The 56,688-nt window shown below is 68.9% G+C and carries 52 protein-coding genes and 3 pseudogenes (1 of these 55 only partly in view); 30 read left to right on the forward strand and 25 right to left on the reverse strand.

Annotation, left to right across the window (positions count from 1 at the left end; genetic code table 11):
- Positions 1-962: 962 nt before the first annotated feature.
- Complete coding sequence (locus tag ACF1GV_RS36940) at positions 963-2,405, reverse strand: hypothetical protein (protein WP_391690173.1); 1,443 nt, start codon at positions 2,403-2,405, stop codon at positions 963-965.
- A gap of 742 nt (positions 2,406-3,147) precedes the next feature.
- Here ACF1GV_RS36940 and ACF1GV_RS36945 point away from each other — a divergent pair.
- From ACF1GV_RS36945 to ACF1GV_RS37065, 25 genes are all read left to right on the forward strand, one after another.
- Positions 3,148-4,035 carry a conjugal transfer protein gene (locus ACF1GV_RS36945; protein WP_391690176.1) on the forward strand — a complete coding sequence of 296 codons (888 nt, stop codon included), beginning with the start codon at positions 3,148-3,150 and terminating at the stop codon, positions 4,033-4,035.
- Complete coding sequence (locus ACF1GV_RS36950; RefSeq protein ID WP_391690178.1) at positions 4,032-4,373, forward strand: hypothetical protein; 342 nt, start codon at positions 4,032-4,034, stop codon at positions 4,371-4,373. Before ACF1GV_RS36945 ends, ACF1GV_RS36950 begins: the two co-directional genes overlap by 4 nt.
- Entirely contained in the window at positions 4,370-4,939 is a 570-nt protein-coding gene (locus tag ACF1GV_RS36955; RefSeq protein ID WP_391690181.1) for a hypothetical protein, read from the forward strand. The genes ACF1GV_RS36950 and ACF1GV_RS36955 overlap by 4 nt, the downstream gene beginning before the upstream one ends.
- The gene (locus tag ACF1GV_RS36960) at positions 4,939-7,632 is read left to right on the forward strand and encodes an ATP-binding protein (protein WP_391690184.1); all 2,694 of its coding nucleotides are present in this window, start codon (positions 4,939-4,941) and stop codon (positions 7,630-7,632) included. Before ACF1GV_RS36955 ends, ACF1GV_RS36960 begins: the two co-directional genes overlap by 1 nt.
- Positions 7,629-7,982, forward strand: coding sequence for a hypothetical protein (locus ACF1GV_RS36965; protein WP_391690186.1), 354 nt, complete (start codon positions 7,629-7,631; stop codon positions 7,980-7,982). The genes ACF1GV_RS36960 and ACF1GV_RS36965 overlap by 4 nt, the downstream gene beginning before the upstream one ends.
- Before the next feature lies 1 nt (position 7,983).
- On the forward strand, positions 7,984-10,821 hold the full coding sequence (locus ACF1GV_RS36970; RefSeq protein ID WP_391690189.1) for a hypothetical protein: 2,838 nt from the start codon (positions 7,984-7,986) through the stop codon (positions 10,819-10,821).
- Positions 10,822-10,838: 17 nt separating this feature from the next.
- On the forward strand, positions 10,839-11,969 hold the full coding sequence (locus ACF1GV_RS36975; protein WP_391690192.1) for a C40 family peptidase: 1,131 nt from the start codon (positions 10,839-10,841) through the stop codon (positions 11,967-11,969).
- Positions 11,966-12,622 carry a hypothetical protein gene (locus ACF1GV_RS36980; protein ID WP_391690195.1) on the forward strand — a complete coding sequence of 219 codons (657 nt, stop codon included), beginning with the start codon at positions 11,966-11,968 and terminating at the stop codon, positions 12,620-12,622. The genes ACF1GV_RS36975 and ACF1GV_RS36980 overlap by 4 nt, the downstream gene beginning before the upstream one ends.
- Positions 12,598-15,228: an ATP/GTP-binding protein gene (locus ACF1GV_RS36985; protein ID WP_391690198.1), complete on the forward strand. Its 2,631-nt coding sequence runs from the start codon at positions 12,598-12,600 to the stop codon at positions 15,226-15,228. Before ACF1GV_RS36980 ends, ACF1GV_RS36985 begins: the two co-directional genes overlap by 25 nt.
- 393 nt (positions 15,229-15,621) lie before the next feature.
- Positions 15,622-16,230, forward strand: coding sequence for a hypothetical protein (locus tag ACF1GV_RS36990; protein ID WP_391690201.1), 609 nt, complete (start codon positions 15,622-15,624; stop codon positions 16,228-16,230).
- Between the two features lie 218 nt (positions 16,231-16,448).
- The gene (locus tag ACF1GV_RS36995; RefSeq protein ID WP_391690204.1) at positions 16,449-17,093 is read left to right on the forward strand and encodes an ATP/GTP-binding protein; all 645 of its coding nucleotides are present in this window, start codon (positions 16,449-16,451) and stop codon (positions 17,091-17,093) included.
- A gap of 117 nt (positions 17,094-17,210) precedes the next feature.
- Positions 17,211-17,333, forward strand: coding sequence for a hypothetical protein (locus tag ACF1GV_RS37000; protein ID WP_391690207.1), 123 nt, complete (start codon positions 17,211-17,213; stop codon positions 17,331-17,333).
- 347 nt (positions 17,334-17,680) lie between these two features.
- Positions 17,681-18,229, forward strand: coding sequence for a hypothetical protein (locus ACF1GV_RS37005; protein WP_391690210.1), 549 nt, complete (start codon positions 17,681-17,683; stop codon positions 18,227-18,229).
- A gap of 368 nt (positions 18,230-18,597) precedes the next feature.
- Complete coding sequence (locus tag ACF1GV_RS37010; protein ID WP_391690213.1) at positions 18,598-19,104, forward strand: ATP/GTP-binding protein; 507 nt, start codon at positions 18,598-18,600, stop codon at positions 19,102-19,104.
- Between the two features lie 18 nt (positions 19,105-19,122).
- Positions 19,123-19,839 carry an SAF domain-containing protein gene (locus ACF1GV_RS37015; RefSeq protein ID WP_391690216.1) on the forward strand — a complete coding sequence of 239 codons (717 nt, stop codon included), beginning with the start codon at positions 19,123-19,125 and terminating at the stop codon, positions 19,837-19,839.
- Positions 19,839-20,663 carry a hypothetical protein gene (locus ACF1GV_RS37020; protein WP_391690218.1) on the forward strand — a complete coding sequence of 275 codons (825 nt, stop codon included), beginning with the start codon at positions 19,839-19,841 and terminating at the stop codon, positions 20,661-20,663. The genes ACF1GV_RS37015 and ACF1GV_RS37020 overlap by 1 nt, the downstream gene beginning before the upstream one ends.
- A complete protein-coding gene (locus ACF1GV_RS37025; RefSeq protein ID WP_391690221.1) occupies positions 20,650-22,158 on the forward strand; it encodes a CpaF family protein in 1,509 nt (502 codons plus the stop codon). The genes ACF1GV_RS37020 and ACF1GV_RS37025 overlap by 14 nt, the downstream gene beginning before the upstream one ends.
- A complete protein-coding gene (locus ACF1GV_RS37030) occupies positions 22,155-23,108 on the forward strand; it encodes a type II secretion system F family protein (protein ID WP_391690224.1) in 954 nt (317 codons plus the stop codon). The genes ACF1GV_RS37025 and ACF1GV_RS37030 overlap by 4 nt, the downstream gene beginning before the upstream one ends.
- On the forward strand, positions 23,105-23,989 hold the full coding sequence (locus ACF1GV_RS37035; protein WP_391690227.1) for a type II secretion system F family protein: 885 nt from the start codon (positions 23,105-23,107) through the stop codon (positions 23,987-23,989). Before ACF1GV_RS37030 ends, ACF1GV_RS37035 begins: the two co-directional genes overlap by 4 nt.
- 45 nt (positions 23,990-24,034) lie before the next feature.
- Positions 24,035-24,250 (forward strand): hypothetical protein, encoded by a 216-nt coding sequence (locus ACF1GV_RS37040; protein ID WP_391690230.1) that lies wholly within the window; start codon positions 24,035-24,037, stop codon positions 24,248-24,250.
- Positions 24,250-24,675: a TadE/TadG family type IV pilus assembly protein gene (locus tag ACF1GV_RS37045; protein ID WP_391690233.1), complete on the forward strand. Its 426-nt coding sequence runs from the start codon at positions 24,250-24,252 to the stop codon at positions 24,673-24,675. The genes ACF1GV_RS37040 and ACF1GV_RS37045 overlap by 1 nt, the downstream gene beginning before the upstream one ends.
- The gene (locus tag ACF1GV_RS37050; RefSeq protein WP_391690236.1) at positions 24,672-25,133 is read left to right on the forward strand and encodes a TadE/TadG family type IV pilus assembly protein; all 462 of its coding nucleotides are present in this window, start codon (positions 24,672-24,674) and stop codon (positions 25,131-25,133) included. Before ACF1GV_RS37045 ends, ACF1GV_RS37050 begins: the two co-directional genes overlap by 4 nt.
- Positions 25,133-25,576 (forward strand): pilus assembly protein TadG-related protein, encoded by a 444-nt coding sequence (locus ACF1GV_RS37055; RefSeq protein ID WP_391690239.1) that lies wholly within the window; start codon positions 25,133-25,135, stop codon positions 25,574-25,576. The genes ACF1GV_RS37050 and ACF1GV_RS37055 overlap by 1 nt, the downstream gene beginning before the upstream one ends.
- Before the next feature lie 12 nt (positions 25,577-25,588).
- A complete protein-coding gene (locus ACF1GV_RS37060; protein ID WP_391690242.1) occupies positions 25,589-29,002 on the forward strand; it encodes a hypothetical protein in 3,414 nt (1,137 codons plus the stop codon).
- Positions 28,999-29,688: a hypothetical protein gene (locus tag ACF1GV_RS37065; protein ID WP_391690245.1), complete on the forward strand. Its 690-nt coding sequence runs from the start codon at positions 28,999-29,001 to the stop codon at positions 29,686-29,688. The genes ACF1GV_RS37060 and ACF1GV_RS37065 overlap by 4 nt, the downstream gene beginning before the upstream one ends.
- Positions 29,689-29,945: 257 nt before the next feature.
- Here ACF1GV_RS37065 and ACF1GV_RS37070 read toward each other — a convergent pair whose 3' ends face one another.
- Complete coding sequence (locus tag ACF1GV_RS37070; RefSeq protein ID WP_391690476.1) at positions 29,946-31,799, reverse strand: DUF2637 domain-containing protein; 1,854 nt, start codon at positions 31,797-31,799, stop codon at positions 29,946-29,948.
- A 368-nt stretch (positions 31,800-32,167) separates the two neighbouring features.
- Here ACF1GV_RS37070 and ACF1GV_RS37075 point away from each other — a divergent pair, with 368 nt between their 5' ends.
- On the forward strand, positions 32,168-33,325 hold the full coding sequence (locus ACF1GV_RS37075) for a ParB/RepB/Spo0J family partition protein (RefSeq protein WP_391690248.1): 1,158 nt from the start codon (positions 32,168-32,170) through the stop codon (positions 33,323-33,325).
- Positions 33,326-33,588: 263 nt separating this feature from the next.
- Positions 33,589-34,491, forward strand: coding sequence for a ParA family protein (locus tag ACF1GV_RS37080; protein WP_391690251.1), 903 nt, complete (start codon positions 33,589-33,591; stop codon positions 34,489-34,491).
- A 137-nt stretch (positions 34,492-34,628) separates the two neighbouring features.
- Here the strand turns inward: ACF1GV_RS37080 and ACF1GV_RS37085 are convergent, their stop codons facing one another.
- The gene (locus ACF1GV_RS37085) at positions 34,629-34,853 is read right to left on the reverse strand and encodes a hypothetical protein (RefSeq protein WP_391690254.1); all 225 of its coding nucleotides are present in this window, start codon (positions 34,851-34,853) and stop codon (positions 34,629-34,631) included.
- Positions 34,854-35,726: 873 nt separating this feature from the next.
- On the opposite strand from ACF1GV_RS37085, the pseudogene ACF1GV_RS37090 reads away from it, so the two are divergent.
- Positions 35,727-36,303: pseudogene (locus tag ACF1GV_RS37090) on the forward strand (transposase).
- Between the two features lie 78 nt (positions 36,304-36,381).
- On the opposite strand, the gene ACF1GV_RS37095 reads toward ACF1GV_RS37090, so the two are convergent.
- Complete coding sequence (locus ACF1GV_RS37095) at positions 36,382-38,571, reverse strand: CHAT domain-containing protein (protein ID WP_391690257.1); 2,190 nt, start codon at positions 38,569-38,571, stop codon at positions 36,382-36,384.
- Positions 38,572-38,942: 371 nt separating this feature from the next.
- Here ACF1GV_RS37095 and ACF1GV_RS37100 point away from each other — a divergent pair, with 371 nt between their 5' ends.
- Positions 38,943-39,527 carry a YrhB domain-containing protein gene (locus ACF1GV_RS37100; RefSeq protein ID WP_391690260.1) on the forward strand — a complete coding sequence of 195 codons (585 nt, stop codon included), beginning with the start codon at positions 38,943-38,945 and terminating at the stop codon, positions 39,525-39,527.
- Here the strand turns inward: ACF1GV_RS37100 and ACF1GV_RS37105 are convergent.
- From ACF1GV_RS37105 to ACF1GV_RS37115, 3 genes are all read right to left on the reverse strand, one after another.
- On the reverse strand, positions 39,509-39,688 hold the full coding sequence (locus ACF1GV_RS37105) for a hypothetical protein (RefSeq protein WP_391690263.1): 180 nt from the start codon (positions 39,686-39,688) through the stop codon (positions 39,509-39,511). The genes ACF1GV_RS37100 and ACF1GV_RS37105 overlap by 19 nt on opposite strands.
- A gap of 122 nt (positions 39,689-39,810) precedes the next feature.
- The gene (locus ACF1GV_RS37110; RefSeq protein ID WP_391690265.1) at positions 39,811-40,329 is read right to left on the reverse strand and encodes a hypothetical protein; all 519 of its coding nucleotides are present in this window, start codon (positions 40,327-40,329) and stop codon (positions 39,811-39,813) included.
- A 202-nt stretch (positions 40,330-40,531) separates the two neighbouring features.
- Positions 40,532-41,626, reverse strand: a complete 1,095-nt coding sequence (locus tag ACF1GV_RS37115) for a barstar family protein (RefSeq protein ID WP_391690268.1) — start codon at positions 41,624-41,626, stop codon at positions 40,532-40,534.
- Positions 41,627-41,806: 180 nt separating this feature from the next.
- Between ACF1GV_RS37115 and ACF1GV_RS37120 the strand changes: the two genes are divergently transcribed.
- On the forward strand, positions 41,807-42,079 hold the full coding sequence (locus ACF1GV_RS37120; protein WP_391690271.1) for a hypothetical protein: 273 nt from the start codon (positions 41,807-41,809) through the stop codon (positions 42,077-42,079).
- A 196-nt stretch (positions 42,080-42,275) separates the two neighbouring features.
- Here ACF1GV_RS37120 and ACF1GV_RS37125 read toward each other — a convergent pair whose 3' ends face one another.
- From ACF1GV_RS37125 to ACF1GV_RS37210, 18 genes and pseudogenes are all read right to left on the reverse strand, one after another.
- Positions 42,276-42,758 (reverse strand): hypothetical protein, encoded by a 483-nt coding sequence (locus ACF1GV_RS37125; protein WP_391690274.1) that lies wholly within the window; start codon positions 42,756-42,758, stop codon positions 42,276-42,278.
- The gene (locus ACF1GV_RS37130; RefSeq protein WP_391690277.1) at positions 42,758-42,961 is read right to left on the reverse strand and encodes a hypothetical protein; all 204 of its coding nucleotides are present in this window, start codon (positions 42,959-42,961) and stop codon (positions 42,758-42,760) included. Before ACF1GV_RS37130 ends, ACF1GV_RS37125 begins: the two co-directional genes overlap by 1 nt.
- A gap of 312 nt (positions 42,962-43,273) precedes the next feature.
- Positions 43,274-43,716, reverse strand: a pseudogene (locus ACF1GV_RS37135) (hypothetical protein).
- A complete protein-coding gene (locus tag ACF1GV_RS37140) occupies positions 43,713-44,390 on the reverse strand; it encodes a GGDEF domain-containing protein (protein ID WP_391690280.1) in 678 nt (225 codons plus the stop codon). The pseudogene ACF1GV_RS37135 and the gene ACF1GV_RS37140 overlap by 4 nt, the downstream one beginning before the upstream one ends.
- Before the next feature lie 90 nt (positions 44,391-44,480).
- Positions 44,481-44,783, reverse strand: coding sequence for a hypothetical protein (locus ACF1GV_RS37145; protein ID WP_391690283.1), 303 nt, complete (start codon positions 44,781-44,783; stop codon positions 44,481-44,483).
- 133 nt (positions 44,784-44,916) lie between these two features.
- Positions 44,917-45,306: a hypothetical protein gene (locus tag ACF1GV_RS37150; protein ID WP_391690286.1), complete on the reverse strand. Its 390-nt coding sequence runs from the start codon at positions 45,304-45,306 to the stop codon at positions 44,917-44,919.
- 132 nt (positions 45,307-45,438) lie between these two features.
- Positions 45,439-45,945, reverse strand: a complete 507-nt coding sequence (locus ACF1GV_RS37155; RefSeq protein WP_391690289.1) for a hypothetical protein — start codon at positions 45,943-45,945, stop codon at positions 45,439-45,441.
- Positions 45,946-46,242: 297 nt separating this feature from the next.
- The gene (locus ACF1GV_RS37160; protein WP_391690292.1) at positions 46,243-46,572 is read right to left on the reverse strand and encodes an RRQRL motif-containing zinc-binding protein; all 330 of its coding nucleotides are present in this window, start codon (positions 46,570-46,572) and stop codon (positions 46,243-46,245) included.
- A gap of 254 nt (positions 46,573-46,826) precedes the next feature.
- Positions 46,827-47,366 carry a hypothetical protein gene (locus tag ACF1GV_RS37165; RefSeq protein WP_391690295.1) on the reverse strand — a complete coding sequence of 180 codons (540 nt, stop codon included), beginning with the start codon at positions 47,364-47,366 and terminating at the stop codon, positions 46,827-46,829.
- A 127-nt stretch (positions 47,367-47,493) separates the two neighbouring features.
- Positions 47,494-49,608, reverse strand: a complete 2,115-nt coding sequence (locus ACF1GV_RS37170) for a chromosome segregation protein ParM (RefSeq protein WP_391690297.1) — start codon at positions 49,606-49,608, stop codon at positions 47,494-47,496.
- Between the two features lie 84 nt (positions 49,609-49,692).
- Positions 49,693-50,105 (reverse strand): annotated as a pseudogene (locus tag ACF1GV_RS37175) (conjugal transfer protein TraB).
- 14 nt (positions 50,106-50,119) lie between these two features.
- The gene (locus ACF1GV_RS37180) at positions 50,120-51,910 is read right to left on the reverse strand and encodes an ATP/GTP-binding protein (protein WP_391690300.1); all 1,791 of its coding nucleotides are present in this window, start codon (positions 51,908-51,910) and stop codon (positions 50,120-50,122) included.
- Between the two features lie 583 nt (positions 51,911-52,493).
- Positions 52,494-52,730 carry a hypothetical protein gene (locus tag ACF1GV_RS37185; protein WP_391690303.1) on the reverse strand — a complete coding sequence of 79 codons (237 nt, stop codon included), beginning with the start codon at positions 52,728-52,730 and terminating at the stop codon, positions 52,494-52,496.
- Positions 52,727-53,218 carry a hypothetical protein gene (locus ACF1GV_RS37190; protein WP_391690306.1) on the reverse strand — a complete coding sequence of 164 codons (492 nt, stop codon included), beginning with the start codon at positions 53,216-53,218 and terminating at the stop codon, positions 52,727-52,729. The genes ACF1GV_RS37185 and ACF1GV_RS37190 overlap by 4 nt, the downstream gene beginning before the upstream one ends.
- Positions 53,219-53,434: 216 nt before the next feature.
- Positions 53,435-55,567, reverse strand: coding sequence for a DUF2637 domain-containing protein (locus ACF1GV_RS37195; protein WP_391690309.1), 2,133 nt, complete (start codon positions 55,565-55,567; stop codon positions 53,435-53,437).
- A gap of 110 nt (positions 55,568-55,677) precedes the next feature.
- Positions 55,678-56,046, reverse strand: a complete 369-nt coding sequence (locus tag ACF1GV_RS37200) for a hypothetical protein (RefSeq protein ID WP_391690312.1) — start codon at positions 56,044-56,046, stop codon at positions 55,678-55,680.
- A gap of 121 nt (positions 56,047-56,167) precedes the next feature.
- Positions 56,168-56,356: a DUF5999 family protein gene (locus tag ACF1GV_RS37205; protein ID WP_391690479.1), complete on the reverse strand. Its 189-nt coding sequence runs from the start codon at positions 56,354-56,356 to the stop codon at positions 56,168-56,170.
- Between the two features lie 216 nt (positions 56,357-56,572).
- A protein-coding gene (locus ACF1GV_RS37210; protein ID WP_391690315.1) for a hypothetical protein crosses the window boundary here: on the reverse strand, positions 56,573-56,688 show its 3' portion. Its footprint extends 64 nt past the window's final position; only the last 116 of its 180 coding nucleotides appear in the window; the start codon falls outside the window, past its right edge; the stop codon is at positions 56,573-56,575.

The raw sequence follows: 56,688 nt of genomic DNA on the forward strand, positions 1-56,688 counted from the left end.
CCGCCCGGGGCCCCCCCGGGCGGTGGGGCGCCCGGGGGGGGGGGGCCACCCCCGCCCGGGGCCGTATTTGTCGGGCGCCCCCCCCCCCCCGGGGGGGGGCCCCCCCCCCGGGGGGGGGGGGGGGCGCCCCCCCCCACGTCCTGCATCAGGAGCGTTTGGCGTTACGCACACGCCCTCCATGCGAGGCAGCGGAGCAGACGCCGAATCCGATCAGCACGTGCACCCCGTTCTTCTACGGTCTAGGCACCTTGCAACCTAGGGTTCGACTGGTCAGTCAGGTCGGCCGAGCGGGGCAAGCAGACCGACCCCGGGCCGAAGATCCTGAGCGGTCACGACAATCGAAGTCACCAGCTGTTGCCTCCCAGGCCCGCACGAGGCTGTGCGGCCCGGTGCAGACGAGGGCGCGCGAGATCTCGGACAGGCCGAGGCTGGGGGCGTCGCAGTGTGCGGAGCGCACAAGTTGAAGCAGGTCGCTGGTGACAGCCTCCCAGTGGCCGACGGTCGGCCGGCCGGCGCCGCCGTCCAGTTCGTGGGTGAGGGTGGACAGCGGGATGATCTCGCCCGGCTTGCGTCCTTGCGTAGGAGGTCGTGGCGCCGTCGGGCTGGCGCACCTGGGGTGGAGCAGGGAGTCGGCCGCGACCACGGTGTGGGTGCAGGCATGGGGCTTCCCTTCGAGTGACGTGCTGGGGATGGATTCAGGTGCCGGGTACGGCGTCGTCCTGGCGGTCGGCGGATACGAACGCACCGGCTGCTGGGCGATGCGCGTCGTGTGCGCGCTTGGTGCGGCGTCGTAAGAGGAGGGGAACGCGCGAGGTCTTGTGCGACTTGGTGGGCGAGTGCGTTCGGCAGCCGTTCGCAGGCAACGCGGAGGCGGGTATCCCGCGTCTGGATCGCGTCGACGGCCTCCCGCCAGCGCTCGTGACGAGCGACTGCGGCTGGCAGCGGTGTCCGGGTGGTGCTTCTCACTGGTTACCTCCGTCCGTTTCGTCGGACAGAGCGGAGGCGCACGTAGTACAGCGGCCGTCACCGTCGGGATGAGCACGCCGGGGGGTGGGGCCGGGGCACGTGAGGCAGAGCGGCCAGCCGAGGCAGGCCGGGCAAAGATCTTCACCGGGGGCCGTTACGGGCACGCCGCAGCCGGCGCATTCCATGAGGGCCCGGTAGGTCAGGGCCTCGTTCACCGAGCGCGCGGACGCAGAGCTGCTCGCCGGTTGCGGTTGTGGCGGGGTGTCCCAGACGGGCGTGTCATGGCGGTCGGCCGCGATGGCGGGCGGCGGGTAGACCTGGGCGGCGCGCAGTCGGGCGGCGATGATCGCGCTGACCGTGGTCCGCACCGGGTGGGGCAAGGGCCGGTCCGCGATGATGTGCAGCAGCTGCTCGCGGCTCCAGCCGGCTTCCAGCATCACAGTCACGACGCGCCCTTGATCGGTCAGCGCCTGCCCAGTCAGCAGCAGTTCAGGGCGTTTTGCTCCGAGGTCGAGCAGCAGCCGGATGCCCGGATGCATCTCATCCGCGGCGGGCGGGACCGGCAGAGGCCTCAGCGTTCTCGGCTGGTCCATCCGTCCAGGTACCTGCGCCGCCTCGCTGCGGCCGCACGGACGGAGGGCTCTGGTGTTCTGCTTGTTGGTCTTCTTTCTGTTGGTGTTCTTAGTGCCGGGACCAGCCAACGTAGGCTCATCCAATCCTGGAAAACCCGACTCTTGTTGCGACCTGGGGTTTTGTAGGGCGGGCAGGTCGGTGATGAAGTACTGCACCTGACCGAGCGTGCCGTCGGCGTTCCGCTCGCGGGTGCGGTAGAGGAATCCGTGCCGTTCCAGCTGCTTGAGCCCGGTGGTGACGGCGTCGACTCCTTCACGGCCGCGGCGTACCAGGTCGGCTACGGTGACCTGCCAGCCATCTCGGTGTGTGCTGACGTACCCGAAGAGGCCCTTCGCCTTGAAGGACAGCCGCGTGTCCCGGAACAGGCCGTTGGCGATCTGAGTGAACTGATCGGCCGCCATCACACCGCGCCGGATCCCCGCCCCGGAGCTGGCATCGCTTTCGTCGGCGATCGTGAGGGTGGAGGTGGCTTCCACCCGAGCGACGTCGAGGGTAGTGGGGTGATCGGTGATCGAGTAGACGACCTCGCCGAGTGTTCCGTTGGGACGGCGCAGGCGTTCGCGGATGAGGTAGCCGTACCGTTCCAGTTCCTTCAGGCCGGCGCGGACCGCCTCCCGCCCATCTGGGCCTACGGAGGCCAGGTGGGCGACGGTGGTCTGCCAGCCGTCGCGGTGCGTGCTGACATACCCGAAGATCCCCTTCGCCTTATAGGACAGCCTGGAGTCCCGGAAGAGACCGTTGGCGATCTGAGTGAACTGATCGGCTGCCATCACACCGCGGCGGACCCCTGCCCCGAAGCGGCTCACCGCCGTGCTCCTGAAGCCAAACGCGCAAGGGGGCCAGGGCAGCGCATCGTGGCCACCGGGGTGGGGTGGCCGATGCTCCTGGATTCGCGGGCGTGGGTGTGTTCCATGCCGTCAGCTCACCCGCCGACCCCGACCGGGCTGACGGCCACGAGTCCCGACCACCGGTCACGGTCCGGCAACGGAAGGCGCCTAGCTGCGATGGTCGGTCGCATGGTCGGGCTGACCACGCCACCTTCGCACCAGTGCGCAGCGGTTGCGCAGTCGACTGCGCAACCTCGGGCAGGCGCTGCGCAACCGAGCTGCGCAACCAGTCGAGGATCCTGCGCAGTCGGGTTGCGTGACGCGGATGCGCAGGCGACCCGAGGGTTGGTGACAGGCTCGGGTGACGCACTGCGCAGGCGTCCGGCGGGACATGGTCGGCTTCCCATGTGCGCATGGGCGTTCGGGTTCACTGGCTGGTGGCACGTGACTGCCCCGCGTTGTCCGGCGCCGGCGTTTGCGTGCCGGAGGCCGTGTCCTGCCTGGGCTCACAGTTTTGGCCTGTGGTCGGGCCTGTGGTCGGGCCGACCATGACCCCGACCATGAGGTTCTTGTCCCCATCGTGACCTTGGTCGGGGTCTGGTGGTCGGTGGTCGGGTCGGGGTCGGCGGGTTTTCTCGAGGTCAGCACTATCCGGTTCTGACCTGGGAGTTTGACCATGTCCCCTGGCAAGCAGGCCTCGGTGAGTGAGGCTGCTGCTCCGATGGCGGCGGGCGCCCGACTGGAGTCGATGCGGCGCCGCGTACGTTTCTCACGGGCAGCGGTGTTGACCGCCATCGCGGCTGGCCCCATCGCCCTGTGCGTCGCCGTTGCCTCCACCCCGACCACGGTCCAGGCGGCCATCCCGAACAAGCAGGCCGCCGTGCGCACCGCGGTGGCCGCGGTTGACCCGGGCGGCTATGCGCAGGTGTTTCTCAGCGCCTGGTTGCGCAGCAGCGCTGGCGATGAGACGAGTGCGCAGGCGCGGCTTGCGCAGTCGATGGCGCCGGACGTCGACCTACCCGCTACGGCTTCCGATGCGCATCCGCTGCCGGAGTCGGTGACGGCGGTGCGCACTGCGCAGCGCGGTGGTGGGGCGTGGTCGGTGACGGTGGCTGCGCAGTACGCCGACGGCTCGGTGCGGTACTACGCCGTGCCGGTGGTCGCCGACGGGGCGGGCGCCTCGTTCGCGGTGACTGGTGCGCCCGGGGTGGTGGCCGGTCCGGCCCGCGCCTCAGTGCCGAAGTCGCCGTACGGCGTGCCCGTCCCGCAAGGGGATCTGTCCTCCGCCGTCGGCGAGTTCCTCGCCGCCTATCTGACTGGTACCGGGGAGGTCGACCGCTACCTCGCGCCGAAAGTGGCGTTGGCGCGGGTCTCCCCCGCCCCGTACACGGCGGTCACCCTCCAGCAGGTGTCGGCGGTCGAGGAGGCCGCGGCCGCAAAGACGGTTCCGGCCGACGGCACGAAGGTGCGTGTCCTGGCCTCGGTGGAAGCCCGGGACGTCGCCGGCCGGTGGCCGCTGGCGTACGAGCTCACGCTCAAGGCCCGCTCGGGCCGGTGGGAAGTGGCGGCGCTGGAGTCCGGGGCTGCTGGGGACGGGGGTGTGCGGTGAACACGGTGCACAGCTTGATGCTCGCCGGGCAGTTGGACGACCTCGGTGACTCGTGGATCAACATGTTCAAAGACTGGGCGACCAAGGGTTTGCAGGCTGGTCTGATCTGCCTCGTCGTCGTGATCATGGTCCAGAAGTTCAGCCTCAAGGCCGGGATCGGAGCCTTGCTGCTGATGATCATCGCGCTCGGGCTGTACAACTCCCGCGACAGCCTCGCGAACATGTTCGTGGATGAGGTGAAGAACCCGGCCAAGGGCGCACCCGTCGTTTCCGGCACCGTCGTGTCCGAGCTGCCCGGTTCCCGTGACCACTCGTCGGGTGCGGGAGGCTGGCTGTGAGCGCGGCAGCCGCCGGCCGGGTCGGCCGCTTCTACACTGCCGCCCGCCGCCACCCCTGGGTTCTGGGCAAGGTCGCCGACTGGAAGATCCCCCTCGGCCCCTACACCCCCGCACAGATTGCACTCGCCGTCGGCGGCGGCTTCCTTCTGGTCAAGACCATCCAATGGTGGTCGTGGATGTTCCCGCTGCCCATCGTCGCGTGGGTGCTGGCCATCTGGGCGGTGCGCCGGCCCAAGATCCGTGGCCGTGCGCCGATGCAGGCCGCGTTGGGCTGGGTGCTCCTGGGCTGGCAGCCACGAGGAGGGCGGATCGGCGGGCGGGCCGCCCGCGACCGCGCTCCCCACCCGCTGCTCGGCGGCTTCACCATCGAGGACGCGCCCGCGCCCGGCGGCCCCGCTGCGCAGGCCGCACCTTCCTGTGCGGTTCAGCGGCGTCCAGGCCGGACGCCGTACTCGGACCGCTCGCCCTCACCTCGCCGCACACAGCCGGTTGCTCCCCCGCTGGCAGTGGGTCCGGTGTCGGGTGTGCAGCAGTTGCTCGCGCTCGCCCAGCAAGGGGGTGCGTGATGAGGGTTCCGATCCGTCACATCGCCGGACACCTGGTGTGGTCGGCGCAGGGCAGTGTGTGGGCCGTTTACCGCCTTCACCCCGGCCCTGACGCGCGGGGGCAGCAGGAGGAGACCGTCCAGGGCACGTACGTGCCGGCGGCGGTCCGCGATGAACAGCTCGCCAAGATCACACATCTGGTGCGGTCGCTGTCCGGGGCGCCGCGCTTGTTCGGCCTGTGCGCGCAGGTCGACCCGGGTGAGATCGCCTTGAGGATGATCGAGGGCATCGAGCCGGCCGAGCAGGCATCCGGTTCCGGCCGGCACCCGTGGGTGGAGAACGTCGAGGCCACCCTGGATCTGCTGGACGACCAGGAGATGCACCGCCGCACCCTATGGCTGGCCGTTCCTTTGCAGACCGAGGCAGGCGGCCTGCAGGTGTCGGCCACACTCGGTGCGGCGTGGGCCGAGGTCGCGCCGATGCTGGGCATGCGTCCGGCACCGGTGGCACGGCGTGAGGTGAGCGCCTACCGCGAGCAGGCCTTCCGGGTTGAGGCCGCACTCGCCGGCGGGATCGCCTTCCGCCCAGCCCGCCCGGCGGAGATCGTGTGGATGATCCAGCACGCCCTCCACCGTGGCCTGGCCGAGCCGCTGCTCACCGAGGCCGAGACCAGCGACCTGTATGGCGGGCAGATCCGTGACGGCGTGCTGCGCTCCCCCAGCTACGCCGACCTCGGCCAGGTCCGCCTGCAGGAAGGCGGTATCGACCCCGGCCTCGACGACGTCGACGAGCTCAAGAGCGCGGGCCAGATCACGCGCTCGGGCCGCAAGGCCTGGTGGCGGCTGCACACTGGCTCACCGCTGGGGCGGCGCTGGCTGCAGGTCGAATCCGGCGCAGGGGTGGGCTACCAGGCGCAGCTGGCACTGGCCGAGTGCCCGCCCGCCGTCAGCCAGGACGCCGCCGACCTGTTCGCCCAGTTGGAGACGCTCGACTTCCCCGTCGACTACACCGTCGACCTCACCCTCGTGAGCGCGGAGAGGGCCCGCGATCAGGTGCGCCGCAAGAAGAACGAACTAATCGACCAGGCCGACCAGTACGACGCGCGCCCCACCGGCATGCCCGCCTCCCTCACCGAGGCCGCCCGCGACCTGGGCGAGCTGGATGCCCGCCTGTCGCGCACCAGCGTGGAGGTCGAGGTGCAGTCGGTCACCGTGCTGACGGTGTGGGGACCGACCGCCGCCATCTGCGACGCAAGGGCCCGCGCGCTGACCGCACTCCTCGGCGGCGCCGACTACCGCGCTGTACGCCCGGCCGGCCTGCAGGAGGCCCTGTTCACTCTTGGACTGCCCGGTACCGTGCGCCCTGGTGTGGCGCGGGAGTTCACCCAGCACCAGATCAGCGAGGACTGGGCTCTGTCCGGTGCCTTCACCGCCTGCGAGGTCGGCGACCCGAACGGGATGTTCCTCGGCATCGACCTGGACTGCGGCACCACCCGCCCCGTCATGATCAATGTCGCGGACGCGCCCAAGGTGGATGCCTCCGCCTCGATGGGAATCGTCGGGGACCTGGGCGCGGGTAAGAGCGTGCTGCAGAAGCTGATCGCGGAGGCGGCGTGGGCGCGCGGCGGCTGCGCAATCTGCATCGACCGCACCCCGGTACGCGAATGGGCCACCTTCGCCCGAGCTGCGGCCAAGGGCCGCGTCCAGATCGTCGACGCCGCCCAGGCCGAGGTGTCCATCGACCCGCTGCGGATGTTCTCCGGGCCCGAGGGCCGCCACTACGCCCTGTCCTACCTCACCCTGCAACTGGGCATCGGAGCGATGAGCACCAGCGGCGAGGTCCTCCACCACGCCGTCGAGCAGGCCGCCGCCGGCGATCAGCCGTCCATGCACCGTGTCCTTGAGGTCCTTGAGGCAATGGCCACGAGCGAGGCGGGCAAGCGGCAGGACGCGGCCGCAACGCTGGCCGGCCTCATCCGGGTCGTCGCCACCAACCCGCTGGCGAGGATGGTCTTCGATCCGACGCTGCCGCCGGTCCGCCTGGACGCCTCCAGCGCCTGCGACATGATCGTGATCACCACGACCGGTCTGAAGCTGCCGCCGAAAGCCGCGTTCGACAAACCGGAGGTCCTGCACCAGCAGCCCCTGGAGGCGCTGATCGGCCGCGCGGTGCTCTACCTGATCGCCGCGATCGCCCGGCAGACCGCGTTCGAGGACCCCGACCGGTTCACCGCGGTGGTGCTGGACGAGCTGTACTGGCTCACCAGCTCGGCCGAGGGAACCGCCTTGGTGCACGAGATCCTTCACGACGGGCGCAAGCACGGCGCCGGCCTCATCGCCGGCTCCCACGACGCCGACGAACTCGGCCCGGACCGCGGGCTGATGGCATACCGGGCTCTCGCCCGCACCGCAGACCGCGAACGCGCCCGTCGCGGCCTTGAGTTCGTCGGGCTCGACCCGAATGACAGCGAGCTGTTGCGTCTGGTGACCACCGGCCTGTCCCCGGTCGGCCACAAGGGCCGGGAAGGCGAGTTCCTGCTGACCTGCCCCCGGCAGAACACCGGCCGCGTCAAGGTCTCCATTCCTCGCATCGAGCGCATCACCTCCTCCATCACCACCACACCAGGACGCCGCCCGGGCACCGCCTCGACCTCCGTCCCTGAGCCGCTCGCCGACCAGGCTCTGGAGGCATTCCCGAAGGAGCACGCCTCGTGACCACCTCTTTCTGGGACCGCTCCCGACGCGTCGCCGCAGCTACGAGCGTCCTCACCGTGATCGCCGTTGCTGTCGGCGCGGTCATCCTCGCTCTCGGGGTGGGCGTGCCGCAGACGTGGTGGCCGCACACCGGACAGGCCTTCGCCGCCGACACCCACTCCGCGCACCAGGACCCCTGCGCCCGGATCATCGGCCCGGCCAAGGCGTACTGCAAGCGCGGCACCACGACCACCGCGGCCAACAAGCGGGACGTGGCCGGTGCAGTGTGGAGGCTGGGGACGGCCGGTGCGGGTGTGGCTGCCCTGGTGGTGTGGCGGCGGCGGTCGACTGCTGGGCAAAGGCGGCACTGACGTGTTCCGTCCAGACCGCGCGACCCTGCGTTCCGCCGGCTTCGTCGTGCTGCTCACCGGAGTGTTCCTCCTGGTGAACACCCAGGTCGTGTATGCGGCCGGCAGCAACAGCGAGACCGGAGACCTGCTCGCCCCACTGAACATCACCTCCTCCGAGGGCGTGCCGATCGACGGATACGACCTGAATGCCAAGGGCGGATCCATCGTCGCCTTCAAGACGCAGGCCCTGGCCTTCGCTCTGTCGGGCCTGTTCACCCTGATCCGGCTCCTGGTCGGGCTGGCGGGGTGGGCGATCGAGGTCGCCTTCCGGTTCCCGCTGCTGAAGATCCTCGCCCGGCCCGCGCAGAAGGTCGCCGACACCTACGGCACCGTGGTGGTCGACACCCTGGGGCTGAAAGGTCTGCTGCTGGCCTGGGCGTTCGTCTTCGCTGGGTTCATGATCGTGCGCGGGCGGGTCGGCCGCGGTCTGGGCGAAATCTTCCTCACCCTGCTCATCGGGGCGATCGCCGCCTCGGCTCTCATCCGCCCCGACACTCTGCTCGGCCCTAACGGCCCGTTGGGGCAGTCCCAGCAGGTGGCCGCCGAGGTCGCCCAGCGAAGCGTGAACTCCTACGACTGGGGCGGCAAGCTCGCCAGCAAGGCTCCCTGTGACGGCATGGCCGGCCAGCAGGAAACCAAGTGCATGGAGCTCGATGGGGAAGGCCCTGTCTCTGCTCAGGAGGTGGCCCGCCCCATCCAGGATTCGATCACCAACGCTCTCGTCGTGAAGCCCTACATGCTGCTGCAGTACGGGCGCATCCTCGACCCGGCCAAGGAATCCGACCGCAAAGCGTATGCCGTCCACCTCAAGTGGATCACCGGCGGATTCAAGGCGGGCAACGTCGAGGTCTCAGACCATGGCAAGGACGTCTGCCGCAAGATCCGCGGCCCGGCAAGGAAGTACTGCGAGCGCGGCTTTGAGGAGGGCGTGCCGAGCAAGAAGCAGAGCGAGGAGGACGCGATTCCTCTCTCTCCGGCCGACGAGTTGCTGGCGCCCACGGACGAGGAGCGGGAGTTCAGCTACTTCCTGAAGCAGATGCGGGAGGCTGGCCCGGTCGGCAAGTCGTGCGCGGACTACGCCGAGAAGCCCACCTGGTGGCGGGTCGGAGGAGCCCTGCTGCTATTGATCGCGGCGTTGTTCATCTGCGGGATGCTGCTTTCCAGCGCCATCGTTCTGCTCGGCACCCAGGGTGTCTGCGCGGCCGCGGCGGCCGCCGGCGGCGTCACCTTCGTCGCGGGCATGCTGCCGGGGCCCGCGCGGCAGAGCGTGTGGAAGTGGCTGTCGCTGTGGGGGATCGCGATCCTCACGCTCGTGGGGGTGTGCGCGTTCGTTCCCTTCTTCGGGATCGCCGTGGACGCCACCATCACCAACGGGCCCAACCTGGTGGTGGAGCGGATCCTGCTCATCGACGTCCTCGCCATCGCCGGCGCGGCCGGGCACCGCAGGCTCCTGACCGCCATCACCTCCTTCGGCCGGCGGATGGCCATGCGGATGCGCTACGCCAAGGTCGGCGGCACCCACATGCCGGGCGACACCTCCGAGCTCGGAGCCGCACTCGCCATGAACTCCCCCGCAGGGAGAGGCGGATACAGCGCAGGGCTGCGCGCCTTCACCAGCGGGGGCGGAGGCCGGTTCGGAATGCTCGGCACCCGCCAGCGGCTGATGGGTGCGCTCACCTCCCTGGTCGACGGCACCGGCATGCCGGCGGACACCGGCGGAATCCTCGCCGATGCCACCACCGAAGCCAGGCGCGGTCTGGCCCCGCTCACCGCAGCGGCGGCCGTGGGCACACTGGGTGCACGGCTCGCCGGGAAGGGCGCGCACTGGCTGCTGATCGGCCGCCGACCGGACAAGGAGCAGTTGGGCAAGTGGCGCAAGCCCACCGCCGACGGGGACCCGGGCGCGGGTGGCCCTTCGGACGGCGGGGGCGGCGGTGCCGGCGGCACAGGGCCTCGTCGGCCCTCAGGCCCGCCCGATCGGTATCGCAACGAGCACGGGCAGGTCGTCGACCGCACCACCGGGCAGGTGCTGCACGACCAGGACACCGACCGGACGCTGCTGTCGACCCGGGCCCACAACCGGCTGGTGCGCTTTCGCGGGTACCGGATCGTGCACCGCGGCGGCCGGGCCGCGTACGGGGCGACAATCGGCCTGCCGGCGAACGTCCGCCGCACGCGGTCGGAAGCCTCGCGTTTCTCGAAGGACGCACGCCAGCAGGTGCGGGTTTGGGGCAACACCCTCCGCGAGGACGGCCGAGCCTGGTCGAGCACGGAGCAGCAAGCAGCTCGTGCCCTGAACAGCCACACGAACGCCAACAGCGGACCCGCACCGGCCGCCGGCCGCCGCCTGCCGACCGCAGCCACCGCAGCCCCGGCCCCCCGTCCGGCGGCGCCTGCGCGGCCTGCCCCCACGCAGCCCACTACGGCCGCGGGCGGCCTTGCGGGGCCTTCCTCCCTGCGCCCCGCTCCACAGGCGGGCGGTCCTGCGTCTGCCCCTGCGCGACTCGCCCCGTCGGCGGGCAGCCCCTCGGGATTTACCCCCGTGCCGCCCACACCGCCGGCGGGTGGACCCGCGGCAGCGTCGTCCCCGGCCCCGGTGCCCCGCCGGGTCGGCCCCGTGTCACTGCCTCCGCACGGTGGCGGCGGGCCTGTTCTTCCCGAGAGTGAGAGCGCACGGGACAGGGCGCGCGAGGAAGCGCGAGTCCGGATGCAGGAACTGATGCGGCGGACCGCGCCCGACGCGGAACGACGGCGCCAGGAGCAGGCCCAGCGGCGGAACGAAGATGGTGAGAGCGGGTGAGGCCGCCGGGACGCCGTGTGAGGCGATGGGGATGCCTGGTCGCGCTGATGATGTTCGCAGCCGTGTGCTGTGCCGCACCGGTAGGAAGTGCGATCAGCGCGTATGTCGCGCTGAACACCGGCACACAGGAAGACGGCGGTATCGCCGAGGGCGGCAGCGCCGCGGACATTCCTGCCCGGATGCTGAGTGCCTACAAAAAGGCCGCCCAGCAGGTCCGGAAGTACGTACCGAAGTGCCAGGGCTTGGGCTGGCCGATCCTCGCTGGAATCGCCAAGGTCGAGTCCAACCACGCCGTCGGACGGAACATCGCCGACAACGGCGACATCCGCCCGAGGATCTTGGGGGTGCTTCTCAATGGCTCCGGCGCCGGAGGCAACACCACCGCCTTCCCGGACACCGACGGCGGCAAGTGGGACGGCACCGCGAGCGCAGAGCGCGCCGTCGGCCCCTTCCAGTTCCTGCCGTCCACCTGGGAGTCGATCGGCAAAGACGCAGGCGGCGACAAGATCGCCGACCCGCACAACGCCGACGACGCAGCTCTCGGTGCCGCAATCTACCTCTGCGGCAACGGCCGGGACCTGACGCAACGATCGCAGCTGAAGGCCGCGATCTGGCAGTACAACCACTCCGACGAGTACGTGGCGAACGTGTTGGGGTGGATCGACCAGTACGAAGCGGCCGCCAAGGACCCGGACCTGAAGAGCCTTTCTGGGCAGGTGCGAGCCGTCATCGATGCCGCGCTCTCCCAGCGGGGCGTGCCCTACTCGTGGGGCGGCGGCACCCCGAGCGGCCCGTCGTACGGGATCTGCTGCTCCCCTAGCGGCAAGAGCGGCACGACGATCAAGGGCTTCGACTGCTCAGGGCTGACCACCTACGCGTACGCCCAGGCAGGCGTCAGCCTGCCGCGCACAGCGGCCGCACAAGCAGGTCGTGGCCAGCGGATCCCCGCGAGCCTCGGCACAGGCGCCCTCAAGCCGGGCGACCTCGTCTTCTACGCCTACGCCCCCGGACGTGATTCCACGATCTACCACGTCGGCATTTACACCGGCGGCGGTCAAATGATCAACGCCGCCCGTCCAGGCACCGTCATCCGGCTGGACTCGGTCAACGCCATGTCCGGCTACGCGGGGGGAGCGCGGCTGCTGTGACTACGACCCCGCGCTCACCACATCTGCTGGTGCTGAGCACCGTCATACTCGCCGTTGTCGGTGGCGTCGCCCTGCTGGGCGTGCCGCACCGTCATAAGCAGCGGGCCCCGGCGACGGCGACGGCCGCACACGCGGCAACGGATCCGTCACCGGCTGCTGCGCCTCCCGCCGGCCGGCCGACCGTCTCCAGGCCGCCGTATCCGGCATCCGCAGCCTCCGGCGCATCGACGCCGTCGGCCCTCGAGTCCCCTCTTCCTCCGCACGGCGACGGCGTGGCCGGCGACCGGGCCATTCAGCACTTGCTGGAGATGGCCTGGCCCGCCGACCTTCCTGCCGACGACGAGCGGGAGTTGCTCATCGCCGGCCGTGCGGTGCTGCGCGCGGACGCCACCGGCGTCGGCCGCGCGAAGTGGCCCTCGGTGTTCCCCGCCTCCAACCAGGCGGTGGCGCCGGCGTTCGCCACCGCCCGCTTCCGGATCCAGGCTGCGATCGCCCGCCGGGACGGCAGCCCGGACAAGGCTGTGGTCCATCTGGTGTGGGCCGGCATGGACAGGGGCGGCACCTTCACCGACCTTCGCATCAGCGACTGGCACTTCACCCGAACGACTTCGAAGAAGGGAGCAGCGACGTGGACTCCGCAGCCGCATACCTGACGCACCGGGCCGATCACACGGCTACTGGTCAGGTATTCGGCCTGATCACCGGCCTGGTTGACGCTTTCGACTGGGTCTACGACCACTGGTACCTGTTCGCGCTGGCGATCGGCGTTTGCTGGGGCGTGGGCGAGTGGGTGGTACGCCGGCTCGCGGCCAAGGCTTCCGCCCAGCGGATGGCCTTGGAGCTCGTCTCCACCCGGCACTTCGACCCGAGCCTGGAGGAAATCTTCAGACGCGGTGTCCAGCTCGCCCGCGCGTCCACGGCCATTCCCTGGTGGGCACCCCGCCGGACGAAGACGGTGCAGATCCGCTTGCGCGCGGACGGCAGTGCGCCCCTGCGCTACCGGATCGAGGGCCCGGCGGGCGGTGAGCGGTTGCTGTCCATCACGCCGTTCGGGCCGGACGTGACCGTCAACCGGGCGCGGCCGATCGTCGACGAACCGCGGGCGCACACCGTGCGGGCCGAGTTTATCCTGCGGGGCAAGCCCATCGCTGCGCTGCGTGAGGTGCCACTCAAACCCGATCCGCTGCAGCCGCTCGTCGATGCCGTGACCGGCCTGCAGGCCGAGCTAGGTGACCTCGCCGAGATCCGGCTCGACATCCAACAGGCCCCGAAGTGGGCACTTCGGGCCCGCCGCCTGCAGCTGCTGGGCGCCGCGCGCCGGTCGGAGCGCCGGGAGGCCCAGCGGGCCGCGGGCTGGCTGCGGCAGGGCCATTCCGGCATCGAGGACTCCCTGGGCCGGCAGCTGCAGCAGATGCTCACGGACAAGCCCGCATCCGGTGGCGGACTCCGGCTCCATCCGCCGGTGCCACGGCGCGTGGAGCCGGCCGAGGCGCTGGGCAAGCTCGCCGAGGACGACCACCTGGTGCGCGTGCAACTGCTGGTGATGTGCGCCTCGAACACCGAGGGCCGCGCCCAGGACCGGCTCGCCCAAGTACAGGCCGCCTTGGACGTGTTCGGCGGCCGCTCAAGGTGGGCCATGCGCGGCTGGCGGATGGGGCCGTGGCGGATCGGCGATGCCGACCACTGGCCCACGCGGAAGGGCTTCGAACGCCGCTGGAAACTGGGGCACTGCCAGCCTCCCCGCGCAAACTGGCTCAGGCTGGAGGAGCTGACGGGCCTGCTCAAACCGCCGACCGTGCACAGCCGCCTGCCGGTGCTCGCCGGGGACCTGCCGACCTTCACCTTCGGCGATCCCGATTTGCTGCTGCAGGGCATCTACCGGGGCCCGGACGGCCGCGAGCGGCTGGTCGCCACCTACGCCGAAGAGACTCTGTTCGAAGTGGGGGTCGGCAGGGCGGGCGGCGGCAAGACGGAGCGCGCCCTGGCGCAGGCGATCGGCTGGGCGCATGCGGGTGGCGGGCTGGTCTTCGTCGACCCGCACCGCGACTCGTGGCCGCGTGCCCTGCCGTTCCTGGCCCACGAGCACCTGATGCCGAGGATCGCGCTGATCGACCTCAACGGATTGGGTCCCGATCCGCAGGTGAGTTCGTGGAACCCGCTCGGGATGCATCACGGGCAGGCGGCGCACGAGGTAGTCGAGGCGATCGCCGATGCCTATGCCTCCGCACTGGCTTGGGACGATGCGACCGCGCCGCGCGCGTTGGCCATCCTCACCGCCGCGCTCACCGTGCTGGTCGCCATCAACGAGACCGCATGCCAGGCCGGACAGCCCGAGGACCAAGCCACGCTCTTCCACATGCGGGCTCTGCTCACCGACGCCGGCTTCCGTAGGGCAGCACTCGCCGCGGTAGCGGACCGTCTGGACGAGGAGACCCGCGCGTGGTGGCGGTCGGTGTTTCCGACCCTCCCGCCCGACGCGACTGCCGTTGTACTCAACCCGATCGTCCGCCTGGCCGCCAACCCGGTCACCCGTGCCTTCCTCGGTCAAGCGGTCGGCGCCTACAACATCCGCGCGGCGATGGACTCGCGCACGATCGTGTGGGTGTGTCCAGGTGGCAACGGGCCCACCGACCGCCTGCTGACCGCGCTGCTCGCCCGGGATCTGCTGCGCGCCGCCCGTTCACGGCGTGACATCCCGGAGGAGAAGCGGGTGCCGTTCCGCCCGTACTTCGACGAGCTGATCACCCTGACCGGTGCGGCACCGGAAACCATCGCCTCGATGTTCGAGGACCTGCGTAAATACAAGTGCCACATCCACGGCATGACCCAGCTGCTCTCCCGCCTTCCCACACCGGTGCGTCTGTCCCTGGTGCAGAACGCTTCCACGCTGGCTACCACGGCGGGGTCGAAGTCCGCCATCGCACCCATCACCGCCGAATGGGGCGATGAACCCAGCCCCGACCGAGTCGCCACCATGGAGCGCTTCGAGCACTACGTCTCCATGAACGTCAGCGGCCGCCGCGTCGGACCTGTCCAGCTGCGCGGGCCCCACCTCGACGACATCTTCGCCGCCCAGGCCCGTCCCCAGCAGGTCGGTGCGCTGGAGCGGGCCGCCCAGGCCAACGCCCAGGCGGTCCCGATGCAGACACTCACCGAACGCGCTGCCAAGCAGCTCGGCCGGGTCGCCACCTTCCTCGCCACGCACGCCCCCGCTGGCGCTGCCTCTGCCCACCTTTCGAAGGAGAAGGAATGGAACTGACCGCTGCCGATGACGTCGAGGGTGGGGCGACGACTTCACGCCTCGAGCAGCCGGGTGCTGCCTATGACGTCTCGGTTCCCCTGGCTGGGAGTGTCACGCACTGGACAGCACCGCGACAGCAACATGTTCAAAGGCGAACCATTTGACCGCTCCGGTCAGCGCATACGGCATAACCGAATGCACAGAACTACATATCGATAGTCAGGTGCGGAAGTGGTCGGATACGTCCAGAGATGCGCAGAGCAAGTGGCCTATCACATTGGGAACTTGGCAGGCGTATGCGTAACCTGGCGACTACACATAGCGCATCAGTGCAGATCGCCCCGGGGCGCCCCGAAGGAGGACGTGTTCGGCAGGCCAGCCCCACCGCGAAGCGCTGAACGGGGAGGAAATGTGACACGCCAAGTACGCCGGACTGCCCATCGTGCCATTCGCGTCCGAAATCTCGTCGCCGCCTCCATGGCGTTGGGGGCCGCGGTCACCGTCGGCGCCTGTGATTCCTCTGCGGGCGACAGCAAGGTCCCAGCACAGAAGTCCTCGTCTGCGCCGGCAACATACACGCCTTCAGCGAGCTCCGCAGACCCGGAAGGGGTGGAGAAAAAGGCCGTGTTGCAGGCATACGACCGCATGTGGGCGGAGCAGACCAAGGCGTATAGAAAGGCGGATGCCGCGGGCACCGATCTGGACACTTACGCCGCAGCGTTGGCCCTGTCCAGTGTCAAGAGCGACCTGAGGGACCTGAAGAGCAAGGGCATCATCGCTTCAGGCGAGCCCTCGCACCAGGTCTCCGTCACCCAGCTCGACATGGCTGGCGAGGTGCCCAAGGCCCGGCTCACGGACTGCCTTGATGTCTCGCGCTGGAAGCTCATCTACGCGCAATCCGGCAAGCCGGTAGCGATGCCGACGAACCGCCTCACCCGTTACGTGAACCAAATCAAAGCTGAGAAGTGGGGGAAGCAGTGGAAGATCCTCGACGTCACACCAGAGCAGCAGGCCTGCTAGGCGTCGTTCTTGCTTCGACGCTTCTCACTGGGGCCCTGTGCGGATCCCCTGCTCAAGCAGCTGTCCCGACAGGGGGTGGTTGCACCGGCGCGGGCAAGTGGTGGGTGGTATGCAGCGCCGAGGACGACTCATCCGAGCCCGGAAGCGCCGGGAGCAGCACGCACGGGAATCAAGGCGGAGCGGCAAGCAAGGAGCCCCCCGTCTGTACCTACGAAAAAATGGAGCCTCAGCCGCCCGAGGGCAGTGAATACCGGCTCGGCCACGGCTCAGCTGAGAAGGGCGCCATCTACATCAGGACGTGCACTCTTACCAACGTGAACAGCCCAGGTACATCCCTGGACCAGACGCTGGTCTGGCTCGCCGAGGGAGAGAAGGCACCGCCGGTTGACCCCGCGGCGGTGGCACAGCAGGCGCTCGCCAAGATGCAACTGCTCGGCCCCAAGATCGCGAGTCCTCGCGCCGACGGACGCTACGTCGTAGGCATGCCCATGTGGATGTGGGTGGACCCGTCACCAACGACCTTCGGGCCGCAGCAGGCCAGTGCTACGGCCGGCGGAGTCACCGTCACCGCCACTGCCTCCGTCACCTCAGTCAGCTGGGACATGGGCGATGGCACCGAGCCGGTCGCCTGCAACGGCCCTGGCACCAGGTACGAGGCGTCGATGGGTAAGGCGCCGTCTCCCGACTGCGGGCACGTCTATGCGCGGTCGTCCTCCAGGGCAGATGGCAAGTTCCACGGAACCGCGACAGCCACTTGGACCGTGAACTGGGCTGTGAACGGAGGCGGTCAGACCGGATCGTTCACCGAGGTGCGCCAGTCCGCGTTCGACGTCAGCGTCCGTGAGGTTCAGGTTCTCAACTGACATCGGGCACCACACAAGACCAGCCGCCAGTGTCCCGACCGGCAGCGGACGTCAGACGATGAACAACCGGATCAGCGACCTCAAAGCCATGGTCACCCATCACCCCTCGTCGCCGACATGGCACGCGAAGTGCCTCTCGGGGCAGCCGTACTGGAGGACCTGGACGAGTACAGCCCCACCTCAGACGTGTGGGTGCCGCTGGCTAACGGCGAAGAGCGGCGCTCGTGGGCAGAGCTGTGACCACCGATAGGTTCAACGGTGAACATTCCAGCCGCATGTCGCGCCGTCTCGGCCACATGTCGCGAGTGCACACGACCATAAATCGATATTCAGTTCCGGAAGTGGTCGGATACGTCCGGAGATGCGCAGAGCAAGTGACCTATCACATTGGGAACTTGGCAGGCATATGCGTAACCTGGCGACTACACATAGCGCATCAGTGCAGCTCGCCCCGGGGCGCCCCGAAGGAGGACGTGTTCGGCAGGCCAGCCCCACCGCGAAGCGCTGAACGGGGAGGAAATGTGACACGCCAAGTACGCCGGACTGCCCATCGTGCCGTTCGCGTCCGAAATCTCTTCGCCGCCTCCATGGTGCTGGGCGCGGCGGTCACCACCGCCGCCTGTGATTCCTCTGCTGGCGATGGCCAGGCCTCCACGCAGCAGCCGTCCTCCGCCTCGCCCACACCTACCCCTGCGATGTCTTCCGCAGATCCGGAAGCCGCAGAGAAGGCGGCCGTGTTGGCAGCGTATGCGCGCATGTGGGAGGAACAGACGAAGGCCTACAAGAAGGCGGATGCCGCAGGCACTGAGCTGGAGAAATACGCAACGCTCGATGCCCTTGGCCAGTTTCGCAACGATCTGGCGCGGATGAGGCAGGCCGGCACCGTTGCTCGCGGCGAGCTGACCCACAGCAGCACCAAAGTGACCAGTATCGACCTCAAGGCGAAGACGCCGGAGGCGTCACTGTCTGACTGCATGGACATCTCCAAGTGGCAGACCTACAGCATGAAGAAGAAGCAAGTGCTTCCCCTTCCCAGCAATCAGCCGTTGCGGTATGTCGCCACAGCTAAGGCTGAACGGTGGAACGGGCAGTGGCTCGTGACCGTGTTCACCACTCACGGGAATGAGAAATGCTGACGCGAGCCGGGGCGGCCGCCATGCTGCTTTTTGCTGCAGCGGCTCCTCCAGCGCTCGCAGCGGGCGGCCCTGGGCCGGGCAGCGCTGGCATTTGTGATGGCGCGCCGCTGACGGTCACGGTCTGTGCGGAGCAAGGGGGAAACGGCCCCAGCGCGGGCGGCTCCGGCAGCGGGGGGGCAAGCGGCGGGTCAGGCTCGGTTGACGGCACACACGCCGGCGCCTCGGACGCTCCGAAGTGCACCTACAGGAAGCTCGATCCTCAGCCACCCGCAGAGAACGCCGCCTGGGGTACGCACAAACCCGGTGACGGTCAGGGCGCCCTCTATGGCGTGAATTGTCCCGACACCGGCCGGGTCGGTGTCGTGTGGATGGCGAACAACAATGCTCCGACCGTTCCGCAGATCGATCCCGCCGTCCTCGCTCAACGTGCGGTGGACTCGATGACACTTCTCGGCCCGGCCATCGCGAGCCCCCGCGCCGCTGGTCAGTACACGGTCGGCGTGCCGATGTGGATGTGGGTCAACCAGAGCGCCACCACGTATGGGCCGAACTCGGCATCAGCGTCAGCGGGTGGCGTGACGGTTACGGCGACAGCAAAGGTTTCCAAGATCGTCTGGCAAATGGGTGACGGCTCCGCGGTGACGTGCACGGGCCCCGGCACGCCCTACAAGGCCTCTACGGGCATGACCGAGTCACCTACGTGCGGCCACGTCTACTCCAAGAGCTCAGCCAGCACATCGGGCGGCAAGTATCGAGTCACCGCCACCTCGACCTGGACGGTGAACTGGGAGGGCGGCGGCGAGACCGGCCAGCTCAGCGAGGTGCGGCAATCCAACGTGCAGGTGGCGGTCGGCGAAGTACAGGTCGTCAGGTAGCCGCCGGAAGGAAGAAGAGTGAGCAAGACCAAGGAACGCACAGGCGCTGCGACCGCGAACAACGTGTCCACACAAGGTCAGGTAGTAGGCCCGGTGGCTCCGCCTCGAGTGTCGGCCCGCAGGCGCCGACCGGGCGTCATCGCCCTGTCGTTGGCGCTGATCGCAGCGGGCGGAGCGGGCGTTGCGGTGCTCCTTCTGCAAGTCGGCAACCGGACCGAAGTGGTCACCGTAGTACGCGACGTTCAGGTCGGGCAGGTCCTCACCGAGCAAGATCTCGGCAGGGCCTCCATGGCTCTGGATCCAGCGGTGAAGGCCGTGCGTGCCGATTCCCTGAAATCGGTGGTGGGCAAGCGGGCCGCGGTGGAGCTGAAGCCTGGCTCCATGTTGTCTCCTTCGCAGGTGACCAGGGACTCGCTGGTCAAGTCGGGTGAGCAGCTGGTGCCGATCGGGCTGAAGCCCGAACAGGTGCCCGCTACCGCCTTGGTATCGGGACAGAAGGTTCGGTTGGTGCACGTCCCGGCGCAGGGCGCAGGGGACACGGGCCAGGCGGGCAAGCAGTCCGATGGCTCGCAGGAGACGATTGCCGGCCGCGTGGTGAAGGCTTCCCAGGCTGCGCCGGGAACTGGGGTGGTTGTCGTGGATGTGGCCACGGCTGCCAAGGATGGGCCGACGGCGGCTGCATGGCTGTCGGCTGGCACCCTGCGAATGGTTCTCGATGCCCCGGACGGCAACTGATGGGTGTCATCGCGTTGGCCGGGTGCCGCGGCGCGCCCGGAGTGACCACGAGCGCTGTCGCGTTGCTGCTGGCGTGGCCGCTGGAGGCTGGGCGCAGAATGATTCTGGCCGAGTGTGACCCAGATGGTGGGGCCGTGCTGCACGGGCTGTTGCAGGGATCGCTCGGGGATCGGTACGGGCTGCGCAACCTCTCCATCGCCGCCCGCAAGAATGAGTTCAGCGACGCTTTTTGGCGGCAGCTGATCGACCTGAGCAGCGAGGACGGCACGAAGGAGTCTCCGCGCGACCGGCTGCTGCTGCCCGGTATCACAGATCCAGCCGAGGCTGCGGGACTCGGGCCGACGTGGAAGGCCCTTGCGCAGATGTTCCGGGGCATCGAGGGCAGCTACGGGCACGACGTCCTGATCGACCTCGGACGTAGTGGCGGGCAGGGTCCGTCAGCCGTCCTCGCAGAGCAAGCAGACGCAGTGTTCGTGGTAGTTCGAAACACGCTGCGCTGTCTGCACGCCGCCCAGGCGCGCGTACGGGCGCTGGAGGAGCGTGTCGGAGAGGTCGGTCTGGTACTGATCGAGGAAGGCCCCTACGCCGCAGGCGAGGTGCAGCGGGTGCTTCAGGTCCCGGTCGTGGCCACGTTGCCATACGCGCCAAAGGACGCCGTGGTGCTGTCCGACGGCGCCGAGCAGCCGCGCAGCTTCACTAAGTCGGCACTGATGAAGGCGGCTCGCACGGCGAGCTCCCAGCTCGTGCAGAGAGCCGCCCTGCGCCGTTCCCGCCTGACACCGCGCACGCCCGCTTCAAGGGAGGTGACGCATGCTCCGCGGTAGGCCGTTGCACGCTGATCCGACCGTTGCGCCGCCGCCCGGGTCCTCCCGACGGGTCCCAGGGGGCCATGATGCCTTGGCGGGCCTCCCGTCGAGTGTGCAGCCGCTGGGCGTGGCTCTGCCTCGGGTCAGCGTCGACTACAAGATTGCCCGGCACATCGCCACCCAGGTCGCCCGGCAGCGCGAGGAGCTGCTTAAGACCACCTCGGAGGTGGACCGTGCCACCGAGGAGCAGCACTGCCTGCGCTGGATCAATGAGGCTGTTGCACTGTGGGCGCACGCCCAGGGTGCGGAGCGGGGTGTGAGCACCACGGCGCAGGAAGAGGACGCCCTGCGCCGGGCGGTCTATGACTTGCTCTACCGTGCTGGCCGCCTGCAGCCCTACCTGGATGACGAACGGGTCGAGGACATCTTCGTCCAGGGCCCGGATGAGGTGTGGCTCGACTACGGCGACGGTGAACGGCGGATGGTCGGGCCTATCGCTGATTCTGAGGAAGAGCTGTTGGAGCTTTTACGTGAGTTGGCCCGGGACTCGGGCTCGAGTGAGCGCACGATCTCCACCGCGAACCCGACCCTGGCGCTGTCGCTGAAGGACGGCTCCCGTCTGCAGGCGATCACCGGGCTTGGTCCGAAGACGTATGCGGTCATCCGCCGCCACCGGGTCTCTCACGCAGATCTGGACGCGCTGGTGGGGTTGGGGACCATCGACCCGATCCTCAGGCAGTTTCTGGGTGCGTGTGTCCGCGCGGAGAAGAACGTGATGATCGCGGGGAAGCAGAAAGCCGGCAAGACGACGCTGCTGCGGGCGCTGCTCAAGGAGTTCGACCCGGAGTGCCGGTTCGCCACGATCCAGACCGAAGACGAACTTTTCGCTCATTCCAACGGCTACCACCGGCAGGTCGTCTCCCTGGTGGCACGGGAGTCGAACGGAGAGAAGGACGGCGCCGGCCGGGGCGCCGGCGAGGTCACACTGCTGGACCTGATGCATCCGGCGCTACGGATGTCGCTGGAGCGGATTGTCGTCGGTGAGGTCCGCGGACCTGAAGTCGTGGCGATGATGCAGGCGCTCACCAACGGCGCAGGTGGCAACTTGTGCACCATTCACGCGCGGCGCCCGGACATCGTCTTCGACCGGATCGCCGAGCTGTACGCGCTGGCGCAGGAAAACCTGTCCGAGCAGCTCGCCTACAGGCAGATCGCCAACGGTCTGGACTTCATCGTCTACGTCTCCATGACGGACGAGACTCAGATCGGCGGCCGCCGCCACCGCTACGTCTCCCACGTCCTGGAGGTCACCGGCATCGGCGAGTCCGGCCGGCCGGCCACCAACGAGGTATTCGCGCCCGGCGTGGACTTCGGGGAGCCGCGCGCTGTGCCGCAGATGGACCCCGCCTGCATCGACGACCTGCGCCGCGTCGGCTTCGATTCCAGCCTTCTGCAGCACCGTCAGGGTCTGTGGAAGGGGCCGCTGCCGCTGCTCGTGGGGGTGAGCCGATGACTCTGCTACTGGCCATGCTGAGCGGCATGGCAGTCGTGGGCGGCCTGATCGGGTTCGTGACGGGCATCGTTGGGACCACCGCGCCTCGCCGGGCCCCGCTGTACCAGCGATGGCGTGCCCTGCGCGGTGGGCATGACCATGCCGATGATGTACGGCTGCGGCGGCGGACGTTGATGGCGGCGGGTCTCACAGTGTTCCTGGGCATGTGGCTGGCCTCGGGCAACTTCGTGGGCGGCGCCCTGCTGGGGGCGGCTGTCGTCGGCGTGCCCTGGTTGATCACTCCTGCGCAGATCGCCGCCGAACGCATCGGACAGCTAGAGGCCTTGAGTGAGTGGACCCAGCGACTCGCTGGGCTTCTGCGGCTGGGAATGGGCCTGGAACAGGCGATGATCACCAGCCGGAAGGGAGCCCCGGATGCGCTCGCTGCGCAGATCGCGGGCCTGTCGGACCGGCTCCGCCTGGGGTGGCGGCCCAAGGACGCGCTGCGCGCCTTCGCGGACGAACTCGACGACGTCACCGCGGACAAGGTCACCGCTGCGCTGATCCTTTCCGTCAACGACCGCGGTCCGGGCCTGGCGCAGGCACTCGAGGACCTGGCTGGCACCGTGCGTGAGGAGGTCGCCAAGAAGCGCAGCATCGAGGCAGACCGCGCCAAGCCGCGCACCACAGTGCGGTGGATGACCTTCATTACTCTCGGCATCGTCGTCGCCGGGTTCTTCGTGCCGTCGTACACCAGGCCGTACTCCACCCTCCTCGGGCAGCTCGTGCTGGGCTTCCTGACCGCCGGCTTCGTCGCCACGCTCGCCCTGATGCGGCAGCTGGGCGTTTTCCGCCGCATCCCGCGCTTCCTGATTGCCGACGCCCGCAGCACAGTCCGCCTGCCCGCCTTGGCGGCAGCTGCGGCAGACGAAAGCCTGCCAGAGCGCGAAACGGAAGGAGCCACGTCGTGAACCTGCTTCCCGTCGTGCTCACCGGGGGAACGATCGGCGCCGGTCTCGCCCTGCTGGTGCGCGAGATGTTGCGCCCCCAGCCTGCGCTTGGGCCAGCCCTCGAGCGGACCCCCCCGGGCGGTCTGACCATGCCGGTGCCGGCACTGGACCGTGAGGAGGTATGGGGCCGGTGGCTGATGGCCCGCCTGCAGCGCGTGCCCGGTGTGCGCGTGCCCACCACCAATCTCGCCCTCCTCGGCCAGGGGCCGGGACAGTTCATGCTGAAGAAGACAGCGCTCGCCGCGCTCGGCCTGCTCTGCCCGGTGCTGGTGACGATCCCCTGGGTCATCGCGGGTATCTCACTGCCCTTCTACGTACCGGCCGTGGTCGGGCTCGCCGTCGCGGTACTGCTGTTCATCACCCCTGACCTCGCGGTGCGTGACCAGGCAAAGCGGGCTCGGGAGGAGTTCGCCCACGCGCTGGTCGCCTACCTCGACCTGGTGGCGCTCAAGCGGGCCGCGGATGCCGGCCCCACCGAAGCTTTGGAGAAGGCGGCAGCCGTCGGCCAGGGATGGCCGTTTCTGTACCTGCAGGGCGCTCTGCGCCGGGCCCGGCTGGAGAAGATTCCGCCCTACCAGGCCCTGAGCGACCTCGCCGCCCAGTACGAGCTGCCCGCGCTGGACGACGTCGCGGACATCATGCGCGGCTCAGCCACCGACGGCGCCGCCGTCTACAAAGCACTGCGGGCCCGCACCGCCGCTTTGAGCGCCGAGCTGCTCGCCGACCAAGCGGCCGAGGCCAACTCCGCCAGCGAGAAGATGACCGCACCCGGCGCCCTCCTGGCCGTGCTGGTCATGCTGCTGATGGCCTTCCCCGCAGTGATCCGCATGCTCACCGTCTAACTGACCGAACGACTCTTTCAACACCACATTCGGAGGGGACCACTCATGAAGCACACCGCTCTTCACTCCTACCGGGCCGTGCGCTGGCTGACCTCGCGGCTTGAGGCAGCTGAGGCCAGCATGCGGCGCCGCCCGGACGGCGGTGACATCAGCATCACCACCGTCATCATCTGGGTCGCCGCCGTCACCGGCGCCCTGGTCATCGCCGGCACCATCGCCGCCGTGATCGCCAAGTACAACGGGAACCTGAACGGCATCTGATGTTCGAACACGCCCGACTTCAGGGCTGGTGGCGCGGGCGAAGATGGGCGGACGATCGCGGGGACGCATCCATCCAGATGGCGATCGTCTACCCGTTCGTTCTGCTCGCGACGATCGCCGTCATCCAGGCCTCCATGTGGTACTACGCCCGCCAAATCGCACTGACCGCGGCCCGGGAGGGTGTCAGCGCAGCGCGCGCCTACCGGGCGAGCCCCGACGACGGTGCGGCCCGGGCCCGTGAGGTCTTGGGCCGCACGGCGGGTGACAGCCTGCGCTTTGCGAGTGTCAGGTCCGGCAGTGACGGGGAGCGGGTGCGCGTCGAGGTGTCCGGCACCGCACAGTCGATGATTCCCGGCGTCCCGGGTCTGTCGATCACGCAGTCGGCGTCCGGGCCCGTCGAGCGGTGGACGGTGCCAGAAAAATGAGACTTGTATCAATATGGGTGTCCCGGTTCAGGCGGGCGCGCGGTGATACGGGCAGTGTCGCCATCGAGGCGGCCATCATCCTGCCGCCGTTGATCATGTTCGTGTGTATGGCCATCGCAGGAGGCCGCATCGTCACTTCCGGGGCGAAGATCGACGCTGCAGCCGAAGACGCGGCCCGTGAGGCATCCATCCACCGCACAGCGGCCTCGGCCCAGGCTGCCGCACAATCCGCAGCTGCCGAGTCCCTGGATGATCAGGGCATCACCTGCGCGTCTACCAGCGTCAACGTCAACACCGGCGGTCTGAGCGTGCCGGTTGGCCAGGTCGGCACCGTCACGGTGACCGTCTCGTGCACCGTCAACTTGTCCGACCTTCTGCTGCCCGGCGTGCCCGGTACCCGCACCCTGACATCGACCGCGACATCCGTCGTGGACGCCTACCGGCAGCGGGGGGCGTAATGAACGTCCGGCACGAGGAAGGCCGCTGCCCCTTCGATGACCGCGGCGGCGTCACCGTGTTCGTCGCGGTGTGCGTGGTGGCGCTGATCGGCATCATCGGCGTGGCCGTCGACGGCGGCGGGAAGATGCGCGCCACCGAGCGGGCCGACTACATCGCCGGTGAAGCGGCCCGGGCCGGTGGGCAGGCCATCGACCCCGCCAAGGCCATCAGCGGCGAAGCAGTCGTCGTCAACCCGCAGGACGCCGTTGCCGCAGCGCAGGCTTACCTGCGCTCCGCCGGGGCCAGCGGCACGGTGAGCGTCTCCGGCGACGGCAAGACACTCACGGTCAACGTGTCTGGCGCCTACGACACGAAATTCCTGTCCGTGGTCGGGATCGGCTCGATGCCGGTCACGGGACACGGCACCGCAACGCTCCTGACCGGCGTCACCAACCCCGACTAAGGAAACCCCCGCATGCGCACCCCGCACGCTTCCGCCACAGCAAGCCGCACCCTGGGCCGGGTGTTCAAGGCCGTCGTGAGTCTGCTCGTCTTGGCCGGCGTGGTTGCCGGGCTGCCGCTGCTGCTGGCATGGGCGACCCCGGTCATCTGGGCCGCCAGCCACGATGACTTGGCACATCTGCTGAGCCGGCAGGACACGGGGGCAGCGTTCCTCATGCTGTTGGTCGTGGTCGGCTGGGTCGGTTGGGCCCAGTTCGCCTTCTGTGCCGTGCGTGAGCTTTTCGCCCAGCTCCGCGGCCGCGCCTGGCACGTGCCTCGCGGTCTTGGTGCATCGCAGCGGGCGGCAGCCGCGCTGATCGGCAGCATTCTGGTGCTGGTTCCCACCAGTTCGGCCCTGGCGTCGGAAGCGCAGGCCGCTCCGTCCGTTACAGCCGCCCGCCTACCCGGGCAGGCCCCGCCCTCGAGCTCTGAGCAGGCCTCGGCGACGGCGGCGAGCGCCTCAGCGGCCCATACGTACACGGTGCGCGATACACGGCCCGCGGAAAGCCTGTGGAGCATCGCCGAGCGGGAGCTGGGCGACGGCGAACGCTGGCGCGACATCGCGGCGCTGAACGAGGGACGCAGCATGCCAGACGGCCAGGTCTTCAAGTCCAACAGCTTCCTGCAGCCCGGTTGGCGGCTTCAGATGCCGGACCATGCCGTCCCGGCGGCCGGCCTCCGCACACAGATGGGAACTACTGCTCCCGCCGCTTCCGAAAAGGGCGAGCATCAGGTGACAGTCCACGCCGGCGAATACCTGTCGAAGATCGCTCAGGACGAGCTCGGTGACAGTGACGCGTGGCCGCAGCTGTTCGAGGCCAGCAGGGGCAAGCCTCAGCCGCAAGGCCTGCCCGAGATCACCGACCCCGACGTCATCTACGCGGGACAGCAGGTCACGGTGCCCGAGGCACGGCCCCACCAACCGGCTCAAGAGGGGGAGTCGGGTGGCCAGGAGACCACTCCCCCGGCCACCCGGAATCCCGACGGCAAGCAGAAGCCGGGCGACGGCGGCGAAGCGCCAACGCCCGTGCCCAGCAAGGCCACAGCGTCGGCCGCCGAGACGTCGGCACCCAGCGCAGCGGCCAGTCACTCTGCCGAGCCGCCGGGACAGGATCAATCGTCTGCGCCCGCCTCAGCGTCTACCGCGCCGAAGCCCAGCGCTAGCGCCTCCCCTTCTACCGCCTTTCCGTCACCGTCGGAGTCCTCCGGTTCTGCTGCTGTCCCAGGGACCACTCCAGCCAGCAGCAATGCTCTGAACCTGCGCATCGTGCTCGGCGCCGGCGCACTGCTGGCCGCCGCCATCACCGGCGCCCTCGCCCTGCGCAGAACGCTGCAGCGCCGCCGCCGCAAGCCCGGCGAGAAGATCGCCATCGCCTCGGAAACCTCGACAGCAGAAGCCCAACTGGCGGCGGCCGCCGAGCCGGCAGGCGCTGCCCGCCTGGACGTAGCCCTGCGGACGCTGGCCCGCCACGCTGCCCAGCAGCAGGAGGACACCGCCCTGCCGTCCCTACGGGCCGCCCGAATCGGGACGCGAGCAGTAGAGGTGCTGCCCGAGGACCTCGCCCAGGAACCGGTGACACCCTTCACCGCCGGACAGGGCGGCTGGTGGGTCCTGCCCGCCGACGCCGCCCTACTGAATGACGAGACCGCCCGCGAGGTACCGGCACCGTATCCGGGGCTGGTCACCATCGGCAGCACCAAGGCTGGCGACCTGCTGCTGCTCAACCTCGCAGCCCTCCCCGCGCTGCTGCTGGACGGCAACCCGGTCCACATCACCGAAGTGTGCACCTCGCTCGTGCTGGAACTCGGGATGAGTCCGTGGGCGGGCGACGTCGAGATCGTCACCGTGGGGTTCGGCGAGGACCTGCCACAGCTGCTGCCCACCGCGCGGATCGCCCACATGCGCCAGGCCGCGCACGCACTGCGTGATCTGAGTGAACGCCTGCTGGAAGCGCACCAGATGCCGGAAACCCAGCACCAGCCGTATCTACTGCTGTGCGCGTCCTCGCTGGACGAGGACACGGCCTGGCAGTTCGCCGACGTCATCGACCGGGCGAGGGGGCTGCCCGTCACCCTGATCGCCCCAGCCCGTACGGCGGCCGCGCACTTCCCTGAGGCGGAGATCCTCAACGCCTCTCTCAACGAGCCGCAAACCCTCGACTACGCGGGTACCGACATCACGGTGCAGCGCCTGGAACACGCCGCCTACCTCCAGATCACCACCGCCTTGAAAGTGTCCGGGCAGCCGCCCCACCCGGCCGAGGGGCCCTGGCAGGACGTTCCGGAGGAGATTGAGGGCATGCAGCACCCAGAGCAGGCGTCGTTTCAAACATCCGTCGCCCCTGCCGCCGCGATGCCAGCACCGGCCGCGGCAGCGCATGCGAGCGACGAGGTCTTCCCGGCCCTGCTCGCCGCCAGCCCTGATCCGGCTGGACTCCGTCTTCTCTCCCCCACCACGTCGTCGATGGAGGCCGACGGCCAAGCCGACCCGGATACCGAACCAGTGGTGCCTTGGGCCCCAGAGTCTCGGGCCGACGCGGACTGCGGCGAGACGGTACAAGCTGCGGAGGCCGACGTCCCGGCGACCGCCGTCGAGGAGCCGACGGTGCCCGAGGCGGAAGGATGCGAAGCGCACGATCTGCACGCCCCGGAGATCCGGGTCCTGGGGCCGGTTGAGGTGACGGGCGTCGACAGCACCGGGCACGGCCCGAGGATGGCGCAGCTCGCCGCCTTGCTGTACTTCCGGCGCGCGCGTAGCGCCGATGCCCTGTGCGCCGACATGGATCCCGTTAACCCTTGGTCGGTGAGCACCCTCAACGCCCGCTACCAAGGCCTGCGACGCTCGCTCGGTAGCGACCCTGACGGCAATCCGTATGTCCCGCGGCGCAGCTCCGGTGAAGACCCCTACCGACTCGCGTCCGGCGTGCGCTGCGACTGGAGCAATTTCCTTAGGCTCGTCGAACGTGCCCTACCGCTGGGGCCGGCGGGTCTGGAGGATCTCGAGAAGGCCTTGGCTCTCGTGCGTGGCAGGCCCTTTGGGGGCAAGCCCCTTCCGTGGGCGGAACCCCTGCAGCAGGAGATGATCACCCGGATCACCGATGTCGCTCATACTGTGGCCACCTACCGCCTACGTGTGGGGCCCCATCGTGACCTGAGCGCGGCCCGACAAGCCGTGGCAACTGGTCTCGACGTCGATGAGTCGGCGGAACTGCTCTACCGCGACTGGATGAGGATCGAGCACGCGGCTGGCAACCGTTCGGGACTGCATATCGCCATCACCCGGGTTCAGCAGGTCAATCGTGCCCTCGATTGCGACTTGGAGTTGGAAACCGCGCAACTCATCAATGACCTGCTCAACGGCTCCGCGGTCCAGGAGGCGACCGGATGACTTGGCGCCGGCGAAAGGAACCTGCTCCCCCGTACCAGGCGTGGACGCAGCTCGATGAACACCTCTGGCATACGTGTGCGATCCTCGCTGACTGGGTCGCCGATCGTCTGCATGTGCGGCCGCGCATCGCCACCCCGGCTCCCCTGTCGCAGGGAGAGCTGCCACTGGCCGTCGGCCACAGCGAGCGGATGACCTGGCAGGCAGTGGGCAATGGCAGCTACAACCACACCAGTGTGTTCGCGTTCGGCTCTCCCGCCTTCGTACTGGGCTCCCTGGCCGGAGCAGCAGTAGGAAACGCCTCCCGGCGTCGAGCAGCCCAGGACGCGGCTCGGCCTCGTTGGGTCCACTCCGGGATGGGCTACCTCACCGTGACCACACTCGGTTTCCACTTCAGCCACCCGCAGGCCAGCATGCGGGTGCACTATGCCGGGCTCGACAGCATCGACTTGATTGCCCCTGACCTTTGCCAAGTCGCGTTCCACGATCAATTCGACAACCGGCCACTGCTGGCACAGCTGCGAACCCCGTGGGCGTCTCTTCTGTTCGTTCTCGCCGCGCTCAGCACGTTCCCTTCCCATCCTCGCCTGGTCAGCGGTGGATGGCTGCCGCCGGGTTTCATGATCCGATGCGCACAGCTCGGCCGGCCCTGCCCTCTGCCTCCTTCGCTTCTCTCGCCCGGCCCATAAGGGCTGCTGCACAGTCACAGGCGCCCTCCCTCACGTGGTGGGGCGCCTGGCGGTCACGATGACCTCCGTGACGAACAGTGACCCATCACCCGGATCCCGCGGTCAAGCCCAGTGACGGCTGCGCACACCACTGTGTGCACTGGCTACGCAAGAGGCATCCCAGCTGCGCAATCCTGGCCTGACCTGCGGCTTCTCGATTGCGCAGCCGTTGACTCTGACTGGTCGCTGGTGTACAGCAACTCACAAGGCGCGACTTGTCACTGCTGTTGCTGCGCCTGGTGGCGGGTCAGTGCCTGCCAGCGCCGCTCAAAGTCGACGACCTGCTCGGCGATGTAGTCGGCGGTGAGGGGCTTGTTGTGCTGCGCGGTGATCCCGTGGGATGCGCACTCCTGCACAATGGCGTCGAGTGACGAAGCTTGGTTGCGCAGGCGGTGTTCCGCCCAGACGTTGTAGATCCGAAACGGCAAGAGGTAGCGGCGCAGGGTGGACGGGCTGACCGGTTTCCCACCCCGCCCGGTCATGCCCTTCTCGGATGCAAGGTAGGCGGAGAGCTGCTCGGCCTTGGGTTCCTCACCGTGTTCGGTCTGGTACTGCGTCCAGGCGAGGTAGTAGCGGTCGACGGTGGTGAGCGGGGTGGACTCCCAGGCCGGGTCGTCTGCTCCCGCCGAGTCGTTGATGGCGGCGCTCACCGTGTGGTTGCGGTTCTCCTTGGCGGGGTGAGCACCTGCACCGACCGGAGCCTCCTCATGCCCCTCCTGGTTCGGGACGCGGTCACCTGAAGGCCCATCTGCAGCAGGATCGGTGGCTTCCTCGTCGGCGGGCGACTCCTTACCGGCGAACTCCCGCTCTCGGAAAGATGCGACGAATCCCTCCAGCTCTTCCCCCATGACGGGTCGGCCGGCGGCGCTGGTGATCTGGTCGCGTTCGTAGACGTATGCGGCGAGGGCGGCGGCATCGGGGTAGGCACCGTGCTCTTGCGTGTACGCAAGCCAGGCGTTGTAGAAGTAGTCGCTCCACTCGTCATCCGCCTCTTGGGGAGCCTGGTCGGTGCTGTTCTCAGCTGAGGCCTTGTGACGCTGCTTGAGGAGCCGCAGCAGCGGTTCGAGTTGCTCGTCGGACAGCGGCCCACCGGCCGCGGTGGCGATGCCGTACTGGTCCTGGAGCCATAGAGCGAACTGCGCACTGGTGGGCTCGATCCCGAAGGCGGCCATCCAGTCCTGATAGGCGCCTGCAAGGCGCTGCGCGTTCTTTCTGTCTCCGGGGTCGTTCTCAGGCGCCAGGTGTTCAGCGCGCGTCTGCTTCCCTGGCCGCGGGTCCGCGTCGCTCACCGGCGGCAGTTCCCTCTGCGGGTCGACAGCGGCCTCGTGCTCGGGGATCTGGTGCTGCGCCGGAACGGGGGCCCTCTCGACGGTGAACCGTATTGGCGGCTCGTCAATGCCCGCGGCGGCCAGCCCGGCCGGCGCTGTCTCCGCCAGGGGGACTCCGTAGCGGGCCAGACGGAGCGGCATCAGCGACTCCACCGGAGCCTTGCGACGCCAGGCGCGGCCGAAACGGGAGCGGAGGCTCGTCTGGTAGACGAGGCGCTCCTGCTCGAGCTTGATGACCTGCTCGTAGGAGCGCAACTCCCACAGCTTCATTCGGCGCCACAGCAGGAACGTTGGCAGCGGTGAGAGGAGCCAGCGAGTGAGGCGGACGCCTTCCATGTGCCTGTCGGCGGTGATGTCGGCGATCCGGCCGACGGCGTGGCGCGCGGCTTCGACCGCAACGACGAACAGGACGGGGATCACCGCATGCATGCCGACACCCAGCGGGTCAGGCCATGCCGCTGCCCCGTTGAAGGCGATGGTCGCGGCCGTCAGAAGCCAGGCCGTCTGCCGAAGGAGCGGGAAAGGGATGCGGATCCAGGTCAGCAGCAGGTCGAGAGCCAGGAGGACACAGATGCCAGCGTCGATGCCGATCGGCAAGACGTAGGAGAAGTCGCCGAAGCCCTTCTTCACCGCCAGTTCGCGGACTGCCGCGTACGAGCCTGCGAATCCGATACCAGCGATGATCACGGCACCTGCCACGACCACACCGATGAGGACCCGATGCGCTCGGGTCAGCTGGGGCATCACACCGTTCCCCGCAGCCACGTCCCACTCCCCCATGCCCTGTCTTACTGATGTGCCGGTCTCAGACTCCCACGACTTGATCACCATCTCAGCATCGTGTGAGCTCCCGAGCACCGATCGTCAGCAAACAGTGACCACCTCCTACCCCCTCGGTGTTCCGGACTTGTGGAGATGGATCACAATGGTGATCGCGGGTCGGTAGGCCCCGTACGGGACCATCTGGACATACGGCACCAGTCGGCCTGGTCGTGCTGGTTGCAGAGGTGATTGCGCCGCAATCACCTCGCGCCAACGCACCTGGCATCCTCTCGCCTTATAGGCTCGCCGCCGCGCCCCCAGTTTCTGCACCACCCCACACGGAGATGCCCATGGGTCAAAAGCCTGGTCTCAGCCGGAACCTCGCCGCGGAAAGGGCCGCACGCAAGGCGGCTACTCAGCAGGCGCGTCTCGTCCCGCAGGGCCTGCCCACCGTCCACCCGGACAAGCTGATGCCGAGCCCGGAGAACGGCCGCAAGGAACTGCTGAAGATCGAGGAACTGGCGGAGACACTCATCACCGACGGGATGAACACCGCCATGACGGTGATCCCGCCGGACGTTTACACCACCATCTACCCCCAGCACAAAGACACGGTCGACAAGCATGTCGCCGAAGGTGTCCTCTTCGTCGTCCATCACGGGCACCGGCGCCTGGCCGCTGCGAAGCTGGCCGGACTGACCGAAGTCCCCATCTTGGTCCGGAACGATGTACCGAGCCTTCGTATTGCAGCAATCCAGGAGAACCTGCAGCGGATGGGTCTCAACCCCATCGAAGAAGGCATGGAGTTCCACGAAGCCCTCGCCGAGAAGGACGAGTCAGGCAAGCAGCTCTCGCAGCGGGAACTCGCCCGCCGTGTTGGCTGCTCCCAGACATACGTGTCCCACCGGCTGGCACTCCTCAAGCTCGTGCCTCCTCTACAGCAGGCCGTCATCGACCACTGGCTCAAGGAGCAGCGCCTGCTCGAGGACGAGGCGAGCGAGGAAGAGACCGAGCGACGCCTCCTGCTGCCTGTCCGCGAGGCCGCAACGGTGTACGCAAGGCTGCGCCCTGACCTCCAGGAGTCATACGTACGGGGCGAACTGACGTTGGCACAGGCTTCGCTGATCAGTAAGGAGCCGATCGACGAACAGACCATCCCTGCGGCTAACGGGGACACCACCGGTGATGGCGCGCCAAGCACGGACGAAGGACGCGGAACTCACGTCCCCGAGCAGCGCTCGGAAGACTCGGCCTCTCAGAGCAGCGAGGGGGATACCTCGCCGGCACGTCCAGCATCTCCTTCTTCGGCGCAGCCCGCAGACAGGCAGCAGAACAGCAGGGACGACAACCAGGCAGTTGCACCGGCAGCAGTCCTGGCTCCCGTAGCGACTGCAGAGGAACCTCGTGGAGTGATCGTCGTTCGCGGTGTGGAGGCTCTGGCCCGCGAGATCAAGGAACTGCTCAGCGGGGACGAGATCGAGGAGCTGAAGAATTTGCTCACCTCCTAGACCGTAGCCACCCTCATGCCTCACACACACGCCTCCCAGGAACGACTAGTTCTCACCAGCAGGCGCGGGTAGCGTGCGTGCCGGCATTGCACCGCTCCGGGGCGGCATCAGTTCGCTGCTTGCGACGGCCCCGTGATTGCGCCGCAATCACCACACCGATCACGTCCGCTCCGAGCAGCAAGCCTCCCCGACGAGACGTTCCCTGCCCCGCGCGATCCGCTCCTGCGCGATTGCGCCGCAATCACCCACGAAGGATCACCACCGTGCCAGCACCCTCCCAGACTTCTAACGCCGCAGGCTCCAGCCGAATCACCCGCGTTCTCTCGCTCACCAACCAGAGCGGAGGTGCCGGCAAAACGACGTCCGCGGTCAACATCGGCGCCTGTGCTGCGGACCTCGGCTACTCAGTTCTCGTCATCGATGCCGACGCCCAGTGCGATGCGTCCGCAGCCCTGGGATACGACGAGCCCGACACCATGACGAACCAGGCCAATCTTTACGACGTCCTCACCGGCGCCGCCAAAATCGATGAAGCCATCGTTCCCGCTCTGGCCGGCCCATACGGGGAAGACACCACCAAGACCATCCCCAACCTGTCCCTGGTCCTCGGCTCCGGCTCACTTGAGGAGGCCGAACAACTCCTCGGACCGAAGACCGGCCGTGAGTTCTGGCTGAGGAAGCAGATCGACCGCATCCGTGACGCCTACGACCTGATCCTCGTCGACTGCCCGGGCAACCTCGGCCTGCTCGTCGTCAACGCCATCGTCGCCTCAGACGAGATCGTGGCCTGCGTCAAGCCAGGCTGGAAGGAGCTGCGAGCCCTGACCCGCATGGAAGCGAAGATCGACGACATCAGGGACACCTTCTCCGCCATGGGCGCGCAGGCCGAACTCGCGAACATCCTGATCGTGGACTGCCCGACCACCCGCAACCAGGGCGCCGTATATGACGACAGCCAGCAGCAAGCCAAGGAAGCCTACGAGGAACTCGTCCTGCCGACCGTGCGCCGCAGCCCCCGCATTCCCGAGGCCTACGCAGCGCAGAAAGTTCTGCGCTTCTACGACCCTGTCACCGAAAATCCGACGAAACTGACGGACGCAACGGCGTCCTCAGCGACAGACGACTACTACCTTGTGACCCAGGCTCTGGGCTTCACGCGCCAGTGACTGATTGCGCCGCAATCACCAGGACGCCAACATGGCCTGCACTGGGTTAGACCTCCCCATGATCGGTCGCCCGAGGCCGAAAGGTCTGGTTCCACGCGTACAACGCTGGTCCCCGGCCTTTCGGCACATCCCAAAGATCACGCCCTGGCAATCACAGCCAAAATAGCGGGATGACCGACCAACAGGACCGGAAACCCGTCTCTGCTGCTGACTAGTTGCGTGCCGAGATCGAGGGCCTCGTTGCCCGTATCAGGCAGGCCCTTGACGCGAATCGGGATAACACGGCTTTTCACCCCGTCATGTTGCTTGGGGGAGCGGAGAAGGCCGGCCAGGAACTCAGCTACCTCCACGGGCAACGTCACGGCGCTCCTGCAGAAGCAGGATGTGGAAGCAGCCATCAAGCAGCGACGACGACTGCAGAGGCTGGCAGTGATCGCCGTCCCTAGCGCTCCCGTCGCTCAAGATGAGAAGCCAGGGGAAGCAAACCTGGCCGCAGCCGACACCAAGAGCAAGCGCCCAGCACCGCCTTCGCTGAGCTTCCCCCGGTGACCAATGGCATCGACTACCTTCGGAGCGTCGTTGATCACCTCACTGCGAGCGCAGAACCCACACCTCGTGACCTCAAGTACGCGGTTCTCCACCTGTATGCAGCCACCGAGGTACTGCTGAAAGCCCGACTCAGACAAGAGCACTGGTCCTTGGTCCGGGCCGATGCCAGGAACGCCACGATCAAGCACGAGAGGCGGAAACTTTCAAAGCTGCGGAGCCGGCGAAGCCATCAAGCGACTCGATGACATCCTCGACATCCGAGTGAGCGACGACAGCGTGAAGGCCATCGAGCGACTCGGCAGGAACCGAAACAGCCACGATGGCGCTGGCCAGTACCACGTTCAGTCAACATCGACGCTGGGTGGATCTGGGCGGACTGATCCAGCGCGCCTCACTCACGATCGGCTGGACCTGGCAGACGCTGCTCGCCGTGCGCATTCTCCACACCTGACGGTTGTCCCATACTCGCTGGTCACAGCAGAGATGATCTTTCGATGGCTGGTGTGATCACGGCGTCGGAGCCGTCTTGGATAGACCCCTTCACCGGGCTGAGCCCGCGATGCTTCACCAAGTTGGTGAGCGCACTGCGGCGCGAGGGCGCGGACGCGGTCCGTAAAGGTCGGCCGTGGAGCCTGCCGCTGGAGGACCGACTCTTGCTCGTGACGGCCTACTGGCGCACGAACTTGATGATGCGACAGCTCGCCCCGCTGTTCGGCATCTCAAAGTCCGCAGCCGACCGCATCATCGACCACCTCGGCCCCAAGCTCGCGCTCCAGGTACGCAAGCGATTTCGCAAGGGCGCCGTACTCATCGTCGACGGCACTCTCGTACCCACTCGGGACCACACCGTCGCCGGGCAGTCGAAGAACTACAGGTACTCCACCAACCACCAGGTCGTGATCGACGCCGACACGCGCCTGGTCGTCATGGTCGGCCGACCGCTTCCGGGTAACCGCGCCGACTGCAAGGGTATGGACGGAATCCGGCGCCAAGGCCGCCGTTGGCAGGACCACCACGATCGCCGACGGCGGCTATCCCGGCACAGGGCTCGTCATGCCGCATCGCCGGCGCAAAGGCGAAGAGCTGCCCGAATGGAAGCAGGCACACAACAAGTCCCACAAACAGGTCCGCGCCCGTGTCGAGCAGGTCTTCGCCCGGATGAAGGGCTGGAAGATCTTGCGCGACTGCCGCATCAAAGGTGACGGCGTCCACCACGCCATGCGCGGGATCGCCCGCCTGCACAACCTCGCCCTCGCCGGATAGATGAGCAAGCCGCGCCAGGGAGACCCGGGTCCAACCCGACTCGAAGATCAATGCGGGACAGCCCTTAGGGAGCCCTAGTCACGGCCCGGGCGGGACGACGGGATTGTCCAGTCGGTTCGCAACATGTGCCAGATGAATGCGTTCAGGCCGTCCTGCGAACAGGTAAAAAAGCGACTCAGGTACGTAACCGGGCCGTCGGAACCAGTTGGTCACCTTGGGCCCTATGCCCATGTTCTCGGCGATTTCGCCTAGAACCTGTTCCGTGTCGGTGTACATGTGTCCCATGCGCAGTCGCCCAACAGAGGCATTGAGCATGAATTCTTCCAGGACGGACACCCCGCCAGAGGTCCTGCTGGTGCCCCAGTTGCTCAGCGAGGCACTGGACTGGAGGATGTCGTTGACTACGTTGCCTGTCTGCACGTGGTGCCACAGGTCGAGCAGGGTCTCTTCAGTGCCGGGTCGCTTCAATTCCTCGGCTACGTTGACGAGGAAGCGGCCCATCAGCACGGCGTTGCGATCGACACGGACTGGGACTTGTGTGCCCAGTACGGCGAGAACGCCCTCCCGGAGGAGGAGGTCCGTCACGGTGACGGCGCCGGCTCCTCGGGGCGCCACGTGACAGGCGCTGAGCATGACCACCGGAGGCGCACTGCCTGGGGCAAAGCCCAGTTCAAGGCAAACCTCGTCTCCGATGATGAGGCCTGCGACGCTGCCCTTGTAAGTGCCGTGGGCGCTGATGATGAGGACATCGGGCCTGTAGTTGGCCACTGCGTGCCGCAGTTCGTCTGCGCTGAGTGTCTGTACTTCGTCGACCTTCAGTGAACTGCCCGCAGCCTCGATCACTTCGATGGAAGATTTCCAGCCTGTGCGCGAAAGTCGACCCACGGGGTCGCTTGTGGGGATGCACTCTGCGATCAGGACTCGTGCGCTGCCGTTCCAGTTCACGCTTGAGGGGGTGTCGATCTCGTGCTGAAGACTCCGAGTGAGAGGGATGAGCGGGCGATACGTGAGCGGCAGCCGTGTGTTCAGAGGGGAGGTATCGCCGGGTATCGTCAGCAGGCCGATGGGAAAGTTTGAGAACACTGTGAGCTGTGAAGCCCGTCGGATCAGCTCGATGACGTCTTGGCTCCACAGCGGCCTAGCGGCCTCGTCCAAGCGGGTGAGCAGCCTCCGGATGCTGGCGGGCTTCTCATTACCGACGAAGTGCTTTTCCAGCTCGGCGAGGGCCACGAAGGCCTCTCGCGGGACCGTCGGCATGACGAGACCGAGGCCACCTGTGGCCAGGGCGTGGTGGGTGGTGACGAACTCGATAGCTGAGCGTTCTACCTGGCCATCGGGACCCTCGTGCAGTCTTACCGACCAAGTTGACTGCTCTTCCGTTTCGTCAGGCGTTGAGAGATTGGCGCGCAGCTCGTTGTCATAAGCCGTGCGGAGGTAGGCAGGAGCGACACCCGGTAGCGCGAGCGTCAGGGGGAAGCTGAGGCGTGCAGCTTCCTGGGCCATTGTGCTCTCGAAGAGGCGCGCGGCCGTTTCAAATGATCTTTGCTCTCTCTCCAGGCGCGCAATTGTCGCGAGGAGGAGCTGTCCATACACTGCCTCGGCTACCGCGTCGGTGTCTCTGGCGGGCCCGGCCTCTTGCGTCGTCCACCCCATCTGTCGTGCGAGCTTGCGATGCGGGAGTGCGATCGGGGCTCTGTCGAGACGTCTGGTCAGGGTGAGCTCTTGGCGCAGCGGTTCGACGTCAGGGATGAAGCGTTCGTGGATCGCCTGCCAGTGGGCTGCCAGGCTCTCGTCGGTCAGGGATGCGTAACTGGCCGGGGGCAAGGCGAAGCCCATGCCTGCGGTGCGGTTCGCTGCCTCGTCCAGAATCGCTTCGGGGCACACGACCAGCGTTCGGTGCAGTCCGCGGAAGAAGCCATCCACGTACCGCTCATCGACGAGGTCCATGGGCATGAGCAGGATGTGGTGGTCAAGTTTGAGTTGCTGAATTTCTTTGAGGACAGCGGCACGTGTATCGACGAGATCCATGAGCGTGCTGGGTAGGTGGAGGGTGTACCAAAGGCCCGGCAGTGCAGCTGCAACGCTTCGCGACAGACCGTGAGGAACCGTGACACTCTTGCTGGCAGTCACGCTAAGTACTTCCGTCGCAAAGGGCGACGCGAGCACGTCGGTGCCGCCCTCTGGCGCAGGGAAGAGAACCATGTAGCCCAACGGCTGCTCAAAGGGTGAGCTCGGGTTCATGCCGGCTACCTCTGCACGTTCTGCCATGCGGCTCAGGATGCCCTAGCACTCAGGTGTTGGCCTTGTCCCAGCCGATACTCGACCAGCGAAGCGTTGGTTGCGACGGCACCGAAGGAGCACGGGCCCGTTCTTGGCTGAGCTGAGACGTCTCCCTGAACGTTGCCTTTGCGAGCTTCCCGCACCCCCCATGGAGACACTGACAACCCATCGGGGCTTCCGCACCGGACTCCATCGGACAACGGACAGGTGCAAACCCTGCCCATAACGGTACTGGCGCAGAGCACTTGTTCCGCAGCTGTCGTATTCCTGAGCAAGAAGGTCCTCAGCCGCCTCATACGCGGCGCTGGGCCGCGCGAATTCACTGGTCGGCAGAGGGGCCGGTACGGGATGCTGCACACGTGATCGAGCGAGAAGACGCCGTTCGGGCAGTCGAGGACCAGTTGGAGCGCGACTACGAGCAGTGGCGGGCTGTGAGCGCGGACGCGGTGAGGATGGCTGTGGTCCGTATCAAGCAGCACGAGCTGGTGTGGATCGTCTCCTGGCAGTCCGAGGACTTCGTACGCACCCGGAACTCGAAGTACGCGCTGATTGGCAATGGGCCGTATCTGGTCGACCGCGTCGATGGGGGACTGCACCAGATCGGCGTCGTCTCCGCGAAAACCGGGCAGTGGGAGGCCGACTACCGGGCTCGGATACGCGGGCTGCCGGTGCGCACTGCAGTGGACGATCTACACGATGCACTCCGCGGAGTCGCCGCTACGCGCGGACGGATGCACGCTGTGCGGACACTGCGCCAGAGGCTGCCTGTGCTCTCGCCCGCGGAGGCCCTCGAGTACGTGAGCGCGTTGCGGGAGGGTGATGCACCTGCCCGCCTCGTGGCCGTCGCCACCAAGGAACTCGTGGAGCCCCTCAAGCCGGTACTTGCGGTGAAGACCATCCTGAGCGGGGCGGTGATCCGAGCCGGTCAGAGACCCGAGGGGTGACTGGAAAGCCAGTCGGCGTGCCGATTGCGCATCCGGTCCCGTTCTTCGGGTGTGGTGAGGAAGACGTCGGCGCCACCGTCGTAGGGGTGGTGGATGCGCTGCATGCGGGTGTCGGTGATGAGGACTCCCGCCACCTTGTCGTCGGCGGTATCTCGGAGCAAGTCGTCAATGCAGCCGCGCTGCAGGGCCGGCGGGCGGCGAAGAGGTGGCAGTACGTGCGGAACTCAGGGTCGGGATCGTCCTGCACCAGCAGGCTCTGCCAATACCCCGTTTTGGGTTCCCCTCACGGAACCTCGGCTTCGGACGTCCGGTGCGGAGTGATGACGTACACATCTGCACCGGCGAACAACTCGTCGAGGATGGTGTTGTAACGCTCCAGGACGACGGTGTACTCGCTCTCGTCCTCCGCGTACCGCGGGACGTGCTGCTGCAGACGTTGTGATTCGTGGCTGTGGGTTCCGGTGACTACGGGGCGACCGAGGGAGGCGAGGGTCTGGGCGAGGCATGCAGGCAGCACGTTCTGGAGGGGTTCTGGACTCTTGTCCAGATCGGGCTCACGGGTGCTGCGGAAGATGCCGAAACGGTGGCGGACATCTGTGAGTCCTTGGGGCTGGGCGATGACAAAGCCGCCTTCTACCAGGCTGAGCTTCGCGACCGTAGCCGCGCGAACACCAAGCGCGGGCGACGCGTCTAATGCTGCGAAGGTCAGGGTGGTTGGGCGAGGACGAGGGTTCGTAAATAGGGGGAAGCAAGCGCGGCCGTATGAGGAGGTACGGCGTGCCGGCGGGAATGCCCAGGTCATCCCGCCATCGCTCCCACTCGGTCGGGCGAAGGCGCAGGTAGCCTGCGGGTTCCACCAACTCGGACAGATCCCTCGTGGTGAAGTGGGTTGACCAGGTTGCAAGCCGCAACACTCGCGGACCGTAGATCATCGCAGCCAATGGCATGGCGCGCAGAAGTCGGAGCCGTCGGACAGAGTCGATGCCCGGCGGGCGGACAGCAGCTCACGCCAGAGTGACGTCCATGCCGCCCTGGGCCAGGACCTCGAGGACCACGCCAAACAGGTCGTAGGGCTGGCCGTCCGGTGTCAGGGCATGGGACAGGTGCTCGCGTGCTGTCGCGGCTTCGCGCCAGAGCAGGGTTGCGGGGGCGGTGTAGCCGAAGGTGCCGCGCAGGCAGTCGTCGAGGGCGGCAAGACAGCCGCCGAAGTAGCCACCCGCCCCGTTCACCGCCTCGCCGAGCGCCAGGTAGAGGCCCGGTTCGTCGGTGACGTGTCGGCCGTCGAGTTCGTAGGCGTGACCGGCCGACCGGTCACGGTGGGTGCGCCGGCAGGCCCGCTCTCGGACGAGGTCGAGCCAGGCTCCGCGGCGCCGGGTGTCGAGGCCGACCCAGGCACCCTGGGTGTCCGGCGGTCCGGTGAACCACCGCTCCCAGATGGGCCGGGCGTATTCGGGAACGGGCGTGAAGAGCTCTCCGTCGAGTTCCAGGTCGATCCGGTCCGTCCCGTAGGAGGATGGGCGCCAGGCGCTGACTCTGGCCCAGAGCAGGCGTTCGGTGAGCGGCTCGCCGTGGTCGTCCTGTATCTCCAGGGCGGCCTGCTCCAGGTCCAGCGCCCGCCGGGTGCCCTTCATCAGTGCTGCCCGCAGTTGATCACCCTGGGTGAGCCCCCGCAGGACGAGTGGGGGCGCCGACTGTTTGGGCGGCAGGACGCGGGTGAATTCTCGGCAGGAGCCCAGCCAGCGGTGCCCGTCGTGCACGCGAGCTCGGCCCCTGTGTCCCTCGGGTGGGCCTTCGTAGTCGTCCAGGCCGGTGAGTACGAGACTGTCTGTCCCCAGGGCCTGGCCGACGCTCTCCGCGTCCTCCAGCAGCCAGGGACCGAGCGTCTCATCGTCCGGCACCAGCCACACTCGGTCGCCGACCCAACCGCGCACTTCTGCCTGTGGAACCCAGCCGAACAGCTCGTAGGTCCCCCGCTGGGGCTTCCCGAACAGCCCTTCCACCTCGGCGCAGACGCCCCCGGCATGCCTGTGCTCCTCCTCAGCCAGCGTGTACCGCGCGCGCCCGCGATGGCCCTCGTCTTCATGCACGGTGGGAATCATGCCGGGACCAGGTTTCCACGGCGAAGGCATTTTCCGCGTGGTCGGTCGCTAACCGGCGGCTGGAGTCAACGCATAGAGCCTCCACCGATCCCGGAGCGGTTCACTGTCACGGAACCGACGAGGTTGAATGGTTCCATGGCGAGACGAAGGCGGGAGAACGAGAGGCGGCCTCCCGTCGGCATGCCAAAGGGCATCGTCCTGCTCGCGACGCCGGAAGGCTGGCGCCACAGTGTCCTCACCGTGGCCGGCGGGACGCTCTGCGGGGATCTCGCCGACGTTCCCCTCGACGCCGACCCAGCCGAGGCACAGGCCGCCGCGGCGGCCATGGTGGCGGGACTCGCACGCAACTTCCACGAAGCTGACATCGACGTGACCTGGGATCCGCCCCCGGAACCCGGGACTTGGACCGCCCAGGTCACCCTTGCCTTGACCCTGCCGAACGCGTGCGGTTAAACGGCAAGCTCAGCGCCTGTCGGCGTACTCGTCGAAGTACCCCCACCAGATACGGATGAACGCGCAAGTCGATGACGACTTGAGCGTTGATGCCCTGGCGTGCTGGTTGGCGGCGTGTCCTCCGGCCAGCCAGGAGCCGACGGAGGCTCCGGGAACCGCGCCAAGATCGTGCAGGCGTGCGTGCTGGTGGTTGTCATCAGGTGTCACCGCCGTTCAGGCGCTCGTGGATGTCGATGAGGGTGGCGATGGCGTCTGGGTGGTCCCCCAAGCCGACCCACTTCCCGAGCGCGGTGAAGACGGGTACCTGGTCGCGGTCGGCATCGAAGATGACGCAGTAGTCGCCGTAGCGGCCCATCACCATGTCCCGCAGGATCGGAATGAGTCCGGTGTCCAGAACCTCCAGGGCGTCGACGGTGAGCCGGGCGGGCTCGCCAGATGCCGGCGGCTGGACCAGCGTGCCGGTGACGCGCAGCAGGTCGCCGGGCTGTATGCCGTTCAGCAGCTCGTGGGTGATCCGGGGGTCTCCGCTGGTGCAGGTGACGACCGTGTCGGGGGCGTCCTCGGGGAGCGCGTCGATGTCGGCGGGTCGGACGATCAGGTCGAAGGTGGCGGTGCCGCGCGGGCCGGGGGCTTGTATCGCGTCGACCCAGCCGTCGACGGCCCAGTGTGTGGTGTCCATCAGTTGGCCTCCGCCAGGGTCTCGGTGGGGCGAGGGGAGGGGGGTCGGGTGGTGCGCTGTGCGATGTCCAGCAGCTCGCGGTTGCGCCGCTGCTGTTCGGGGGTGAGTGGGCGGGCCTTTGCGCCGTGGCGGTGCCAGAGCGGGGAGGCCGGCGGCTCGGGGTAGGCGAGGGCGTGGTCGACGTCGCGTTCGGTGCTACTCATGGAGGTCCTCCAGGTGGAGGTCAGGCGTGGTCGCCTTGCCCCTTGGACTTGGGCTTCGGCGTGAGGTCGGAGGCGAACCGCCCGAGGCGGGCCTCAACGGGGTTGGCGGTGATCCAGTCCTCAGCGCATGCCTTGTGCACGGGCTCATTGGAGTGGGAGCGCATGGGCGTGGGCTGGCCGCACAGCGTGCTGGGTAGGTCCTGCCAGCGGTCGAAGTGCTGGCCGTCGCGCCCGACGAGAAGCTCGCCGGGAGCCGGGATCAGGCCCGGCTCGAACGGCGGCTTCTGCTTCTGCTTCGTGCGTCCCTGGCGGTCACGGCCGGAAGTCGGGCAGCTGCTGGAACACGCGGTCCAGCAGGTCCTCGGTCGGCTTCCAAGGCCCGAGCTGGCCGGCGGCGGGGACCGGCAGCGACAGCTCCTGGACGTCGGTGAGGACCAGGTGCCAGGTGCCGGCCTGTGCCCACGGAGTGCAGGGCTCGGAGCCCTCGGGGTCCTGATGGCAGTCGACCAGGCGCGCGATGCCGATCACAGCTCCGGTGGGCAGCTCACGGCCGCGGATCGTGCGGGCGATCAGCGGGACGCGCAGGGCGGGCCGGTCGATCCGCTGGCCCGCGTGCAGGAGCATCCAGCCGCACCGGCTCCAGGGCTTGGGGCGGTTCTCGTGCCCTTGGCGCCGGTCAGGATGCAGGTGGCGTGCGGCTGCTGAACGCTGATGCCGCGGATCCAGTCGCCCTGTGGGAGGGTCACGCTGCTCATGCGACCCGCCCCCAAACGGCCGTTCCCGGGCGCCCGACGCGGCGACCGTTGCTGGACGGCACCGTGGTGTGCGCGGGCGAGGCGACAACCGCACGGCCCGAGTGCTTGCCGTCGTACAGCGCCGCATCGGCCGCCCGCTGCAACTGGCTCAGGTCGCGGCAACCGACCGCGGCCGGGGTCGCGGCGCCGACCGAGGCCGCCACGTCGATGGTGCGCCCGTCCTCGAGGACGACGGGGGTGTGCAGCAGGCGGACCAGCTGCGCGAGGCGCTGTTCCAGGCGGCCGGCGGGCAGCTCCAGGACCACAGCGAACTCATCACCACCGAGACGGCCGACGGCGGAGCGCGGGCCCGCCCACGCGGTGAGCCGGGCGCCGAACGCGGAGAGCACGGCGTCCCCGGCCGGGTGCCCGAAGCCGTCGTTCACGGCCTTGAAGTGGTCGGCGTCGACCATGACCACGGCCACGCCGTCGCCGTGCCGGGACAGGAGTCGGCGGGCGCGGGCGGTGTAGGAGTCGCGGCGCAGCAGACCGGTCAGCGGGTCGCGGCGGGTCGCGGCGAGCTGCCTGTGCAGGGTGACCGCGTGGACCGCCCAGCCGGTCAACGGCACGGCGGCGGTCGTCAGTAAGAGGGTGCGCTGGCCGAACCGGCCCTGAACGCGCAGGAGGGACGACATACTTGGGTTCTCCGTCTCGTCTCGTACGGGATGGATGGGCCCGGGGCAGCCGACGAAGCCGCCAAGCAGAGCGGCTGTCCCGGGGCGGAACTACAGCGCGAAGTCGCTGCGGCTGGTCCAGCTGACGGGGTTGCGCCAGAGCCCGGCCCTCGCGGCGGGCCACTCCATCTGCCAGCCGGGCCGAAGCCCGCGCGCTCCCCAGCTGTCGGGCTGCTTGCCGGGGATCTCAAGTCCGGCCGCGTGCGCGGCGAGCGCGGCGTCGTACACCTCATGCGCGCGGCGCATGGCCGCGGCCGGGGAGTCGGCGACGCCAGTGAAGACGTGCAGCCCGCGCCGATCGGGGTCGGTGCTGTCGTGTATCGGGACGTCGACCTCATAAATCCGCAGGTGCATGACGTCCAACTCCTCTCGTCTACTCGGTGGTGAGGGACCACCGCGACCGCCCCGGCCTCCGTCGATCGGGGAGGCCGGGACGGCACGGAGCGTCCGTCAGGCAGCAGCCGGGACGGGAGCGGCGAGTCGGCGGTCAGGCATCAGGGTCGACTTCGGGGTGCGTGAACTGCACGGGCTTGCCCAGCGACCGGGCGTAGGCGATTTCGGCTCGGGTGCTGTCTCCGATGTAGTCGCCGACCACGAGCACCTCATCGGCGAGCCGGATCTTCGCCCGGTGCAGCTCGTCGAGCCGAGCCTTCAACCCTTCGCCCTCGACAGGATCGGCCCAGAGGGCGTGCGGCGACTTCATGTCACAGCCCGGTTTGACGACGATCCGCCCGGCTGCGGTCTCCCGCAAATCGGCCTCGTTCATCTCGGTCATGAAACGGGTGGAGCCGCAGATCGCGACGATAGGCGGGAGACTCAACAGCTTCTTCGCATCGGCGAGCTTCTCCTCGGGGGTGAGCAGTCGCGGGGATGACACTGGTTCCTCCTGGTGGTGCGGTCCAAGGGGGCCTACGGAGACGAGAACGAAGGTGCCCGAGATCGGTCCTCGAAGTCGTGGGGGACCGAGCGAGGCACGCACCCGGCCCAGGCCGCGTGCAGGAGCGGCCGATCAGCGGGTGGTGGCCTTGGTTGTGGCGAGGAGCGCGGCGACGGTCTCCCAGCCGTGGTGCCAGGAGTTGTCGAGGTGGAAGGCGCCGTTCATGCCGTGCGAGGCCAGCTTGTAGAAGTTGGTCTTGCCGGTCTTGTCGGCGAGCTTCTCCAGAACTCCGTGGCCCGGCACCCGGCGGTCCGCGATGTAGTGCGTGCCGAAGGACAGCGCGAGCGCGGCCGCGGCCGCGCCGGGGTGGACCCGGATGCCCAGCGCGCGGGCCCCGAGCCCGGCGACGATCGCCTGCGTGGCCGTGTAGGTGAGGCAGTGGTGCAGGCACGCCTTACGGCCGTCCGCGGTGCCGTGGGTGGTCTTCTCCTTGGTGACCGGGTCCTCGTAGGTGACCGGGGCGTCGTCAGAGGCGGCCTTCACGCGGGCGCAGAAATCGGTCTGGACCCAGAAGTCGCCGACTGCGCTGGCGGCACGGGTCAGTCCGAGCAGGGCGGCGAAAACGGCGGGACGATGCATGCTGGAGTTCTCCTGATCGGGATGAGGGTGAGGGAGCGGTGTGGCCGGCCCTTTGCCGTTGCGCGGCCACCCGGCGGTCCCGACCCCGGCCACACCGGCCGGGGTCGGGTCGTTCAGAACGGCGGTTCGTCTGGCCAGGCCGGGCAGGAGCCGCAGGGGCATTGAGGTGGCACGGAGGCCGTCGTCGCGGCGACCAGCAGAATCAGGCGGCAAGCAGGTGCTTGGCCGGGGGAGCGATGTAGGAGGCGGGGTCGGCGGGCGTGCCGTCGAAGCACTCCAAGCAGGACCCCAAGGTCTTCAGCGGGAGGCAGTGGAAGTAGCGCCGGCCACAGGCACCGCACGTCTGGCGCTTGGCCATCGCATGTCGAGCGCGGCTTCCTTCGCGAGGGTCATCGGGAGCTTCGGCTTTGACAGGTCGATCCTGTACAGCCACGCGAAGCGCCGGCCGCCGCGGCATTCGATTCGGGCAACGGGCTCCTGGCCGCCGGGGCGCAGTCCCATGTCCCGCAACTGGCGGCGGGTCGCGAGGTTCGCGTGCCCGGCCTGCTTCCACCGGAAGACCGGTAAGGAGCCGTCGCCGGGGTCGTACGGGTCGGCGTCGACCAGGCCCTGGTCCTGGTCGGCCATCACCTGCTCCAGTTGCCGGGCAGCCGGTCGGGGCGCTGGGGGTAGCGGGGGCCGGGACGCTGCGGGCGGGGCCTGCCGATCCGGCGGCGCGGGCGGGGAATGAGCACGAGCGGTTCCTCCAGTGGTCGGTGGGCAGCGCTGCGCCCCGCCGACGTCGTGCTGGTGTCTGCGGGGTGCCACGTGCGGCCGGACGGCCTGGCCCGCACCCGGCCGCCAGGGGTTCGGGTGCGAGGCAGGTGGTCCGGAGCGGGTGTTCACAGGCCGCGGGTGTCGGCGAGGTGGGCGGCCTGGTCGACCATGCGGATCGGGACGCGGCCTGTGCCGTGCACGTCGTTGAAGGAGGGCACCGAGGCGACGTCGTCGCCGAACTTGCGGCGGATCGCGTCCAGGAGCACGGCGGCCGCGCTGGCTTCCAGGCCGCTGTTGCCGCGGGCCTCGATCCGGATGGCTCCGAGCATGCAGCGGGCGCCGTCCTCGTCGACGAGGGCGCCGGAGCACCAGCCGCCGGTGAGCAGCCGGTGGTGGGCGCGCTGCAGCAGGGCCGCGACCGGGGTCGGGTACAGGTCGGGCAGCGGGGCGGCCCCGGTGTCGACGGGGCCGGTGACGAGGTCGGCCAGGTCCACGGGCTCGATGGGGATGTGCGCCGTGTTGACCTCGTAGGCAACGGCCGCTTCGTCCAGGCGCGCGGTCATCTCCGTGTTGATGAGCGTCAGGCGTTCCTCGAGGGTCAGTTCCGCCGGCGGCGCGGGCGCTGCGGTGGTCGCGGTCTCTGTGGCGGGGTGGGTCTGGGGCATCGGGGCTCCTGGGGGCGTCGAAAGCGCGGGCGGGGTGGCGGCCTTCGACGCCGGCGGCCGGGGCGGGGTCAGATGCTGGGGCCCGGCCGGTGCGGCCGGGCCCTGCTCGGGTTGGGGTGCGTGGGGGTCAGACGCCGGAGAGGTTCTTGATGGCCTGCAGCGCCTGGCGGGGCGAGGTGACGGCGTCGCGGCGCGCGGCGGAGCCGCTGTGGTGTTTGCCGCCGCCTTTCTCGGGCGCACCGTCGTCGTCGCTGTCTTCGTCGTCGCCCTTCTCGGGGCCGAACTCGCCGGGCCGGGGCGGCTCGGTCCAGTCGAACCAGAGCTCCCGCGCTTCCAGTTCGCGGATCTCGTAGTCGGTCAGGGTGGCGATGGTGTCGGGGAAGTAGCCGTCGATGCCTGCCTTGAAGTTCATGAACAGCGTGCGCAGGACTTCGGGCTGCTTGCCTTCGACGATCCAGCCGGCGCCGCCGGTGTTGGAATCGGCGGGCGGCTCGGGCTCGCCGCGCATGATCCGCTCGATCCGGCCCTTCTCTTCGGGAGAGAAGGAGCGGGGGAGCGGGTCGGGGATGTGCTCGGGTGCGATGCCGAGGGCTTTGAACATGTCGCCGACCTTCTTCGGCGCGACCTTCAGCACGACGGGGATGCAGTTGTCGCGGAGGTTCTCGCACAGCAGTTGCGTGAACCCGTCCTGGACGTAGATGGACTGGCCTGCCACTTTCAGGCCGACCCCGTACTTGCGGCCCTTGACCGACACCAGCTCCGCGAGGTCCATGATCTCCGCGCCGTAGTCGCCGTGGCGGGCGGCGGAGAGGAACTCATCGAGGTACGCGGACAGCATCCGGTAGGGGCAGCCCGGCCGGGTCGGGTCCCACTCGTGGACCTGGCCGTCCTCCCACGGCATCTCGCCGCGGATCTCCATGAGCGCGACCATGGCCCGCAGGAGCCGGATCATGTAGAGCGCGCCGACGCCGTAGCGGGCGGTGTGCTTGCCCAGGGCGGCCGTCTTCTCGTCCGGCGCCTCGGTGGCCAGCATGACCACGGCCCCCCACAGCGCATCGGCTGCGACGTGCAGGCCCATCAGCTGGGTCTTGCCGCCACCGGAGGGAGCGACGAAGATCCCGTGCGCGGCTCCCCGGTCGGTGTAGACGCGGTTGCGGGCAGGCTGGCCGTTGCCGAGGTAGCCGGTCACCCACCGGCCGTCCTTGTCCGGGGTGAGCAGCTCCCTCGTGGCCGGGAAGACCTGCGCGAGCGGCGAGCTGTCCCACAGGGAGACCAGGACCTGGCTGCCGTCGACGGTGACGAACAGGCGGCCTTCGTCGTACTTGGTGCGCAGCGCGGCCGCCAGTGCATGCTTGTTGACCCGCGGTTCGCCCATCTCGTCGGGGACCTGGGCGATGTAGTGAGTGACCCGGCGGGCGTGATCGCGGACCTCCTTGACGAACTCGGAGCCGGGCAGCGGGCCGCCGGCGGCGCCGATCCGGTCGGCCCACCACTCGTGGGCGGTGGGGGCCTTGCGGCGCCGGTCGTTCGCGTCGGGGGTGACGTCGACCTCCCTCCAGGCGGGGCCGCCCTCGCGCCCGTACTGCCTCGCGACTTCCTTGATGGTCACATCGGTGACGTCCACGCCGAACGCGGCGGCGACCGCATCCTCGGTGAGGCCGGAGATCGGCCGTCCGGCCTCGGAGGCGCGCAGCAGCAGCGACAGGTCGTGCGGCATGCCCTCATGCGGGGTGGCCTTGACGACGATGGTCCGGCCGGGCATGCCGCGGGTCTCCCACAGCCAGCGGACCTGCCGGGTGAAGGCGTCGGCGCCGTCGTCCGGCTGCGCCGGGGACAGCTCGGGCGCGGCGGGCTGGAGCTGCGGGGCGGGAGCCGGGGCGGCGAGCGCGGGCCGGTGTCCCCGGCGGGTGTGCCGGGAGAACGGCATCACGAGCAGGCCGGCCGCCGCCCACCCGGCGGCGAGCAGCGCGTCCATGCACCACGGTCCCCAGCCGATCGTGTGCCGGGCGGCGACGTCGATGGCGGCGGCGGCCACGAGCGGGGACCAGCGAAGGATCCGGCGTCCTGCGCCGGACTCGTCGCTCCTGTAGGCGAGGAACCAGCCGCCGACGCCGGCGGCGCCCGCCAGCTGCACGACCGTGTTGACGGGGCTGTCGGGGGAGAGGTTCGGGGCCGCGGCGAGGACCGGGGCGGCCAGGGTGTAAAGGGTGCGCTCCAGGGCGACGCTGCGCGGCACGGACACGAGAAGGTCTCCTCGGGAGAGGGCGATGGGCGGCCCGCCGTCGGTGGCGGGCCGCCCATCAGGGACTTCGGCGGGGGTTAGGGGTCAGTGGGCGAAGAAGCCCGGCTTGGGGGTGCGCTCCGGGCGGCCGGAACGGATGGTGTCCAGGCCCTCGTACAGCCGCGCGTGCGTACGCCGCGCGTCAGTGGCCAGGCCGGATACCTCCTGTGCCGTCTCGTGGAGCTTCTGGACCTCCACGGCGGCGCCGCCCAGGGCGACGGCCACCTGGTTGGTCATCTCGATGAACTTGCGGTCCAGTTCGGCGTTGGCGATGTCGACGGCAGGCCCTCCGCGCGCTGCGCGTTCATGCGCATGCCGCGCAGCAGCGTCTCCAGCTCGTTGCTGGCCAGGTCCATGGCCGCGCCCAGCGTCTTGAGCTTGTGCTGGACGGCCTTGTACCGGTTGTCGCCGTCGGTCGTGGCGGCAGCGCCGCCGGTGGTGGGCGCGAGGTCGCTCACGGCGAACCTCCTTCCTAGTCGTGGTGAGCGGCGGCGGAGGCGTGGGCCAGGCCCGCGTCGTCCATGGCCTGGATGTCCTCGCCGTAGACGCGGCCGACCGACATGGCGGCGATCCGGGCGGCCTCGGAGGCGATCTCGCACTCGGTGGCGCACCGTTCGGCGAGCTGCTTCATGCGGTCCGCGGCGTCGGCCAGGTCCGTGATCTGGTCGACGACCTCGGTGGCGATGTTGTGGTCGCCGACCAGGTCGGTGGCCATGTCCCGCAGGGCGTCGGCGACCTTGCCGAGCGCGACGCCCAGGTCCTGGGCGCGGTCCTTGTCGAGCGCCGCGGCGATCGCGATGTTCACGATCTCCATCAGGTACTCGCCGAAGGTGATGTCGGTGCGGTGCTTGGCCGCCATGCCGGCCTGGCCCGACGTGGGCCTGCTGACCTCCGATGCCACGGGGTCCTCCTGTGCAGTTGGGCGGGTGGTGCCGGGACGCTGGGTGTGAGGCTCCGGAGCAGGCGGCAGGCCGGCCGGACGGGAGACGTAGGCCCCGAAGGGGTCGGTCGGGTCGTCGACAACGATTGCGTCGACAACGTCTTCCTCGGCCGCTTTCGGGGGGGCTGACGGCTCGTCCGGCCGGTCGGGGCGATCCATCGTGTGGCCGAGGTCTTCGGGCCTCACGCTGCGGGGCGGCTCCTCCGGACCGGGGTCGGGGTCCGGTGCTGCACCGGTCTTGCCGAACCGTTCCTTGAGCCGTTCCTTGAATGAGCGGCTGTCGTCCGTGCCCGGCGGGTCCTTTACGTCGTCGGGCTTGGGCGTGTCCGTCGTCCCGGTGCCGTCCTTCGGGGCCGTGCCACCGGAGCCGCCAGAGGGCTTCTCGCCGGTCTTCTTGCCGTCGTCCGGCTCCTTGGCCGCGAAGCCGTCCTTCGAGCCATCAGCGGCCGCTTCAGGGCCGTCCTTGGGCATCTTCTTGGTGGTGGCCTCGGAGTCCTTCGCCTTGTCCTTCTCGGCTGCGCGGCGCTTGTCCCAGCGGCGCTGCGCCTCCTCCGCCACGGCCTCACCGAGGGTGGTGCGGTCGTCGGCGGCCTTGGCCGCCTCCCGCTTCGCCTTCCTCGCGGCCTTCCGCTCGGCTTTCGCCGCGCGGCGCTGCTCCCGCTCCGCCTGCCGGTTGGCGCGGTCCTGGTCGCGGTCCCTGCTGCGGTCGGTGAGGTTGGCTGCCTGGTTGGCGCCGCGCCGTTGCTGCCGGGCGGCCTGGCGGGCGGCGGCGCGCTCCTGGCGGCCGCGGGCGCGTTCGGCCCGGGGGCGGGCGGCCGGCGAGTTCTGCGTCCTGCCGCCGTCGCCCTTCGAGCCGCCCTTGCCGGAACCCGAGTTGCCCGAGCCGTTCTTGCCCGAGCCGCCCGAACTACCCTTGCCTGTACCGGGCTTGCCAGAGCCGGATCCTCCAGAGCCGTTCTGGCGGCCTTTCGGGCCGCCGGACGACTCATTGCCCTTCGAGGCGCCCTCACGGCCACCAGCGGAGCGATCAGAGCCCTTCCCGGCGCCCTTGGGGGAGTTGCCGCCCCCGGAACCGCGACCGGTGCCGCCTGACCCGTTCGTTCCCGAGCCCCGGCCGCCGCCGGTGCCGCCCCGGCCTGAGCCGCCGGAGCTGCCGCCGCCTGAGCGTGAGCCGCCCCCGCCGCCGGCCTTCGAGCGGCCGCCCTTGTCGGCGCCCATGCCGGAGCTGGAGGACCGCGCCGCGTCGGCCTTGCCGCGTGCCGCCGCCTTGTCGGCCTTCGCCTTCATCTGCACGGTGTGGAGCTTGGCGTTCTGCTCCATCATCGCGGTTTCCTGGGCGGTGCGGGCTTCCAGAAGCGCGGCCTTTCGCGCTATTTCCGCCTCACGGAACGGCGCTTCGGAGGCGTGCCGATCCCTCGCGATTTCGATCCGCAGTTCCAGCCAGTCACCGAGCCGATCGGCAAGAGAACGAGTCTGGATGTATTCGCCTTCCTCATATTCTCCGTCGTCGGAATCCGGCGCGGCGGGCATTCCCGTTTCCCGCAAAGCGGTTTCCGGGGAAATAGGGCCGCGAATAGTCGGGAGTTCCATCGTCGTCTCCGTCGGGGACTCCGGGGGAACGACGCCGCCCGAGCCACTGTCAGGCGGTTCGGAATAAAAGAGTTCCCCGCCGTCGGGAGCGTCCGGCATTCCTCCGGAATCGCCGCCCCGGGCGGGGAGGCTGATCACGTTGCTGTCGGTGTCGTCGGACACGCGAGTCCCTCCTCCTGGGCTTGACAGTCGGCACCGGCCTCGCGTACGCGCGTGCGCGACACGCGCGGCACGCGTCACGCGCGGCACGCGTTGGGATCGCCGAAGGGCCGTCCCCGGGATCAGAGACGGCCCTTCGTGACGGGACGCGAGGTGGCTAGCCGACGTGGCGGCTGTGGACGTTCTGCAGGGCGCGCACGACCTCACGGATGAACGTCAGGTCTCCGTCGCGGTAATTCTGCGTGCCCCTGATATTCACAACCCGGAGCCAGGCGTAGAAGGTGCCGAGTTCGTTACCGTGCTGAGCGATCAGCTCTTGCTTGATTTTCCGCTCGTGTTCCGCACGGTTGAAATTCTTCCGCTCTGCTCTCGTGAGCGGGCGACCTGCACTCACGCCGACTCCCTGCGGTCCAGGTTGTAAATCGACGTGGGGCCACCATAGCCCATATTCGGGCTCTGCGCACCCTGCTGTCCCGGGTTTTCCGGGGCGGCCTGGAGCGGCGGGTTGTTCTTCCGCTCCTTGAGCAGTTCCTTTTCCTTTCGTTGCTTCTTTACCGCCTTCACCTTTTCGTCGTGGGCGTGGCGCTTATGGGCGCTCTTTTCGAGACCGGAAGTGACGCCCTTGAGGTGTTTGATGACGTCGTTCAGGGACTTTTCCACCGGGAAAGAGCGCAGGAAGGCCTGGCCCAGCTTGTCGCCCTCCACGCGGGTCCCGCGGCAGTGCACGCGGGTCTCGCGCTGGAGGATCTCCAGCTTGGCGGCCATGTCCAGCACGACCCGGTGGAAGTCCGCGAGGTAGTGCGCGTATGCGGCCGGGTTCTGCGCGATCTCGCGCAGCGCCGCGTTCGGGTCGTCGAAGAAGGGCTCGTCTTCGGTGCTCACGGGGTCCTCCGCGGGGTCGGATCTGTACGTGGGGCTGTTGGTGCTCGTGCGGGCCTGGCCCGCCGCACCCGCTCGGGGCGTGGGTGCGCTTGAACTGGCCTGCCGGCCGTGGCCGTCACCGGTCCGCGCTCGGTGGGTGAGCGCGAGCCGGTGGCGACCATGAGCGGCAGGGGTGCTGCCAGGGGGTGAGCGCGTCGGCGCTCACCGGGCGCTCACTTACGCGCCCGGGGCGGCCTCTTCGACCTGAGCGCGCAGCCGCTGCGCGGTCGGGCGGGAGACCGGCTTGTCGGACAGGCCCGCCTTGGTGAGCGCGTCGCGGATCTCCGTCCACTCGGGACGGCGCCCGAGCTCGGTGTAGAGCAGGCGGATACGAGCGTGGCGGCGCTCGGTCAGCGCCTCCGTCTCGCTGCGCGTACGAGCGTCCTCCGCTCGCTGAGCGTCCGTCCCTTCCGTGGCGCGCTCACCTGCGTGAGCGCCGGTGGTGAGCGCCGGGCGTTCACGCTCACCGCGCGTCTCGCCTGAGGTGAGCGCGCTCACGTCGGGGTGAGCGTGCTCGGTCTCCTCCACCGGTTCGACGGTGAGCGCGTCCTCGGGGGTGAGCGTGTCGGCGAGCGCGGCGGGCGCGGAGCCGAGCTTGAGCGCCATCCGCTGCTCCAGCGGAGCCTTCCACCGCCACAGCAGACCGTGCTCCTCGCGCAGGCGCGCTCGCAGCCAGGTCTCCTGCTGGAGGCGGGTGAGCGCGTCCTCGTAGGAGGTGATCTCCCACAGGATCATCCGGCGGCGAAGGCGAGCGGTGGGGATCGGGGCGAGGATCCAGCGGGAGCGGCGCACCGTCTCCATTCGCTTCTTGCCGGTGACCGCGCCGATCCGCGTGGCGTACACGTGGGAGGCGATCTCCGAGAAGACGACCCACAGCAGGGTGAGGGCGGCGTGCCCCAGACGCCCCGAGGGACTGTCCGAGGCGTTCCAGTTGAGGTAGACGGTCACTGCCGTCAGCGCGCGGGGCACCCAGCGGATCCAGCGCAGCTCCATGCCCATGCGGATCAGGACCAGGTTGGCGCCGGTGAAGGCCGGGATCGCGACGTCGATGCCGACCGGCAGCAGCCACGGCCAGTCCCAGCCCCACCCTGTCGCCTTGGTCTCCAGCGCGGTGTAGGAGGAGAGCAGACCGAGGGTGGAGACGACGGCTGCCGCGAGGACGATCGCGACGACCAGCACCAGTTCCTGCCCGGACAGCGGCGGGACACCGCCGGCGGGCCGGGCGTCGGTGCGTGCCTTGTGACGGGCGGCGCGCGAGTCGGCCCGGATCTCCCGGCGGCGGGCACGCTGCACGGTGCGTTGCGTCGCCGCCTCCAGGACCCGTTCCGCCTCGGCTCGGGCCTGCGCGGCGGCGACCTGATCGGCCGTGGCCTTCGCCGCCGCTTCCCGGGCCGTCTTCGCGTCCGTCTCCGCCTGCTCACGCAGCCGGGCGACGTCCTTGTCGACGGCGGCCCGCAGTTCCTCAGCGGAAGTGCGGGCGTCGGCCAGAGAGCGGCTCGCGTCCTGGCGAAGGCCGGCGGCCATCTTCTCGGCTCCGGCCCGCACCTGCGCTGCCTGGTCGTCGGCGCTCTCGCGCATCCGGTCGGCCTCGCCCCGCGCCTGCTCCAGCACCTGTTCGGCGTCGGTGGTGGCGCGGGTGCGGGTCTCCGCCGCGGTGCGCTCCGCAGCCGCGAGCAGCTCGGTGCGCTTGGTCTCCGCGTCGACGAGGGCCTTCGCGGCGGCCTGCGCGGCATCGGTCCGCACCTGCTCTGCCTGCGCGGCCGCCGTGGTGGTGACCTCTTCCGCCTGGCGGCGGGCGTCGGCGAGCAGTTGCCCGGCAGCCGCCTTGGCATCGACGAGGACCTGGTCGGCCTCGCGGCGCGCGTCGTCGAGCAGCTGCTCCGCATTCGCTTCGGCGTCGGCGAGGACCTGCTCCGCGTCGGCGGCCGCGGTCGCGGCCTCGTTGCGGACCTGGTCGGCATCGGCCTGGGCGGCGGCGAGGACGCGGGCCTGCTCGGTTGTTGCCGCCTCGGTGGTCGAGGCGGCCTCGGTGCGCGCGCCGTCCAGCAGTTCTGCAGCGCGCTCCTGGCCGTCGGCGAGGATGCGCGCGGCGGCGTCGGCGGCCTGGTCTCGGAGGTCGGCGGCGCGGTCGGCGACGTCGGCCAGGAGCGGGTCGGCCTCCTCGAACACCAGCGGCACCGTCTCCTCGGGAGCGGCGGCCTGGGCGGGGATGGCGACCGACGGCGTTGTCACCTTGGCGCGCCCGTTGGCGCGGGGCTTCGCGGCTGGGGCAGCCTGGCGCCTGCGGCGGGTGGCGGTCTTGGGGGCCACGGGGTGTCCTCTCTTACGTTCCGGTCAGTCGGTAGGGTCGTGACCAGGCCCTCCGAGTCCCCGGCAGCTCTCATGCCGGGGACTCGGAGGGCCGTCTGCACGGCAGGTGGTCAGCGCTGAGCGGGCAGCGTCGCGTCCTGTGTGAGGTGCTGGCGTAGCCAGGCGACGGCGGCCGGGGGCATCGCCCCGGTGTCCGGCTCGCTCAGCGGCGCGGTGTCGATGTCGCGCATCGCGTCGGCCGGCGGAAGCAGCCGCATGTAGGCGGAGTCGATCCCGTGACGGGGGCGGCTGCTGCTCAGCTCGGTCAGGTCGTAGAGGACCTTGCCGGTCTCAGCGTTCCGCCAGGCCCGCTCCACGCGGCCGACAAAGGTGTGGCCGCTCTTACCGAGCCAAAACCGCTCGACGTCACGGAACAGGACCATGTCGCCCTTGGCATAGCTGGTTGTCGGGCTGGTGGCCTGCGTCTGGGACTGGGGCACGTGCTCCCCTCACTCGCGTACACCGGCCGGAGGCCGGCAGGTCCGGACTGCCCGGCTCCCAGTCACCGCCCGACCTGGCCGCCGGGTGTTCGGCGGTCAGGTCGGGCGGATCAGGCAACCGTCAGGCCAGGGCCGCGGGGCGGTGCGGGGCGATGACCCGGCCGTCGGGCAGCAGCTCGCCGGTGTCCTCGAAGAGCAGGACGCCGTTGCACAGCAGGCTCCAGCCCTGCTCGGGGTGGCCGGCCACGACGGCGGCGGCGTCGCGGTCAGCGCTGTCGGCGGTCGGGCACTTCGGCGTGTGCGTACACAGGGCGTCCGGCAGCCGGTGGTGCAGGCCGGTGTCGTCCATCGGGGTGCTGAGCGGGATGGTCCGCGCCATCGGGATCCTCCTGCGCGATCAAAGGGCAGGCTCGGGACTTTCCCGGGCCGGTGGGATACGAAAGGCCGGCCGCCCGTGGGGCGGGCTGCAGGCCTGGGAGAAAGCCGCAGGGCGGGCGGCGACTTGGGGGCCTTTCCCGCGCAGCGGTCAGCTCTGCTTTCGGTTGCGGAGCCGGGTGAGATGCGCGTCCTGGAGCCGTTCGAACGACTCATACAGGCGCCGCCCGGTCTCGCACCGCGACTCCGGCGAGCAGCTCTTGCACT

It is taken from the genome of Streptomyces sp. NPDC014006, assembly GCF_043088925.1.
Lineage (GTDB): Bacteria > Actinomycetota > Actinomycetes > Streptomycetales > Streptomycetaceae > Streptomyces.

Bases quoted from the DNA above. Each gene is read 5' to 3' on its own strand.
- ACF1GV_RS37095 (WP_391690257.1), bottom strand. From the start codon at position 38,571: ATGGCAGAACGTGCAGAGGTAGCCGGCATGAACCCGAGCTCACCCTTT.
- ACF1GV_RS37010 (WP_391690213.1), top strand. From the start codon at position 18,598: ATGGCGAACAACAATGCTCCGACCGTTCCGCAGATCGATCCCGCCGTC.
- ACF1GV_RS36960 (WP_391690184.1), top strand. From the start codon at position 4,939: ATGAGGGTTCCGATCCGTCACATCGCCGGACACCTGGTGTGGTCGGCG.
- ACF1GV_RS37120 (WP_391690271.1), top strand. From the start codon at position 41,807: ATGCCAAAGGGCATCGTCCTGCTCGCGACGCCGGAAGGCTGGCGCCAC.
- ACF1GV_RS37005 (WP_391690210.1), top strand. From the start codon at position 17,681: ATGGTGCTGGGCGCGGCGGTCACCACCGCCGCCTGTGATTCCTCTGCT.
- ACF1GV_RS37140 (WP_391690280.1), bottom strand. From the start codon at position 44,390: ATGTCGTCCCTCCTGCGCGTTCAGGGCCGGTTCGGCCAGCGCACCCTC.
- ACF1GV_RS36995 (WP_391690204.1), top strand. From the start codon at position 16,449: ATGGAGCCTCAGCCGCCCGAGGGCAGTGAATACCGGCTCGGCCACGGC.
- ACF1GV_RS37110 (WP_391690265.1), bottom strand. From the start codon at position 40,329: ATGACCTGGGCATTCCCGCCGGCACGCCGTACCTCCTCATACGGCCGC.
- ACF1GV_RS37070 (WP_391690476.1), bottom strand. From the start codon at position 31,799: ATGCCCCAGCTGACCCGAGCGCATCGGGTCCTCATCGGTGTGGTCGTG.
- ACF1GV_RS37155 (WP_391690289.1), bottom strand. From the start codon at position 45,945: ATGCATCGTCCCGCCGTTTTCGCCGCCCTGCTCGGACTGACCCGTGCC.
- ACF1GV_RS37025 (WP_391690221.1), top strand. From the start codon at position 20,650: ATGCTCCGCGGTAGGCCGTTGCACGCTGATCCGACCGTTGCGCCGCCG.
- ACF1GV_RS36945 (WP_391690176.1), top strand. From the start codon at position 3,148: ATGGCGGCGGGCGCCCGACTGGAGTCGATGCGGCGCCGCGTACGTTTC.
- ACF1GV_RS37060 (WP_391690242.1), top strand. From the start codon at position 25,589: ATGCGCACCCCGCACGCTTCCGCCACAGCAAGCCGCACCCTGGGCCGG.
- ACF1GV_RS37065 (WP_391690245.1), top strand. From the start codon at position 28,999: ATGACTTGGCGCCGGCGAAAGGAACCTGCTCCCCCGTACCAGGCGTGG.
- ACF1GV_RS37130 (WP_391690277.1), bottom strand. From the start codon at position 42,961: ATGAGTAGCACCGAACGCGACGTCGACCACGCCCTCGCCTACCCCGAG.
- ACF1GV_RS37040 (WP_391690230.1), top strand. From the start codon at position 24,035: ATGAAGCACACCGCTCTTCACTCCTACCGGGCCGTGCGCTGGCTGACC.
- ACF1GV_RS37050 (WP_391690236.1), top strand. From the start codon at position 24,672: ATGAGACTTGTATCAATATGGGTGTCCCGGTTCAGGCGGGCGCGCGGT.
- ACF1GV_RS37115 (WP_391690268.1), bottom strand. From the start codon at position 41,626: ATGATTCCCACCGTGCATGAAGACGAGGGCCATCGCGGGCGCGCGCGG.
- ACF1GV_RS37165 (WP_391690295.1), bottom strand. From the start codon at position 47,366: ATGCCCCAGACCCACCCCGCCACAGAGACCGCGACCACCGCAGCGCCC.
- ACF1GV_RS37030 (WP_391690224.1), top strand. From the start codon at position 22,155: ATGACTCTGCTACTGGCCATGCTGAGCGGCATGGCAGTCGTGGGCGGC.
- ACF1GV_RS37075 (WP_391690248.1), top strand. From the start codon at position 32,168: ATGGGTCAAAAGCCTGGTCTCAGCCGGAACCTCGCCGCGGAAAGGGCC.
- ACF1GV_RS37020 (WP_391690218.1), top strand. From the start codon at position 19,839: ATGGGTGTCATCGCGTTGGCCGGGTGCCGCGGCGCGCCCGGAGTGACC.
- ACF1GV_RS37125 (WP_391690274.1), bottom strand. From the start codon at position 42,758: ATGGACACCACACACTGGGCCGTCGACGGCTGGGTCGACGCGATACAA.
- ACF1GV_RS37180 (WP_391690300.1), bottom strand. From the start codon at position 51,910: ATGATGGAGCAGAACGCCAAGCTCCACACCGTGCAGATGAAGGCGAAG.
- ACF1GV_RS37000 (WP_391690207.1), top strand. From the start codon at position 17,211: ATGGCACGCGAAGTGCCTCTCGGGGCAGCCGTACTGGAGGACCTGGAC.
- ACF1GV_RS37045 (WP_391690233.1), top strand. From the start codon at position 24,250: ATGTTCGAACACGCCCGACTTCAGGGCTGGTGGCGCGGGCGAAGATGG.
- ACF1GV_RS37055 (WP_391690239.1), top strand. From the start codon at position 25,133: ATGAACGTCCGGCACGAGGAAGGCCGCTGCCCCTTCGATGACCGCGGC.
- ACF1GV_RS37145 (WP_391690283.1), bottom strand. From the start codon at position 44,783: ATGCACCTGCGGATTTATGAGGTCGACGTCCCGATACACGACAGCACC.
- ACF1GV_RS37160 (WP_391690292.1), bottom strand. From the start codon at position 46,572: ATGGCCGACCAGGACCAGGGCCTGGTCGACGCCGACCCGTACGACCCC.